Annotated in this window: 71 protein-coding genes, 1 rRNA gene and 2 other annotated features (1 of these 74 cut by a window edge); of the genes, 70 read left to right on the top strand and 2 right to left on the bottom strand. The window is 39.3% G+C overall.

Annotation, left to right across the window (positions count from 1 at the left end; translation table 11 throughout):
* The 67 genes from clpC to AC1DIT_RS07175 all read left to right on the top strand — a co-directional run.
* On the top strand, positions 1-1990 hold the 3' portion of the coding sequence (gene clpC, locus AC1DIT_RS07505) for an ATP-dependent protease ATP-binding subunit ClpC (RefSeq protein ID WP_016116933.1). It extends 446 nt beyond the left edge of the window; the window shows 1990 of its 2436 coding nt (coding positions 447-2436); its start codon lies off the left edge, out of view; it ends in the stop codon at positions 1988-1990.
* A 94-nt stretch (positions 1991-2084) separates the two neighbouring features.
* Complete coding sequence (gene radA / locus AC1DIT_RS07500) at positions 2085-3461, top strand: DNA repair protein RadA (protein WP_476998120.1); 1377 nt, start codon at positions 2085-2087, stop codon at positions 3459-3461.
* A 3-nt stretch (positions 3462-3464) separates the two neighbouring features.
* Positions 3465-4538 (top strand): DNA integrity scanning diadenylate cyclase DisA, encoded by a 1074-nt coding sequence (gene disA, locus AC1DIT_RS07495; protein ID WP_476998119.1) that lies wholly within the window; start codon positions 3465-3467, stop codon positions 4536-4538.
* 160 nt (positions 4539-4698) lie between these two features.
* Positions 4699-5817, top strand: coding sequence for a PIN/TRAM domain-containing protein (locus tag AC1DIT_RS07490; RefSeq protein ID WP_016116936.1), 1119 nt, complete (start codon positions 4699-4701; stop codon positions 5815-5817).
* 16 nt (positions 5818-5833) lie between these two features.
* Positions 5834-6514 carry a 2-C-methyl-D-erythritol 4-phosphate cytidylyltransferase gene (ispD, locus tag AC1DIT_RS07485; RefSeq protein ID WP_016116937.1) on the top strand — a complete coding sequence of 227 codons (681 nt, stop codon included), beginning with the start codon at positions 5834-5836 and terminating at the stop codon, positions 6512-6514.
* 109 nt (positions 6515-6623) lie between these two features.
* Positions 6624-7100 carry a 2-C-methyl-D-erythritol 2,4-cyclodiphosphate synthase gene (ispF, locus tag AC1DIT_RS07480; protein ID WP_003205484.1) on the top strand — a complete coding sequence of 159 codons (477 nt, stop codon included), beginning with the start codon at positions 6624-6626 and terminating at the stop codon, positions 7098-7100.
* An 89-nt stretch (positions 7101-7189) separates the two neighbouring features.
* The gene (gene gltX / locus AC1DIT_RS07475) at positions 7190-8647 is read left to right on the top strand and encodes a glutamate--tRNA ligase (RefSeq protein WP_016116938.1); all 1458 of its coding nucleotides are present in this window, start codon (positions 7190-7192) and stop codon (positions 8645-8647) included.
* Positions 8648-8695: 48 nt separating this feature from the next.
* Positions 8696-8942, top strand: a binding site (T-box leader).
* Between the two features lie 298 nt (positions 8943-9240).
* The gene (gene cysE / locus AC1DIT_RS07470) at positions 9241-9906 is read left to right on the top strand and encodes a serine O-acetyltransferase (protein ID WP_003194315.1); all 666 of its coding nucleotides are present in this window, start codon (positions 9241-9243) and stop codon (positions 9904-9906) included.
* On the top strand, positions 9887-11284 hold the full coding sequence (gene cysS, locus AC1DIT_RS07465; protein WP_016116940.1) for a cysteine--tRNA ligase: 1398 nt from the start codon (positions 9887-9889) through the stop codon (positions 11282-11284). The genes cysE and cysS overlap by 20 nt, the downstream gene beginning before the upstream one ends.
* 2 nt (positions 11285-11286) lie before the next feature.
* Positions 11287-11694, top strand: a complete 408-nt coding sequence (locus tag AC1DIT_RS07460) for a Mini-ribonuclease 3 (RefSeq protein ID WP_016116941.1) — start codon at positions 11287-11289, stop codon at positions 11692-11694.
* Positions 11691-12434, top strand: a complete 744-nt coding sequence (gene rlmB, locus AC1DIT_RS07455; RefSeq protein ID WP_003194319.1) for a 23S rRNA (guanosine(2251)-2'-O)-methyltransferase RlmB — start codon at positions 11691-11693, stop codon at positions 12432-12434. Before AC1DIT_RS07460 ends, rlmB begins: the two co-directional genes overlap by 4 nt.
* Positions 12435-12436: 2 nt before the next feature.
* Positions 12437-12949 carry an NYN domain-containing protein gene (locus AC1DIT_RS07450; protein ID WP_016116942.1) on the top strand — a complete coding sequence of 171 codons (513 nt, stop codon included), beginning with the start codon at positions 12437-12439 and terminating at the stop codon, positions 12947-12949.
* A 67-nt stretch (positions 12950-13016) separates the two neighbouring features.
* Positions 13017-13676 carry an RNA polymerase factor sigma-70 gene (locus AC1DIT_RS07445; protein WP_016116943.1) on the top strand — a complete coding sequence of 220 codons (660 nt, stop codon included), beginning with the start codon at positions 13017-13019 and terminating at the stop codon, positions 13674-13676.
* Positions 13677-13806: 130 nt separating this feature from the next.
* Entirely contained in the window at positions 13807-13953 is a 147-nt protein-coding gene (rpmG, locus tag AC1DIT_RS07440; RefSeq protein ID WP_002055487.1) for a 50S ribosomal protein L33, read from the top strand.
* Between the two features lie 32 nt (positions 13954-13985).
* Positions 13986-14165 carry a preprotein translocase subunit SecE gene (gene secE / locus AC1DIT_RS07435; RefSeq protein ID WP_003194325.1) on the top strand — a complete coding sequence of 60 codons (180 nt, stop codon included), beginning with the start codon at positions 13986-13988 and terminating at the stop codon, positions 14163-14165.
* A gap of 131 nt (positions 14166-14296) precedes the next feature.
* Positions 14297-14830 (top strand): transcription termination/antitermination protein NusG, encoded by a 534-nt coding sequence (gene nusG / locus AC1DIT_RS07430; RefSeq protein ID WP_000415795.1) that lies wholly within the window; start codon positions 14297-14299, stop codon positions 14828-14830.
* Positions 14831-14996: 166 nt separating this feature from the next.
* Positions 14997-15422 (top strand): 50S ribosomal protein L11, encoded by a 426-nt coding sequence (gene rplK / locus AC1DIT_RS07425; RefSeq protein ID WP_001085872.1) that lies wholly within the window; start codon positions 14997-14999, stop codon positions 15420-15422.
* A gap of 181 nt (positions 15423-15603) precedes the next feature.
* Positions 15604-16296: a 50S ribosomal protein L1 gene (gene rplA / locus AC1DIT_RS07420; RefSeq protein ID WP_016116944.1), complete on the top strand. Its 693-nt coding sequence runs from the start codon at positions 15604-15606 to the stop codon at positions 16294-16296.
* Between the two features lie 49 nt (positions 16297-16345).
* Positions 16346-16489 (top strand) — a sequence feature (ribosomal protein L10 leader region).
* Between the two features lie 40 nt (positions 16490-16529).
* A complete protein-coding gene (gene rplJ, locus AC1DIT_RS07415; RefSeq protein ID WP_016116945.1) occupies positions 16530-17030 on the top strand; it encodes a 50S ribosomal protein L10 in 501 nt (166 codons plus the stop codon).
* A gap of 66 nt (positions 17031-17096) precedes the next feature.
* Positions 17097-17456 carry a 50S ribosomal protein L7/L12 gene (rplL, locus tag AC1DIT_RS07410; protein ID WP_003194333.1) on the top strand — a complete coding sequence of 120 codons (360 nt, stop codon included), beginning with the start codon at positions 17097-17099 and terminating at the stop codon, positions 17454-17456.
* A 75-nt stretch (positions 17457-17531) separates the two neighbouring features.
* The gene (locus tag AC1DIT_RS07405) at positions 17532-18131 is read left to right on the top strand and encodes a class I SAM-dependent methyltransferase (protein WP_016116946.1); all 600 of its coding nucleotides are present in this window, start codon (positions 17532-17534) and stop codon (positions 18129-18131) included.
* Between the two features lie 290 nt (positions 18132-18421).
* Complete coding sequence (rpoB, locus tag AC1DIT_RS07400) at positions 18422-21952, top strand: DNA-directed RNA polymerase subunit beta (RefSeq protein WP_016116947.1); 3531 nt, start codon at positions 18422-18424, stop codon at positions 21950-21952.
* Between the two features lie 37 nt (positions 21953-21989).
* Positions 21990-25601, top strand: a complete 3612-nt coding sequence (gene rpoC / locus AC1DIT_RS07395) for a DNA-directed RNA polymerase subunit beta' (protein ID WP_016116948.1) — start codon at positions 21990-21992, stop codon at positions 25599-25601.
* Positions 25602-25714: 113 nt separating this feature from the next.
* Positions 25715-25963, top strand: a complete 249-nt coding sequence (locus tag AC1DIT_RS07390; protein WP_016116949.1) for a 50S ribosomal protein L7ae-like protein — start codon at positions 25715-25717, stop codon at positions 25961-25963.
* Positions 25964-26078: 115 nt separating this feature from the next.
* A complete protein-coding gene (gene rpsL / locus AC1DIT_RS07385; RefSeq protein WP_001142341.1) occupies positions 26079-26501 on the top strand; it encodes a 30S ribosomal protein S12 in 423 nt (140 codons plus the stop codon).
* 29 nt (positions 26502-26530) lie between these two features.
* On the top strand, positions 26531-27001 hold the full coding sequence (gene rpsG / locus AC1DIT_RS07380) for a 30S ribosomal protein S7 (RefSeq protein ID WP_003194344.1): 471 nt from the start codon (positions 26531-26533) through the stop codon (positions 26999-27001).
* A gap of 208 nt (positions 27002-27209) precedes the next feature.
* Entirely contained in the window at positions 27210-29288 is a 2079-nt protein-coding gene (gene fusA / locus AC1DIT_RS07375; protein ID WP_016116950.1) for an elongation factor G, read from the top strand.
* Positions 29289-29405: 117 nt separating this feature from the next.
* Positions 29406-30596: an elongation factor Tu gene (gene tuf, locus AC1DIT_RS07370; protein WP_003205504.1), complete on the top strand. Its 1191-nt coding sequence runs from the start codon at positions 29406-29408 to the stop codon at positions 30594-30596.
* Positions 30597-30996: 400 nt separating this feature from the next.
* Complete coding sequence (gene rpsJ, locus AC1DIT_RS07365) at positions 30997-31305, top strand: 30S ribosomal protein S10 (protein WP_001040596.1); 309 nt, start codon at positions 30997-30999, stop codon at positions 31303-31305.
* 34 nt (positions 31306-31339) lie between these two features.
* The gene (gene rplC / locus AC1DIT_RS07360) at positions 31340-31972 is read left to right on the top strand and encodes a 50S ribosomal protein L3 (protein ID WP_016116951.1); all 633 of its coding nucleotides are present in this window, start codon (positions 31340-31342) and stop codon (positions 31970-31972) included.
* A gap of 25 nt (positions 31973-31997) precedes the next feature.
* Positions 31998-32621, top strand: coding sequence for a 50S ribosomal protein L4 (rplD, locus tag AC1DIT_RS07355; protein ID WP_001127261.1), 624 nt, complete (start codon positions 31998-32000; stop codon positions 32619-32621).
* A complete protein-coding gene (gene rplW / locus AC1DIT_RS07350) occupies positions 32621-32911 on the top strand; it encodes a 50S ribosomal protein L23 (protein ID WP_016116952.1) in 291 nt (96 codons plus the stop codon). The genes rplD and rplW overlap by 1 nt, the downstream gene beginning before the upstream one ends.
* A gap of 28 nt (positions 32912-32939) precedes the next feature.
* Complete coding sequence (rplB, locus tag AC1DIT_RS07345) at positions 32940-33770, top strand: 50S ribosomal protein L2 (protein ID WP_003194355.1); 831 nt, start codon at positions 32940-32942, stop codon at positions 33768-33770.
* Between the two features lie 60 nt (positions 33771-33830).
* Positions 33831-34109: a 30S ribosomal protein S19 gene (gene rpsS, locus AC1DIT_RS07340; protein WP_000124454.1), complete on the top strand. Its 279-nt coding sequence runs from the start codon at positions 33831-33833 to the stop codon at positions 34107-34109.
* A 17-nt stretch (positions 34110-34126) separates the two neighbouring features.
* Positions 34127-34468, top strand: coding sequence for a 50S ribosomal protein L22 (rplV, locus tag AC1DIT_RS07335; protein ID WP_003194358.1), 342 nt, complete (start codon positions 34127-34129; stop codon positions 34466-34468).
* 3 nt (positions 34469-34471) lie between these two features.
* Complete coding sequence (gene rpsC / locus AC1DIT_RS07330; protein ID WP_000529958.1) at positions 34472-35131, top strand: 30S ribosomal protein S3; 660 nt, start codon at positions 34472-34474, stop codon at positions 35129-35131.
* A gap of 1 nt (position 35132) precedes the next feature.
* Entirely contained in the window at positions 35133-35567 is a 435-nt protein-coding gene (gene rplP, locus AC1DIT_RS07325; protein ID WP_016116953.1) for a 50S ribosomal protein L16, read from the top strand.
* On the top strand, positions 35557-35757 hold the full coding sequence (gene rpmC / locus AC1DIT_RS07320; protein WP_000855718.1) for a 50S ribosomal protein L29: 201 nt from the start codon (positions 35557-35559) through the stop codon (positions 35755-35757). Before rplP ends, rpmC begins: the two co-directional genes overlap by 11 nt.
* A 20-nt stretch (positions 35758-35777) precedes the next feature.
* Positions 35778-36041, top strand: a complete 264-nt coding sequence (rpsQ, locus tag AC1DIT_RS07315) for a 30S ribosomal protein S17 (protein ID WP_016116954.1) — start codon at positions 35778-35780, stop codon at positions 36039-36041.
* 43 nt (positions 36042-36084) lie between these two features.
* Entirely contained in the window at positions 36085-36453 is a 369-nt protein-coding gene (gene rplN / locus AC1DIT_RS07310; protein WP_000615914.1) for a 50S ribosomal protein L14, read from the top strand.
* A gap of 38 nt (positions 36454-36491) precedes the next feature.
* Positions 36492-36803, top strand: coding sequence for a 50S ribosomal protein L24 (gene rplX, locus AC1DIT_RS07305; protein ID WP_000558201.1), 312 nt, complete (start codon positions 36492-36494; stop codon positions 36801-36803).
* Positions 36804-36829: 26 nt separating this feature from the next.
* Positions 36830-37369, top strand: coding sequence for a 50S ribosomal protein L5 (rplE, locus tag AC1DIT_RS07300; protein WP_016116955.1), 540 nt, complete (start codon positions 36830-36832; stop codon positions 37367-37369).
* Positions 37370-37402: 33 nt separating this feature from the next.
* Positions 37403-37588 (top strand): 30S ribosomal protein S14, encoded by a 186-nt coding sequence (gene rpsN / locus AC1DIT_RS07295; protein ID WP_001085700.1) that lies wholly within the window; start codon positions 37403-37405, stop codon positions 37586-37588.
* A 29-nt stretch (positions 37589-37617) separates the two neighbouring features.
* Entirely contained in the window at positions 37618-38016 is a 399-nt protein-coding gene (gene rpsH, locus AC1DIT_RS07290; RefSeq protein WP_000245511.1) for a 30S ribosomal protein S8, read from the top strand.
* 32 nt (positions 38017-38048) lie between these two features.
* Positions 38049-38588, top strand: a complete 540-nt coding sequence (rplF, locus tag AC1DIT_RS07285; protein WP_003194369.1) for a 50S ribosomal protein L6 — start codon at positions 38049-38051, stop codon at positions 38586-38588.
* Between the two features lie 31 nt (positions 38589-38619).
* On the top strand, positions 38620-38982 hold the full coding sequence (rplR, locus tag AC1DIT_RS07280) for a 50S ribosomal protein L18 (RefSeq protein ID WP_000628818.1): 363 nt from the start codon (positions 38620-38622) through the stop codon (positions 38980-38982).
* A gap of 21 nt (positions 38983-39003) precedes the next feature.
* The gene (gene rpsE, locus AC1DIT_RS07275) at positions 39004-39504 is read left to right on the top strand and encodes a 30S ribosomal protein S5 (RefSeq protein WP_000554646.1); all 501 of its coding nucleotides are present in this window, start codon (positions 39004-39006) and stop codon (positions 39502-39504) included.
* 16 nt (positions 39505-39520) lie between these two features.
* Positions 39521-39703 (top strand): 50S ribosomal protein L30, encoded by a 183-nt coding sequence (rpmD, locus tag AC1DIT_RS07270; RefSeq protein ID WP_001085234.1) that lies wholly within the window; start codon positions 39521-39523, stop codon positions 39701-39703.
* A 33-nt stretch (positions 39704-39736) separates the two neighbouring features.
* A complete protein-coding gene (rplO, locus tag AC1DIT_RS07265) occupies positions 39737-40177 on the top strand; it encodes a 50S ribosomal protein L15 (RefSeq protein ID WP_006093108.1) in 441 nt (146 codons plus the stop codon).
* On the top strand, positions 40177-41478 hold the full coding sequence (secY, locus tag AC1DIT_RS07260; RefSeq protein ID WP_476998118.1) for a preprotein translocase subunit SecY: 1302 nt from the start codon (positions 40177-40179) through the stop codon (positions 41476-41478). The genes rplO and secY overlap by 1 nt, the downstream gene beginning before the upstream one ends.
* Before the next feature lie 54 nt (positions 41479-41532).
* Positions 41533-42183 (top strand): adenylate kinase, encoded by a 651-nt coding sequence (locus tag AC1DIT_RS07255; protein ID WP_003194378.1) that lies wholly within the window; start codon positions 41533-41535, stop codon positions 42181-42183.
* Positions 42183-42929, top strand: a complete 747-nt coding sequence (gene map / locus AC1DIT_RS07250) for a type I methionyl aminopeptidase (protein WP_016116957.1) — start codon at positions 42183-42185, stop codon at positions 42927-42929. The genes AC1DIT_RS07255 and map overlap by 1 nt, the downstream gene beginning before the upstream one ends.
* Positions 42930-42997: 68 nt before the next feature.
* On the top strand, positions 42998-43216 hold the full coding sequence (gene infA, locus AC1DIT_RS07245; protein ID WP_001029884.1) for a translation initiation factor IF-1: 219 nt from the start codon (positions 42998-43000) through the stop codon (positions 43214-43216).
* Between the two features lie 35 nt (positions 43217-43251).
* A complete protein-coding gene (gene rpmJ, locus AC1DIT_RS07240; protein ID WP_000868344.1) occupies positions 43252-43365 on the top strand; it encodes a 50S ribosomal protein L36 in 114 nt (37 codons plus the stop codon).
* 21 nt (positions 43366-43386) lie between these two features.
* Positions 43387-43752 (top strand): 30S ribosomal protein S13, encoded by a 366-nt coding sequence (gene rpsM, locus AC1DIT_RS07235; RefSeq protein ID WP_003194382.1) that lies wholly within the window; start codon positions 43387-43389, stop codon positions 43750-43752.
* A 24-nt stretch (positions 43753-43776) separates the two neighbouring features.
* Positions 43777-44166, top strand: a complete 390-nt coding sequence (rpsK, locus tag AC1DIT_RS07230; protein ID WP_000101797.1) for a 30S ribosomal protein S11 — start codon at positions 43777-43779, stop codon at positions 44164-44166.
* 181 nt (positions 44167-44347) lie between these two features.
* Positions 44348-45292, top strand: a complete 945-nt coding sequence (locus tag AC1DIT_RS07225; protein WP_000569645.1) for a DNA-directed RNA polymerase subunit alpha — start codon at positions 44348-44350, stop codon at positions 45290-45292.
* A gap of 35 nt (positions 45293-45327) precedes the next feature.
* Positions 45328-45690, top strand: coding sequence for a 50S ribosomal protein L17 (gene rplQ / locus AC1DIT_RS07220; protein ID WP_000331491.1), 363 nt, complete (start codon positions 45328-45330; stop codon positions 45688-45690).
* A gap of 111 nt (positions 45691-45801) precedes the next feature.
* Entirely contained in the window at positions 45802-46644 is an 843-nt protein-coding gene (locus AC1DIT_RS07215; RefSeq protein WP_016116958.1) for an energy-coupling factor ABC transporter ATP-binding protein, read from the top strand.
* On the top strand, positions 46620-47501 hold the full coding sequence (locus AC1DIT_RS07210) for an energy-coupling factor ABC transporter ATP-binding protein (RefSeq protein WP_016133318.1): 882 nt from the start codon (positions 46620-46622) through the stop codon (positions 47499-47501). Before AC1DIT_RS07215 ends, AC1DIT_RS07210 begins: the two co-directional genes overlap by 25 nt.
* The gene (locus AC1DIT_RS07205; protein ID WP_016116960.1) at positions 47489-48283 is read left to right on the top strand and encodes an energy-coupling factor transporter transmembrane component T family protein; all 795 of its coding nucleotides are present in this window, start codon (positions 47489-47491) and stop codon (positions 48281-48283) included. The genes AC1DIT_RS07210 and AC1DIT_RS07205 overlap by 13 nt, the downstream gene beginning before the upstream one ends.
* A gap of 14 nt (positions 48284-48297) precedes the next feature.
* Positions 48298-49041, top strand: coding sequence for a tRNA pseudouridine(38-40) synthase TruA (gene truA, locus AC1DIT_RS07200; RefSeq protein ID WP_016116961.1), 744 nt, complete (start codon positions 48298-48300; stop codon positions 49039-49041).
* Positions 49042-49193: 152 nt separating this feature from the next.
* On the top strand, positions 49194-49631 hold the full coding sequence (rplM, locus tag AC1DIT_RS07195; protein ID WP_001260793.1) for a 50S ribosomal protein L13: 438 nt from the start codon (positions 49194-49196) through the stop codon (positions 49629-49631).
* 21 nt (positions 49632-49652) lie between these two features.
* Positions 49653-50045: a 30S ribosomal protein S9 gene (gene rpsI, locus AC1DIT_RS07190; RefSeq protein WP_000079986.1), complete on the top strand. Its 393-nt coding sequence runs from the start codon at positions 49653-49655 to the stop codon at positions 50043-50045.
* Positions 50046-50458: 413 nt separating this feature from the next.
* Positions 50459-50887 carry a DUF2521 family protein gene (locus AC1DIT_RS07185; RefSeq protein ID WP_016116962.1) on the top strand — a complete coding sequence of 143 codons (429 nt, stop codon included), beginning with the start codon at positions 50459-50461 and terminating at the stop codon, positions 50885-50887.
* A gap of 66 nt (positions 50888-50953) precedes the next feature.
* On the top strand, positions 50954-51667 hold the full coding sequence (gene cwlD, locus AC1DIT_RS07180; RefSeq protein WP_016116963.1) for an N-acetylmuramoyl-L-alanine amidase CwlD: 714 nt from the start codon (positions 50954-50956) through the stop codon (positions 51665-51667).
* 148 nt (positions 51668-51815) lie between these two features.
* Positions 51816-52883: an Mrp/NBP35 family ATP-binding protein gene (locus AC1DIT_RS07175; RefSeq protein ID WP_016116964.1), complete on the top strand. Its 1068-nt coding sequence runs from the start codon at positions 51816-51818 to the stop codon at positions 52881-52883.
* A gap of 71 nt (positions 52884-52954) precedes the next feature.
* On the opposite strand, the gene gerD is transcribed toward AC1DIT_RS07175, so the two are convergent.
* A complete protein-coding gene (gene gerD, locus AC1DIT_RS07170; protein ID WP_003205520.1) occupies positions 52955-53575 on the bottom strand; it encodes a spore germination lipoprotein GerD in 621 nt (206 codons plus the stop codon).
* Between the two features lie 138 nt (positions 53576-53713).
* On the opposite strand from gerD, the gene AC1DIT_RS07165 reads away from it, so the two are divergent.
* Positions 53714-54328, top strand: coding sequence for a KinB-signaling pathway activation protein (locus AC1DIT_RS07165; protein ID WP_016116965.1), 615 nt, complete (start codon positions 53714-53716; stop codon positions 54326-54328).
* A gap of 216 nt (positions 54329-54544) precedes the next feature.
* Here the strand turns inward: AC1DIT_RS07165 and pdaB are convergent, their stop codons facing one another.
* Positions 54545-55309, bottom strand: coding sequence for a polysaccharide deacetylase family sporulation protein PdaB (gene pdaB / locus AC1DIT_RS07160; RefSeq protein WP_016116966.1), 765 nt, complete (start codon positions 55307-55309; stop codon positions 54545-54547).
* A gap of 401 nt (positions 55310-55710) precedes the next feature.
* Here pdaB and AC1DIT_RS07155 point away from each other — a divergent pair, with 401 nt between their 5' ends.
* Together AC1DIT_RS07155 and AC1DIT_RS07150 are read left to right on the top strand one after the other, a co-directional pair.
* Positions 55711-55929 carry a hypothetical protein gene (locus AC1DIT_RS07155; protein WP_006093093.1) on the top strand — a complete coding sequence of 73 codons (219 nt, stop codon included), beginning with the start codon at positions 55711-55713 and terminating at the stop codon, positions 55927-55929.
* Positions 55930-56151: 222 nt separating this feature from the next.
* Positions 56152-56227 (top strand): 16S ribosomal RNA (locus tag AC1DIT_RS07150); the annotation flags it as partial.

The following is a 56227-nucleotide window of genomic DNA, read 5'->3' as shown; positions in this document are numbered from 1 at the left end:
AGGCCATCAAGGTGGTGCATCAGCAAATGCAAATACACCAACGCTTGATAGTTTAGCGCGAGATTTGACAGTTGTTGCACGTGAAGGACGCTTAGATCCTGTTATTGGCCGTAGTAAAGAGATTCAACGTGTTATTGAAGTATTGAGCCGTAGAACTAAGAATAACCCGGTATTAATTGGAGAACCTGGGGTAGGTAAAACAGCAATTGCTGAAGGTCTAGCACAGCAAATTGTAAATAATGAAGTTCCAGAAACATTACGCGATAAGCGTGTTATGACGTTAGATATGGGTACAGTTGTTGCTGGCACGAAATACCGTGGTGAGTTTGAGGATCGTTTAAAGAAAGTGATGGATGAAATTCGCCAAGCTGGTAATATCATTCTATTTATTGATGAACTTCATACATTAATTGGTGCAGGTGGTGCAGAAGGTGCAATTGACGCATCCAATATTTTGAAACCATCATTAGCACGTGGTGAATTGCAATGTATTGGGGCGACAACATTAGATGAGTATCGTAAATACATTGAAAAAGATGCAGCACTAGAAAGACGTTTCCAACCAATTCATGTTGACGAGCCAAGCTTAGAAGAATCGGTTCAAATTTTAAGAGGGTTACGCGATCGTTACGAGGCACATCACCGCGTTTCCATTACAGATGATGCAATTGAAGCAGCTGTAAAACTTTCGGATCGTTATATTACAGATCGTTTCTTACCTGATAAAGCAATTGACTTAATCGATGAAGCAGCTTCAAAAGTACGCTTACGTTCTTATACAACACCACCAAATTTAAAAGAACTTGAAGTGAAACTTGAAGAAATTCGAAAAGAAAAGGATGCAGCCGTACAGAGCCAAGAATTTGAAAAGGCAGCTTCTTTACGAGATATGGAACAACGTTTACGTGAAAAATTAGAGGATACAAAACGTCAGTGGAAAGAGCAGCAAGGAAAAGAAAATTCAGAAGTAACAGTAGAAGACATTGCAAATGTTGTTTCTACGTGGACGCGTATTCCGGTTTCTAAACTTGCACAAACAGAAACAAATAAATTATTGAATCTAGAATCCATTTTACATGACCGTTTAATTGGCCAAGATGAAGCTGTTGTCGCAGTAGCGAAAGCAGTGCGCCGCGCAAGAGCGGGTTTAAAAGATCCGAAACGCCCAATTGGTTCATTTATTTTCTTAGGACCGACTGGTGTAGGTAAAACGGAGCTTGCGCGTGCATTAGCAGAATCTATGTTTGGTGATGAAGATGCAATGATTCGTATTGATATGTCTGAGTATATGGAGAAACATTCTACTTCTCGCTTAGTGGGGTCTCCGCCAGGATATGTGGGATATGAAGAAGGCGGCCAATTAACAGAAAAAGTTCGTCGCAAACCATATTCTGTCGTGCTGCTAGATGAAGTAGAGAAGGCACATCCAGATGTATTTAACATTTTACTGCAAGTGCTAGAAGATGGGCGTTTAACAGACTCTAAAGGGCGTACAGTTGATTTCCGAAATACAATTGTTATTATGACATCTAACGTTGGTGCCGAAGCATTAAAACGTAATAAACATCTCGGTTTTAACGTACAAGATGAGAGCCGTGATTATTCAGATATGAAGGGTAAAGTAATGGATGAATTGAAAAAAGCATTTCGTCCAGAGTTCTTAAACCGTATTGATGAAATCATTGTTTTCCATATGCTTGAGAAAAAACATATTCAAGAAATTGTAACGCTTATGGTTAATCAATTAGTAAATCGGTTAAAAGAACAAGAGATTGAATTAGAGTTAACAAGTGCAGCAATTGAAGCGATTGCTGATAAAGGATTCGATCGTGAGTATGGTGCTCGTCCACTTCGTCGAGCAATCCAAAAACATGTGGAAGATCGATTATCAGAAGAACTTCTAAAAGGAGAAATTGAGAAAGGTCAAAAAGTTGTCTTTGACGCCGAAGGGGAATCATTTGTCATTCGCAGTGTAGAAAAGGTAAAATAAGTATAGACAAACAAGGAGGGCTAAATAATAGCCCTCTTTCTTGTACGAGAAGGATGTATGTTTATAGATGAAAGTGAAGTGAAGTAAAAACAAGATGGCTAAAAAGAAAACGAGATTTATATGTCAAGAATGTGGTTATCAGTCACCAAAATATATGGGTAAGTGCCCCGGATGTGGGCAATGGAATACGCTTGTCGAAGAGATGGAACAAGTTGTATCATCGCGTCGCATCAACTATGCAAATGCGATTCAAACGGAAGTAACAAAGCCAAGGCGTCTTACAGAAGTAGAAACAAAGTCAGAGGCACGGATTGAAACAAAATTTCAAGAATTTAATCGTGTACTCGGTGGAGGAATTGTTGACGRTTCCCTCGTACTTATTGGAGGAGATCCTGGAATTGGAAAATCAACCTTACTACTACAAATATCATCGCAATTAGCAGATTCTTCGTATGATGTATTGTATATATCTGGTGAAGAATCAGCAAAACAAATTAAACTTCGTGCAAATCGTCTACATGTAAATGGAAGCAACTTATTTGTTGTTTCGGAAACAGATTTACAGCGAATTGCGGCACATATTGATGAAATGAACCCTTCCTTTGTTGTCATTGATTCCATTCAAACTATTTATTTGCCAGAAGTAACTTCAGCACCAGGTAGTGTTTCACAAGTACGTGAATGTACAGCGGAACTGATGAAACTTGCAAAAACGAAAGGAATTCCAATTTTTATCGTAGGACATGTAACGAAAGAAGGGGCAATTGCAGGACCGCGTATGTTAGAACATATGGTGGATGCGGTTCTTTATTTTGAAGGAGACCGTCATCATACATATCGTATTTTGCGAGCGGTTAAAAATCGCTTTGGTTCTACAAATGAGATGGGTATTTTTGAAATGAAGGAACTCGGTCTTGCGGAAGTATTAAATCCTTCTGAAATTTTTCTAGAAGAAAGGCCTGTTGGAGTTGCTGGCTCTACAGTTGTTGCTTCTATGGAAGGGACAAGGCCTGTTTTAGTAGAAATACAAGCATTAATTTCTCCTACTAGTTTTGGAAATCCACGAAGAATGGCTACAGGGATTGATCATAATCGTGTATCGCTTATTATGGCAGTGCTAGAAAAAAGAGCAGGTTTATTATTGCAAAACCAAGATGCGTATTTAAAGGTTGCTGGAGGATTGAGATTGGATGAACCAGCAATTGATTTGGCGGTGGCTTTAAGTATTGCATCGAGTTTTCGAGATAAGTCAACTGCCCCAACCGATGCGGTAATAGGAGAAGTTGGGTTAACTGGAGAAGTAAGAAGGGTATCGAGAATTGAACAACGGGTACAAGAAGCGGCTAAATTAGGATTTCAGCGTGCCATCATCCCGCAAAAAAATTTAGGGGGTTGGACAATTCCTGATGGGATTGAAGTAGTTGGTGTTTCTAATTTAGGAGAAGCGCTTCGTTTGACATTAGGAGGCTAGGCTATGGAAGAAAACAAGCAACGTGTCAAAAGTATGATTAATATTTTGCAGCTTGTTGCACCAGGGACACCTTTGCGAGAAGGCATAGATAATGTACTTCGTGCGCAAACAGGTGGCTTAATTGTCCTTGGGTATAATGATCAAATTAAAAGCATTGTTGATGGAGGATTTCACATTAATTGTGCATTCTCTCCCGCTAGTTTATACGAATTAGCAAAAATGGATGGGGCTCTTATTTTAAATGAGACGGGAAGTAAAATTTTAATTGCAAATGCACAGTTAGTTCCCGAGGCATCTATTGATTCCATTGAAACAGGAATGCGTCATCGCACAGCAGAACGTGTAGCGAAGCAAACAGGAAGTCTTGTTGTTGCTATTTCACAAAGACGTAACGTAATTACGCTATATCAGGGAAGTTTACGTTATACACTAAAAGACATAGGCGTTATTTTAACAAAGGCAAATCAGGCTATTCAAACTTTAGAAAAATATAAAGCAGTATGGAATGATGGTATTACGAACTTGGGTATTCTAGAATTTGAGGAAGTTGTTACGATGTCTGAAGTGGTCCACGTCCTACATAGTGTCGAGATGGTACTCCGTATTAAGAATGAAATCCTAAGTTATATTCATGAATTAGGAACAGAAGGTAGACTTATTCGTTTACAGCTTACTGAGCTGTTGGCTGATTTGGAAGCAGAGGCAGCATTATTAATTAAAGACTACTATCAAGAAAAGACGCAGGATCACTATCAAATTTTAAAAAAATTACAGGAACTTGCAAATGCACAGCTTTTAGAAGATAGTGATTTAGTGAAATTGCTTGGTTACCCAGGGCAAATGAGTTTAGAGGAAAGTGTTACACCGAGAGGATATAGGATTACAAGTAAAATTTCTCGGGTACCACCTCTTATTATTGAAAATTTAATCAATCGATTTAAAACATTGCAAGGTGTCTGTCGTGCAAGTATTAATGARTTRGATGATGTRGAAGGAATTGGAGAAGTTCGGGCGAAAAAAATACGAGAAGGTTTAAAACGAATYCAAGAGCATYTMTATATGAGTAGACACAATTAAGAATATTACATTGATTTCATAATATAACGACACTATCACATTTTTGGTATATGATATGATATATTGGTAAATAAACCAATTTATAAAAAGACACGTCCGCTTTTGCATTCGGCGTTTTGATTAGCAAAACAATGGTTAATAATGAGTAGGAGGTGGTTGGATGTTAAAACGGATCGTACAGCTCTTTGTTTTAGTAATCGGAGGAGCGTTAGGGATTTATTTAATCCCGAAATTTATTAATGTATTGGACATGGGTGCAATCCCGTTACTGGAGGGCTCATATGTTCGTGCAATTATTGGTGCAATTATTTTATTTTTAACAACATTTTGGCTTGTAGATTATATTGTTCAGCTTATTAAACATATTGAGGAAGCTCTTGTAAAGGCGCCTGTAACAGATGTTTTATTTGGCACGCTAGGATTAATCTCAGGTCTTATTGTTGCGTATTTAATTTTGATACCAATTCGTGAATTTACAATTCCAGTCATTAGTACTGTATTGCAAATCTTCTTTACACTTCTACTTGGTTACTTAGGATTCCAGGTAGGATTTAAAAAGAGAAATGAATTGTTAGGATTATTTACACTACCACAACGCGGTGGCAAGAAGAAAAATAACAATAGTGATAATGAAGAGGCTGAAACGGAAACAGGAGTAGAGGAATCTTCTTCGCATTGGAAAATTCTTGATACTAGTGTAATTATTGATGGACGTATTGCTGATATTTGTCAAACGAAATTCCTAGAAGGAACGATTGTCATTCCTCAGTTTGTATTAGAGGAGTTGCAACATATTGCGGATTCTTCGGATGCATTAAAGCGTAATCGAGGACGTAGAGGATTAGATATTTTAAACCGTATTCAAAAAGAGATGCCAATTCCAGTAGAGATTTATGAAGGCGATTTCGAAGATATTCAAGAAGTAGACAGCAAGCTTGTGAAATTAGCGAAAGTAACTGGTGGTACTGTTGTCACAAATGATTTCAACTTAAATAAAGTTTCTGAACTACAAGGAGTAACAGTTCTAAACATTAATGATTTAGCAAATGCAATTAAGCCAGTTGTACTTCCCGGTGAAGAACTAAGCGTTTATGTTGTCAAAGATGGAAAAGAGCAAAATCAAGGTGTTGCTTATTTAGATGATGGTACGATGATTGTAGTAGAAGATGGTCGACAATATGTTGGTTCACAACTTGATGTACTCGTTACGAGTGTACTACAAACATCTGCTGGTCGCATGATTTTTGCAAAGCGAAAATTACTAGAAAAAGCATTATAAGTAGAGGGTTATTAGCATGTATACATTAATTATTCCGGCCGCGGGCCAAGGAAAGCGAATGGGTGCTGGTAAAAATAAATTATTTTTGCTTATTAATGAAGTGCCTATTATTGTGCATACATTACGTGTTTTTGAAAAAGATGAAGCATGTAAAAATATTATTATGGCAATTAATGAAGAAGAACGTTCCTATTTTGAAGGGTTAATACAGAGATATCCGATTCAAAAGAGTGTGCAGTTTATCCAAGGTGGGGCTGAAAGACAAGATAGTGTATATAATGCACTTCAATATGTGAAGCAAACTGAGTATGTTCTCGTACATGATGGAGCACGTCCGTTTGTAACGAATAAAATGACCCGTGATGTATTGATTGCAGCGAAGCAGAAAGGTGCTTCGATTTGTGCGGTACCTGTAAAGGATACGGTAAAACGGGTAGAACAAAATACAGTTGTTGAAACAGTTGAACGTTCTCAGTTGAGAGCCGTACAAACACCTCAAGGGTTTTCTGTTCCACTTTTACTAGAAGCGCATCAAAGTGCAAAGCAGGGATGTTTCCTTGGTACAGATGATGCAAGTCTTGTAGAACGTATTGGTAAGGAAGTGGGCGTAGTAGAGGGTAGTTATTACAATATTAAAGTGACAACGCCAGAAGATTTATTAATTGCTGAAAGTTTCTTGCGTGTTCAGAAGGGGTAGTAGAAAGAATATAAAGAAAAGCCCGGTTACTGCCGGGCTTTTCTTTATAGGTGCATAGATATAATATAGAATCATAACGTTCAGTAGTTTAGCTTGAGGAGGATGTAAAATGTTTCGAATTGGACAAGGTTTTGATGTACACGAATTTGCAGAAGGTAGACCGTTAATTATCGGTGGAATTACGATTCCGCATGAAAAAGGTTTGTTAGGTCACTCAGATGCAGATGTACTTTTACATACAATTGCTGATGCATGTTTAGGAGCAATTGCTGCAGGTGACATCGGAAAACATTTTCCAGATACAGATCCTGCCTTTAAGGATGCAGATTCAGCGGTGTTATTGCAAAAAGTTTGGGAGTTTGTGCGTGAACAAGGGTATGAGTTAGGTAATTTAGATTGTACAATTATTGCGCAGAAGCCGAAAATGGCACCACATATTGAAAATATGCGTAAGCGTATTAGTGAGTTATTAGAAACTTCTATAGGCAATATTAATGTGAAGGCAACAACAACTGAAAAATTAGGATTTACAGGAAGAGAAGAAGGGATTGCTTCTCAAGCAGTTGTATTATTACAGAAAAAATAGTTGTTTTTGATTCGTAAGATGGATAATCAGATTTTTTTGGTGTACAATTATAGAATGTGTTGACATTAAGAATGGAAGGTGTACCAATTATGGAAAAGCAAGTGAGAGTACGCTATGCGCCGAGTCCAACAGGACACTTACATATCGGAAATGCGCGTACGGCATTATTTAATTATTTATTTGCTCGTCATCAAGATGGCAAGTTTATTATTCGTATTGAAGATACTGATGTRAAACGCAATGTTGCTGGTGGGGAAGAAAGCCAATTAAAATACTTGAAATGGCTCGGTATGGACTGGGATGAAGGTGTTGATGTTGGTGGTGAATATGGACCATATCGTCAAACAGAACGTTTAGATATTTATAAAAAGTTATATGAAGATTTACTAGAACGTGGTTTAGCTTATAAATGTTACATGACAGAAGAGGAATTAGAAGCAGAGCGTGAAGGACAAATTGCTCGTGGTGAAACACCTCGTTATGCAGGTAATCACCGTGATTTAACAGAAGAACAAATCAAGCAATTTGAAGCAGAAGGCCGCATTCCAAGTATTCGTTTCCGTGTACTAGCTGACCGCGACTACACGTTTAAGGATATCGTAAAAGATGAAGTTGCTTTCCACTCAAATGACTTTGGTGATTTCGTTATTGTGAAAAAAGATGGTATTCCAACTTATAATTTTGCAGTAGCGGTAGATGATCATTTAATGGAAATCACACATGTTCTTCGTGGCGATGACCATATCTCTAACACACCGAAACAAATGATGATTTATGAAGCATTTGGATGGGATATCCCACAATTCGGTCATATGACATTAATCGTAAATGAGAGCCGTAAAAAATTAAGTAAACGTGATGAATCTATTATTCAATTTATTGAACAATATCAAGCGCTTGGATATCTTCCAGAAGCGATTTTTAACTTTATCGCATTACTTGGTTGGTCACCAGTAGGGGAGGAAGAAATCTTCTCTAAAGATGAGTTTATTGAAATGTTTGATGCGGCACGTTTATCAAAATCACCTGCATTATTCGATTCTCAAAAACTAAAATGGATGAACAATCAATATATGAAAAAGCAAGACCTAGATGCTGTTGTTGCATTAAGTTTACCGCATTTAGTGAAAGCTGGTCGTGTAAGTGAAAACTTAAGCGAACAAGAACAGGTTTGGGTTCGTGATGTAATTGCTTTATACCATGAACAAATGAGCTTTGGAGCTGAAATTGTAGAGCTTTCTGAAATGTTCTTCAAAGATCATGTAGACTATGAAGAAGAAGGACAAGAAGTATTAAAAGGTGAACAAGTACCTGAAGTACTTCGTGCATTTGCAGCGGGATTAGAAGCTTTAGATGAACTAGAACCAGCAGCAATTAAGAAGGCAATTAAAGCTGTTCAAAAAGAAACAGGTCATAAAGGTAAAAATTTATTTATGCCAATTCGTGTTGCAACTACGGGTCAAACACATGGCCCAGAACTTCCAAACGCAATTGCACTTCTTGGAAAAGAAAAAGTTTTAAATCGTATTCGTAAAGTAATTGGTTAACATTTGACGAATTTAGAAATATAATAAGAATACTTAAAAACCTAATAAGGGAAAGCGACGAGAAGGAGAAGTAGAAAATCAGGCTTTTTACAGAGAGAACCACCTTTTGGCTGGAAGTGGTTTATAAGTGGATTTTTGAAATGCCCCTTCGAGTCTTCTGCTGAACAACGAAGAGTTTCGGGACGTCATAAGGACGCAAAGTAAGCAGAAGCGGTATAAACCGTTATCATGGATGAGTTTGAGGCTTTATTTAAGCCTAAACAGAGTGGAACCGCGCTTATAAGGCGCCTCTGTCAATATGACAGAGGCGTCTTTTTTTATACCATGTAAATAGGTATGGGTATAAGTTTTTGTACAGATGGATAAAAACTAGGTAACAAACAAGGAAGTTAGCGATAAAGTGAACCTCTAATCAGTGGGGGCTTCATTCCTCACTAATTATTAGCCTTCACCAATTGGGCCTTTACGGGTAATTCATCTCCAATCTAACTTCTTTTCTTTCACTGAATGATGAGGTGGAGGTAGTACTGTCCACCAATAGCGGGGGAATCAGTTCACTCGGAATAGTAGTCCATAAAGGGGAGGGGACATCGATGTTTAAGAGGCTTCGAGAAGATATTGAAGTCGTTTTTGAACAAGATCCAGCGGCGCGAAGTTATTTCGAAGTCATTTTAACTTACTCTGGATTACATGCAGTTTGGGCACACCGAATTGCACACGCCTTTTATAAACGAAATTTTTTCTTTATTGCGCGTTGGATTTCACAAGTTAGTCGTTTTTTTACTGGTATCGAGATTCATCCAGGAGCCACAATTGGTCGCCGCTTTTTTATTGACCATGGTATGGGAGTTGTTATTGGGGAGACATGTGAAATTGGAGACAATGTAACCATTTATCAAGGAGTTACATTAGGCGGTACAGGGAAAGAAAAAGGAAAAAGGCATCCAACAATTCAAGATAATGTACTTATTGCAACTGGTGCGAAAGTACTCGGATCCATTACGGTTGGAGAGAATTCTAAAATTGGTGCAGGGTCCGTTGTGTTGAAAGAAGTTCCTGCGCATTCGACAGTTGTAGGTATACCTGGTCGTGTCGTAATTCAGAATGGAGTCAAGGTAGGTCAGGAATTAAACCATTCGGATCTTCCGGATCCAATTTTCGATAAATTGAAAGTGATGGAAGCTGAACTTGAGAAATTAAAAAAGCAACTTGAAGTAAAAGTGGAAAGGAAGGATGAAAATGACTATTCACATTTATAATACGTTAACGCGTCAGAAAGAGGAGTTTGTTCCTTTAGAAGAAAATAAAGTGAAGATGTATGTATGCGGGCCGACAGTATACAACTATATTCATATTGGAAATGCAAGACCACCTATGGTATTTGATACAGTGCGTCGCTACTTAGAATATAAAGGGTATGATGTACAATATGTTTCTAATTTTACGGATGTAGATGATAAATTAATTAAAGCAGCAAATGAGCTAGGAGAGGACGTTCCAACAATTGCAGATCGCTTTGTTGAAGCGTATTTTGAAGATGTAACTGCATTAGGTTGCAAGCACGCTACAGTTCACCCTCGTGTAACAGAAAATATGGATATCATTATTGAGTTTATTGAGGAACTTGTGAAAAAAGGATATGCATATGAATCAGAAGGAGATGTTTATTACAAAACGAAAGAATTTGAAGGCTACGGCAAATTGTCTCATCAACCAATTGCAGATTTGCGTCATGGTGCACGTATTGAAGTTGGAGAAAAGAAACAAGATCCACTTGACTTTGTATTATGGAAAGCTGCGAAAGAAGGAGAGATCTTCTGGGAGAGCCCTTGGGGGAAAGGTCGTCCGGGATGGCATATTGAATGCTCTGCAATGGCACGGAAATATTTGGGGGATACAATCGATATTCACGCTGGTGGTCAAGATTTAGCGTTCCCGCATCATGAAAATGAGATTGCACAATCAGAAGCTTTGACTGGAAAAACATTTGCACGTTACTGGATGCATAATGGATATATTAATATTAACAATGAAAAAATGTCTAAATCATTAGGGAACTTCATTTTAGTTCACGATATTATTAAGCAATATAATCCGCAATTAATTCGTTTCTTTATGCTATCGGTTCACTATCGTCATCCAATTAACTTTAGTGAAGAATTATTACAGAATACGAATAATGGGTTAGAGCGTATTAAAACGGCATACGGTAATTTAAAACATCGCATGGAAAGTAGTACGGATTTAACGGATCATAACGAGAAGTGGTTAGCTGAAATGGAAAAATTCCAAGTTGCATTTGAAGCAGCGATGGATGATGATTTTAATACAGCAAACGCAGTAACAGAATTATATAACTTAGCAAACCATGTAAATCAATATTTACTAGAAGAACATACATCAAAAGCTGTGCTTGAGGCGTATGTAAAACAGTTTGAAACATTATTTGGCATCTTAGGATTAGAATTAACAAAAGAAGAATTACTTGATGAAGAGATTGAAGTGTTAATTCAAAAACGTATTGAAGCTCGTAAAAATCGTGATTTCGCATTATCAGATCAAATTCGCGATGATTTAAAAGAGCGCAATATTATTTTAGAAGATACAGCACAAGGTACAAGATGGAAAAGAGGATAAACATGATTGATGCAAAGCAATTGAACAGCTTAGCGTTAGCCTATATGGGTGATGCGGTATATGAACAATATATCCGCTATCACCTCCTTCAAAAAGGAACAGTTCGTCCCAATCAACTACATCGTTTAGGGACAAGCTTTGTTTCAGCAAAGGCGCAGGCGAAAGTTGTTTATCATTTTTTAGAGACAGCATTTCTAACAGAGGAAGAAGAAGCGGTACTAAGAAGAGGGCGTAATGCGAATTCTGGTACTGTTCCAAAAAATACGGATGTACAAACGTATCGCTATAGTACGGCCTTCGAGGCATTGCTCGGCTATCATTATTTATTGAACAATCGTGAACGATTAGAAGAGCTTGTATATAAAGCAATTGATGTATTAGAAGTAAAAGAAGGAGGCGCATCAACATGAGTAGTGAATACATTATCGGCCGTAACCCTGTAATTGAAGCGTTACGATCAGGGCGAGATATTAATAAGATTTGGATTGCAGAAGGTGCTGCCAAGGGACAAGTGCAAATTGTATTAGCGTTAGCGAAAGAGAATAAAATTATTTTACAGCATGCACCAAAGAAAAAATTAGATCAGCTTGTTGAAGGAAATCATCAAGGGGTGATTGCGCAAGTTGCGGCATATCAGTATGCGGAATTAGAAGATTTATTTGAGGTAGCTGCTAAGCGTAACGAAGATCCGTTCTTCTTAATTCTTGATGAAATTGAAGACCCACATAACCTAGGATCTATTATGCGTACAGCGGATGCAACCGGAGCGCATGGGATTATTATTCCAAAGCGCCGAGCAGTTGGGTTAACGGCATCGGTTGCAAAGGCTTCAACAGGGGCAATTGAATACATTCCCGTTGCTCGTGTGACAAATTTATCACGAACAATTGATGAGTTAAAAGAACGTGGTCTTTGGATTGCGGGCACAGATGCAAAAGGGAAAACAGATTATCGCAACTTAGATGGCAATATGCCGATTGGGTTAGTAATTGGTAGTGAAGGGAAAGGTATGAGCCGTATTATTGGTGAAAAGTGTGATTTCCTTATTCATTTACCGATGGTTGGTAAAGTTACATCCTTAAATGCTTCAGTAGCTGCTAGTCTGCTAATGTACGAGGTATATCGCAAACGTCACCAGATTGGTGAGTAAAAATGGACGATATTTTAATCGTTGACGGTTATAACATTATTGGGGCTTGGAGAGACTTGAAAAAATTGAGGGATGTAGACTTACAGTCATCAAGGGACGCGCTAATTGATAAGATGGCGGATTATCAGGGCTACACAGGAACAAGAGTCATGATTGTATTTGATGCTTATACAGTTCAAGGTATTGAGAAGAAGATGCAGCAATCGCGTGTTGAAGTTATTTTCACAAGGAGAAATCAAACTGCTGATGAAAAAATTGAACAGCTCGCGATTGAGCTTCGTAACATTAATACACAAATTTATGTTGCGACTTCCGATTATACAGAACAGTGGGTTATTTTTGCGCAAGGAGCACTTAGGAAATCAGCCCGTGAACTAGAGATAGAAGTACAGGCGATGGAACAACAAGTGCGCCATCAAACGCGAGAGGTAAAAGATAAACAACCAGCTATGCGAACGATATTTAGCAAGGATATTACAGAAAAGTTAGAAAAATTAAGGCGAGGAGAGCGTTGAACCATTGACGCTCTTCAAGCGCTTACTGTATAATATTTCTAAATAAATAGCGGTCGGAGGGATCAGAGTGGAAACAGGCTTCGTAAGTACCAACAACGTTACGTTTCGTGATTTAGAGGATGAGGCAATAGTTGAGTTAGTTCGAAAAGGTAATATTGATGCTCTTGAATATTTAATTCACAAGTACAAGAACTTTGTTCGCGCAAAATCAAGATCGTATTTTTTAGTAGGTGCCGATCGGGAAGATATTGTTCAAGAAGGTATGATTGGATTGTTTAAAGCTATTCGTGATTATAAAGGGGACAAGCTCTCTTCTTTTAAAGCATTTGCTGAATTATGTATTACTCGTCAAATTATTACTGCTATTAAGACAGCAACGAGACAAAAACATATTCCTTTAAATTCGTATGTTTCTTTAGACAAACCGATTTACGATGAGGAATCTGATCGTACGCTATTAGATGTTATTTCAGAAGCAAAGGTAACTGATCCTGAAGAGATGATTATTAGCCAGGAAGAATATACCGACATAGAACTAAAGATATCTGAATTATTAAGCGATTTAGAAAGGAAAGTCCTTTCTTTATATTTAGATGGTCGCTCTTATCAAGAAATCTCAGAACAGCTAAATAGACATGTAAAGTCTATTGATAATGCCCTGCAGCGTGTGAAAAGAAAACTTGAACGATATATGGAAATGAGAGAAAATACAACTTTAAACTCATAGTATATGTCGCAGGAGGTAAAGTGATTCTCCTGTTTTCTTTTTGTAAGGTAGTAAGCGGCATGTCATTGACATTGTCTTTTATTGTATGATACATTTTTAGGGACATAACGTTACAAGGTTGGTGTAACAAATGAGGAAAAAAGTTGTACTCTCATGTGAAGAGTGTAAGAATCGAAACTACTCCACAATGAAAGATACGAGCTCAGTAGAGCGACTTGAGATAAAGAAGTTTTGTAAAACATGCAATATGCATACAGTTCATAAGGAAACAAAATAAATAATCGAAACAATACACTGGAGGTCCCGTAAATGCGTTTGACGAACTTTTTCGGCGATGTAGGTCGCGAAATGAAAAAAGTAAGTTGGCCTAAGAAAGATGAATTACTCCGTTCAACAGCTACTGTTATTGCGACAGTTGTGTTTTTTGCAGTTTTCTTTGCAGTAGTTGACATGGGTATTTCTTCTTTAATTCGGTTAATTCTTGGTTAGTTCTTGAATAAGAAGCACTTATCCATGATATAATGTTATTTATACGAACTGTGTAAAAGCCCGATGAACGGGTTTTTTCATTTGCACAAAAAAATGTACGTCAGGGAGGGAAGGACGCTCGTCCTAAATGAATGGAAAAAAGTTGGTATGTTGTCCATACTTATTCTGGATATGAAAATAAAGTAAAAGCAAACCTAGAGAAACGTGTAGAATCAATGGGAATGCAAGATAAAATTTTCCGTGTTGTTGTTCCGGAAGAAGTAGAAGTAGAAATGAAAAACGGAAAAGAAAAATTAACAAAAAGAAAAGTATTCCCAGGTTATGTATTAGTTGAACTAATTATGACTGATGATTCTTGGTATGTTGTTCGTAATACACCAGGCGTAACAGGTTTTGTTGGATCTTCTGGGTCAGGTTCAAAACCATCTCCTTTATTAGAAGAGGAAGTTGTTACCATTATGAAGCATATGGGAATGGACAATGAAGTGGTTGATTTTGACTTTGAACTTCATGAAACAGTGCGTGTAAATGAAGGGCCATTCGCGAACTATACAGGCGCAATCGAAGAGATTGATATGGAAAAACAAAAAGTAAGAGTGCTTGTAGACATGTTTGGTCGTGAAACACCGGTCGAGCTGGATTTCCATCAAATTGAAAAATTATAAAATGAAACTTGAAATGAATTGTAAAAAGTGATAATATCTTTTAAGTCAGTACGTCTTCGGTAACGGAGACGTTTTTTGAAAAGATTTTATCGTACAGATAAAATAAAAGTGGGAGGGCAAATCACTGCCCAATTGACCACATCACGGACTTAAGGAGGTGTGTCTCGTGGCTAAAAAGGTAATTAAAATGGTAAAACTTCAAATTCCTGCAGGTAAAGCTAACCCAGCTCCACCAGTTGGTCCAGCATTAGGACAAGCGGGTGTTAACATCATGGGCTTCTGTAAAGAGTTCAACGCTCGTACAGCAGATCAAGCTGGTCTTATCATTCCTGTTGAAATTACGGTATTCGAAGACCGTTCATTCACTTTCATTACTAAAACTCCTCCTGCTGCTGTTCTTCTTAAGAAAGTAGCTGGTATCGAGTCTGGTTCTGGTGAACCAAACCGTAATAAAGTGGCAACTGTTAAGCGTGATAAAGTACGCGAAATCGCTGAAACAAAAATGCCTGACCTAAACGCTGCTAGTGTAGAAGCTGCAATGCGTATGGTTGAAGGTACTGCGCGCAGTATGGGTATCGTTATCGAAGACTAATTCGATTTGTTTTTTTGTAAAAAAGGTTGCGGGTCTGGAATTCCAATTCGCAACCTTTATTATCGTAAATGAGTATCGTTTTTAAATAAATGGATGGGCGCACATCCTCGGGGGTTCCCGGAATGAAGGCGTAAACGTGGGAGGTTATTCCGCTAAAACCACATTCAAGGAGGAAATAAACATGGCTAAAAGAGGTAAAAAGTACGTAGAAGCTGCGAAGCTTGTTGATCGTGCAACTGCTTACTCTGCAACAGAAGCAGTAGAATTAGTAAAGAAAACAAACACAGCTAAATTTGATGCAACTGTAGAAGCTGCATTCCGTTTAGGTGTTGATCCTAAGAAAGCTGACCAACAAATTCGTGGTGCAGTTGTTCTTCCACACGGTACTGGTAAAGTACAACGTGTATTAGTATTCGCTAAAGGCGAAAAAGCAAAAGAAGCTGAAGCTGCTGGCGCTGACTTCGTAGGCGATACTGATTACATCGGCAAAATCCAACAAGGTTGGTTCGGTTTCGATGTAGTAGTAGCAACTCCTGACATGATGGGTGAAGTTGGTAAACTTGGTCGCGTATTAGGACCTAAAGGTTTAATGCCAAACCCTAAAACTGGAACAGTTACTTTCGATGTAACAAAAGCTGTTAACGAAATCAAAGCTGGTAAAGTTGAATACCGCGTTGATAAAGCTGGTAACATCCATGTTCCAATCGGTAAAGTATCTTTCGAAGATGCTAAACTAGTAGAAAACTTCAAAACAATTGCTGATACGCTATTAAAAGCTAAACCAGCTGCTGCAAAAGGTACTTACATGAAGAATGCAACTGTTGCTTCTACAATGGGACCTGGCGTACGTGTAGACGTTTCTACAATCGCGTAAAAATTGGAAGTTGACTTCATAAAGAAGTTTTAATATAATCATTTATGTTGTGAATTTAAATAGTGTACCGTAGACAGTAGGTGCCAACTTGGCTTAATTTCCTACCTAGGTGTTAATATACGAAGCGGAATTTTTTTCTGTGACTATATGCCTCCATGTCTACAACTGGGCATGGAGGTTTTTTAGTGCACTTTCGGTACATCTTCTATATAATCTACAGGAGGTGTAATAACATGAGCAAAGCAATCGAAACTAAACAACAAGTTGTAACTGAAATCGCTGATAAACTTCGCGAAAGTAAATCTACAATCGTTGTTGACTACCGTGGTTTAACAGTATCTGAAGCAACTGAATTACGTAAAAACTTACGTGAGGCTGGCGTTGAGTTCAAAGTTTACAAAAACTCTTTAACTCGCCGTGCTGCAGAATCTGTTGAAATGGCTGAGTTAAACGAATTCTTAACAGGACCAAACGCAATCGCGTTCAGTAACGAGGATGTAATTGCTCCTGCGAAAGTTTTAAACGACTTCGCTAAAGATCATGAAGCTTTAGAAATTAAAGCGGGCGTAATCGAAGGTAAACTTGTATCACTTGATGAGGTTAAAGCTATCGCTACTCTTCCATCACGTGAAGGCTTACTTTCTATGCTTCTTAGCGTTCTTCAAGCTCCAATGCGTGGTCTTGCAATCGCTACTAAAGCAGTTGCAGATCAAAAAGAAGAGCAAGGCGCTTAATTTTCAAAAGATAATTACGTGTTATCGATAAAACAATAAGAACCTAATTAAGGGAGGATATTTACAATGACTAAAGAACAAATCATTGAAGCAGTTAAATCTATGACTGTATTAGAACTTAACGACTTAGTAAAAGCTATCGAGGAAGAATTCGGCGTAACTGCTGCTGCTCCTGTAGCTGTAGCTGGTGGCGCTGGTGAAGCTGCTGCTGAGCAAACTGAATTTGATGTTGTACTTGCTAGCGCAGGCGCACAAAAAATCAAAGTTATCAAAGTTGTTCGTGAAATCACTGGTCTTGGCTTAAAAGAAGCTAAAGAAGTAGTTGACAACACTCCAAAAGCAGTTAAAGAAGGCGCTTCTAAAGAAGAAGCTGAAGAAATCAAAGCTAAACTTGAAGAAGTTGGCGCTTCTGTAGAAGTTAAGTAATTAACTTTTGAAGCTATAAAAAAGCTCGCTCTTATGCGGGCTTTTTTTTTAACTGTAAAGAAAAGAGGTGGCCATATGGCAGACCATTATTTTTCTAATGATCCTTCGAGCAAAAGTGATCGTAAACGATGGGAATATGCATTGCGAGGATCCCACTTTGCTTTTTTATCTGATCATGGGGTGTTTTCGAAAAACGAGGTGGACTTTGGTTCTCGCCTTTTAATTGAAGCGTTTCAAATGCCGGATATTAAAGGTGACGTATTAGACGTGGGATGTGGATACGGTCCAATCGGTTTGTCGTTAGCAAAAGAGTTTCAAGAGCGTAGTGTTCACATGGTGGATGTGAACGAAAGGGCACTTGGACTTGCAAAAGAAAATGCTGCTAATAACAAAATTGAAAACGTTCGTATTTTTCAAAGTAGTGTCTATGAAAATGTAGATGGCAAGTATGCTGCTATTCTATCTAATCCTCCAATTCGTGCTGGTAAGCATATCGTGCATGAGATTTTAGAAAAAGCTGCCCTTCATCTAGTGTCGGGTGGAGAGCTTTGGATTGTTATTCAAAAGAAACAAGGTGCACCATCTGCGCTTAAAAAACTAGAGGAAACATTTTCTGAAGTTGAAGTTGTAGAAAAGAAAAAAGGATATTATATCATAAAATCAAAAAAACGTTGACGGTTATTTTTGGCTATGTTAACATTATACAATGCCAATATATGATTTTCTGCGTTGAGAACGATGTATATTTTTGCTTCTCTTGGAAAAGATAGTAAAATCAGCAGATGATGAAACAGAATGATGGTTTTCTTATAGAAGCCATTTTTCTTTTTTGAGCAGGTAGAAAGACTCAGCGTATCTATCTTTGAGAGAAAAAGCTGCGCTACTGGCGTTAGCTGTATTTATTTGTGATTTTGCACAAATTTTTTTGTGCATTTATAATACTCATGATTTGAGGGGTGAAGCAGTTGACAGGTCAACTAGTTCAATACGGACGCCACCGCCAACGAAGAAGTTATGCCCGTATTAGTGAAGTATTAGAGTTACCAAATCTTATCGAAATTCAAACCTCTTCTTATCAGTGGTTTCTTGATGAGGGTTTGCGAGAAATGTTCCAAGACATTTCTCCGATTGAAGACTTTACGGGAAATCTATCGCTTGAATTTATCGACTACAGCTTAGGTGAACCTAAATACTCTGTAGAAGAATGTAAAGAGCGTGATGTGACGTATGCAGCACCACTTCGTGTGAAAGTTCGTCTAATCAATAAGGAAACTGGTGAAGTAAAAGAACAGGATGTGTTCATGGGAGATTTCCCACTCATGACAGAGACAGGAACATTCGTAATTAACGGTGCAGAACGTGTTATCGTTTCCCAGTTAGTTCGCTCTCCAAGCGTATACTATAGTGGCAAAGTGGATAAAAACGGAAAACGTGGTTTTACTGCTACTGTAATTCCAAACCGCGGAGCTTGGTTAGAGTATGAAACAGATGCTAAGGATGTTGTATATGTGCGTATCGACCGTACGCGTAAACTTCCTGTAACTGTTTTGTTACGCGCATTAGGGTTTGGCTCTGATCAAGAAATCACCGAGCTTTTAGGTGATAACGAATACTTAAGCAATACGCTAGAAAAAGACAACACAGATAGCACAGAAAAAGCATTGCTTGAAATTTATGAGCGTCTACGCCCAGGTGAACCACCAACAGTAGAAAATGCGAAAAGCTTGCTTGTTTCTCGCTTCTTTGATCCGAAGCGCTACGATTTAGCAAATGTAGGTCGTTACAAGATCAACAAAAAGCTACACATTAAAAACAGATTGTTTAACCAACGCTTAGCTGAAACATTAGTAGATCCAGAAACTGGAGAAATTTTAGCGGCAGAAGGAACAGTCTTAGACCGTCGTACACTAGATCGCATTTTACCTTACTTAGAGAAAAACATTGGATTCAAGACAGCGAAACCAATGGGTGGAGTGGTAGAAGGCGATGTTGAGCTGCAATCGATTAAGATTTATGCTCCAGAGTCAGACGGTGAACGTTCTATCAATGTAATTGGGAATGCAAATATCACTCGTGACGTAAAACACATCACACCAGGTGATATCCTTGCTTCTATTAGCTACTTCTTTAACTTACTATACAAAGTAGGGGATACAGATGATATTGACCATTTAGGAAACCGTCGTCTTCGTTCTGTAGGGGAGTTATTACAAAACCAATTCCGTATCGGTCTTTCTCGTATGGAACGTGTTGTTCGTGAGAGAATGTCGATCCAAGATACAAATGCAATTACACCGCAAGCGTTAATTAACATTCGTCCGGTTATTGCATCTATTAAAGAGTTCTTCGGAAGTTCTCAGTTATCTCAGTTCATGGACCAAACAAACCCATTAGCAGAGTTAACACACAAACGAAGACTATCTGCATTAGGACCTGGTGGTTTAACGCGTGAGCGTGCAGGCTTTGAAGTACGTGACGTTCACTACTCTCACTATGGTCGTATGTGTCCAATCGAAACGCCAGAGGGACCAAACATCGGTTTGATCAACTCATTATCTTCATTCGCGAAAGTAAATGAGTTTGGTTTCATTGAAACACCATACCGTCGTGTTGATCCAGAAACTGGACGTGTAACGGGCCATGTTGATTACTTAACAGCAGATGAAGAAGATAACTATGTTGTAGCCCAAGCGAACATGAAATTATCTGAAGAAGGAGAATTCCTTGATGAAGATATCGTAGCTCGTTTCCGTGGTGAAAACATTGTCACAAATAAAGAACGTATCGATTACATGGATGTATCTCCAAAACAAGTAGTGTCCGCAGCGACAGCTTGTATTCCGTTCTTAGAAAACGATGACTCCAACCGTGCACTTATGGGTGCGAACATGCAACGTCAGGCGGTTCCGTTAATGAATCCGGAATCTCCGATTGTAGGTACAGGTATGGAGTACGTATCAGCAAAAGACTCAGGGGCTGCAGTAATCTGTAAACATCCTGGTACTGTTGAGCGCGTAGAAGCACGTGAAGTTTGGGTACGTCGCTATGTAGAAGTTGACGGTCAAAAAGTAAAAGGCGATTTAGATCGCTACAAAATGTTGAAATTCATTCGTTCTAACCAAGGAACTTGTTACAATCAACGTCCAATTGTAAGTGTTGGAGATCAAGTTGTAAAAGGTGAAATCCTTGCGGATGGTCCTTCTATGGAACTAGGTGAACTAGCACTTGGACGTAACGTGCTTGTTGGCTTTATGACATGGGATGGTTATAACTACGAGGATGCAATCATCATGAGTGAGCGCCTTGTAAAAGATGATGTGTACACTTCTATCCATATTGAAGAATATGAATCAGAAGCCCGTGATACGAAGCTTGGACCAGAAGAAATTACACGTGATATCCCGAATGTTGGGGAAGATGCACTTCGTAATCTTGACGAGCGCGGTATTATTCGCGTCGGTGCTGAAGTAAAAGACGGAGATCTACTTGTTGGTAAAGTAACGCCAAAAGGTGTAACAGAATTAACAGCAGAAGAACGTCTATTACATGCAATCTTCGGTGAAAAAGCGCGTGAAGTACGTGATACATCACTACGTGTACCACATGGTGGTGGCGGTATTATCTTAGACGTAAAAGTATTCAACCGTGAAGATGGCGATGAATTGCCACCAGGTGTGAACCAACTTGTACGTGCATATATCGTTCAAAAACGTAAAATTTCTGAAGGTGACAAGATGGCCGGTCGTCATGGTAACAAAGGTGTTATCTCTCGTATTTTACCGGAAGAAGATATGCCTTACTTACCAGATGGCACGCCAATCGATATCATGTTGAACCCATTAGGGGTACCATCTCGTATGAATATCGGTCAGGTATTAGAGCTTCATCTTGGTATGGCAGCAAGATACCTTGGCATCCATATTGCAACGCCWGTATTCGATGGTGCTCGTGAGGAAGACGTATGGGGTACAATCGAAGAAGCTGGTATGGCAAATGATGCGAAAACAATCCTTTATGATGGACGTACTGGTGAACCATTCGACAATCGCGTATCTGTTGGTGTCATGTACATGATCAAACTTGCGCACATGGTTGACGATAAACTTCATGCTCGTTCTACTGGACCATACTCACTTGTAACGCAGCAACCTCTTGGAGGTAAAGCTCAGTTCGGTGGACAGCGTTTCGGTGAGATGGAGGTTTGGGCACTTGAAGCTTACGGTGCTGCTTATACTCTTCAAGAAATCTTAACAGTGAAGTCTGATGATGTTGTTGGACGTGTTAAGACGTACGAAGCAATTGTTAAAGGTGAAAATGTTCCAGAACCAGGCGTTCCAGAATCATTCAAAGTATTGATTAAAGAACTGCAAAGTTTAGGTATGGACGTTAAAATGATGTCTAGCGACGATACAGAAATTGAGATGCGTGATACGGAAGATGATGATCATCAATCAGCAGACAAATTGAATATCGAAGTTGAGACAACTAAGGAATAATCGGGATAACCTGTAGACTAAAAGGGAGGTAGGCCCCTTGATAGATGTAAATAACTTTGAATATATGAAGATTGGACTTGCTTCACCTGACAAGATTCGTTCTTGGTCATACGGTGAAGTTAAGAAACCAGAAACGATTAACTATCGTACGTTAAAGCCTGAAAAAGATGGCTTGTTCTGTGAGCGTATTTTCGGACCACAAAAGGACTGGGAATGTCATTGCGGAAAATATAAACGTGTACGTTATAAAGGTGTAGTTTGTGATCGATGTGGCGTTGAAGTAACGCGTGCAAAAGTTCGTCGTGAACGTATGGGCCATATCGAATTAGCTGCTCCTGTATCTCATATTTGGTATTTCAAAGGTATCCCGAGCCGCATGGGACTTGTCTTAGACATGTCCCCTCGCGCGCTTGAAGAAGTAATTTATTTCGCTTCTTATGTTGTAACAGAAAGTGGAGATACACCACTTGATAAGAAGCAATTACTTTCTGAAAAAGAATACCGTGCATATCGTGATCGATATGGCAGCACATTCCAAGCTGCTATGGGTGCAGAAGCAATTAAGAAGCTATTACAAGACATCGATTTAGATAAAGAAGTAGACTTCTTAAAAGAAGAATTAAAAACAGCACAAGGACAACGCCGTACTCGTGCTATTAAACGTCTAGAAGTATTAGAAGCATTCCGTAACTCTGGAAATCACCCATCTTGGATGATCTTAGATGTTCTTCCAGTTATCCCGCCAGAACTACGCCCAATGGTACAGTTAGATGGTGGACGTTTTGCTACTTCTGACTTAAACGACTTATACCGTCGTGTAATTAACCGTAATAATCGTTTAAAACGTCTATTGGACTTAGGTGCACCAAGCATCATCGTTCAAAACGAAAAACGTATGTTACAAGAAGCTGTAGACGCACTAATCGATAATGGTCGTCGTGGCCGTCCAGTTACTGGACCAGGTAACCGTCCATTRAAATCACTATCTCACATGCTTAAAGGTAAACAAGGACGTTTCCGTCAAAACTTATTAGGTAAACGTGTTGACTACTCTGGTCGTTCTGTAATCGTTGTAGGACCGAACTTAAAGATGTATCAATGTGGATTACCGAAAGAGATGGCGCTTGAATTGTTCAAACCTTTCGTTATGAAAGAGTTAGTTGGAAAAGGATTAGCGCACAACATTAAGAGTGCGAAACGTAAAATCGAGCGTGTACAACCTGAAGTTTGGGATGTTTTAGAATCTGTGATTAAAGAGCATCCAGTACTTCTAAATCGTGCGCCAACGCTTCACCGTCTTGGTATCCAGGCGTTTGAACCTACATTAGTAGAAGGTCGCGCAATCCGTCTTCATCCACTTGTATGTACTGCATACAACGCTGACTTTGACGGTGACCAAATGGCGGTTCACGTTCCGTTATCATCAGAAGCTCAAGCGGAAGCTCGTCTTCTTATGTTAGCAGCACAAAACATCTTGAATCCAAAAGACGGAAAACCAGTTGTTACTCCATCTCAGGATATGGTATTAGGTAACTACTACTTAACACTTGAGCGCGAAGGTGCAATTGGTGAAGGTATGGTGTTCAAAGATGCAAACGAAGCATTGCTTGCATATCAAAATGGATATGTACATCTGCACACACGTGTTGCAGTTGCTGCAAGTTCAGTAAACAACGAAACATTTACTGAAGAGCAAAAGAGCAAACTTCTACTAACAACAGTTGGTAAATTAATGTTTAACGAAATCTTACCGAAGTCGTTCCCTTATATTAACGAACCGACAAATTCAAACCTTGAAAAAGAAACACCAGCGAAGTATTTCGTTGAAAAAGGTGCGAACATTAAAGAGATTATTGCTAGTCGTGAAGAAGTGGCGCCATTTAGCAAGAAAATCCTTGGAAATATCATTGCGGAAGTATTTAAACGTTTCCAAATTACGGAAACATCTCGTATGCTTGATCGCATGAAAAACTTAGGATTTAAATATTCTACAAAAGCTGGTATTACAGTTGGGGTAGCAGATATTCTTGTATTAGGTGAAAAAGATGAAATTCTCCACGAAGCACAAGCAAAAGTAGATAATGTAATTAAACAATTCCGTCGCGGTTTAATCACGGAAGAAGAACGTTACGATCGTGTTATCTCTATTTGGAGTAATGCGAAAGATGTTATCCAAGGAAAACTGATGAAATCCTTGAATAAGCGCAATCCAATCTTCATGATGAGTGATTCTGGTGCCCGTGGTAACGCATCGAACTTTACTCAGCTTGCTGGTATGCGTGGTTTGATGGCAAACCCATCTGGTCGTATCATTGAACTTCCAATCAAATCAAGTTTCCGTGAAGGTTTAACAGTACTTGAGTACTTCATCTCTACGCATGGTGCGCGTAAAGGTCTTGCCGATACAGCACTTAAAACTGCCGATTCTGGTTACTTAACACGTCGTCTTGTAGACGTTGCACAAGATGTAATTGTCCGTGAAGATGATTGTGGAACAGATCGTGGTTTACTAATTGGTGCGATTAAAGAGGGTAATGAAGTTATTGAGTCATTATATGATCGTCTTGTTGGACGTTTTGCAAGAAAAACTGTAAAACATCCTGAAACAGGTGAAGTATTAGTTGGTGAAAACCAATTAATTACTGAAGATATCGCTCATATCGTTGAAAGTTCGGGTGTTGAAACTGTAAACATTCGTTCAGCGTTTACATGTAATACTCGCCATGGTGTATGTAAGAAGTGTTACGGTCGTAACTTAGCAACTGGTACAGATGTAGAAGTAGGAGAGGCGGTAGGTATTATCGCAGCTCAATCTATCGGTGAGCCAGGTACACAGTTAACGATGCGTACGTTCCATACAGGTGGGGTTGCCGGAGATGATATCACACAAGGTTTACCTCGTATCCAAGAGATCTTCGAAGCTCGTAATCCGAAAGGTCAGGCAGTTATTAGTGAAATTGACGGTGTTATCGCAGCGATCAACGATGTTAAAGATCGTCAAGAAGTAGTTGTACAGGGTGAAGTTGAAGCTCGTACGTATGCTATTCCTTACGGTGCTCGTCTGAAAGTAACTCCAGGACAGCCTATCAGTCACGGAAAAGAGTTAACAGAAGGTTCTATTGATCCGAAAGAATTATTAAAAGTAACTGATATTACAGCAGTTCAAGAATACTTACTACGTGAAGTTCAAAAAGTATACCGTATGCAAGGGGTAGAAATTGGTGATAAGCACGTAGAAGTAATGGTTCGCCAAATGCTTCGTAAAGTTCGCGTAAGCGATGCTGGTGAAACAGATGTATTACCAGGAACGTTACTAGACATCCATCAGTTCACTGATGCGAATGCGAAGGTGTTACTATTAGGTAAACAACCAGCAACAGCTAGACCAGTTCTTCTTGGTATTACAAAAGCTTCACTAGAAACAGATTCATTCTTATCTGCAGCATCGTTCCAAGAAACAACTCGTGTTCTGACAGATGCAGCAATTAAAGGAAAACGTGATGAACTTCTAGGATTGAAAGAGAATGTTATTATCGGTAAACTTGTTCCTGCTGGAACAGGTATGAATCGTTATCGCAAAGTGGATCTTGTGAAAACAACACAAGATGACATGAATGTAGAAAACGATGAAGTTTATGTGGAACAGTAAAATTTTCCGTCGTAAATTTTGTACAAAAACAGATAATCCTAGTTGACATTATATGAGTCAAAATGTTACTATAAGCAAGGTTGCTCCTGAACGATGCTTTGGAGGATATGTATATGTCTTATCAAAAAGTGTCAACTGCTGAAAATGTAGTCGTTGGTCATAAACGAACATTGGAAGCAATCAAAAATGGTACAGTTAAAGAAGTTGTCATTGCAGAAGATGCTGACATGCGGTTAACCCATGTTATTACTCGTACTGCATTGCAATATAACGTACCCATAACCAAAGTTGAATCAATTCGTAAACTTGGAAAAGTTTCGGGGATTCAAGTGGGAGCTTCAGCAATAGGAATAATAAGTTAAAACTGTTTTTGTGAGGAGAGAGCATTTGCTCTTCCTTGCAAAAACTTTGTTTTCAACTAATAATGAACCACCTGGATATGTGGTCATACAAACATGCGAAGGGAGGATAAATCAAATGCCTACTATTAACCAATTAGTGAGAAATGGTCGTACTGATAAAGTATGGAAATCTAAATCACCTGCGTTAAACAAAGGTTTCAACTCTTTAAAGAAAAAATCAACTGATATCTCTGCACCTCAAAAACGTGGTGTGTGTACTCGTGTTGGTACAATGACTCCGAAGAAACCAAACTCAGCGTTACGTAAATACGCTCGTGTACGTTTAACAAATGGTATCGAGGTTACAGCTTACATCCCAGGTATCGGTCATAACCTACAAGAGCATAGCGTAGTATTAATTCGCGGTGGTCGTGTAAAAGATTTACCAGGGGTACGTTACCACATCGTTCGTGGTGCGCTTGATACAGCTGGTGTTGACAAACGTATGCAAGGACGTTCTAAATATGGTACTAAGCGACCAAAACCTGCTAAGAAATAATAAACTTACAATGAAAGGAGGAACTCAATATGCCTCGTAAAGGACCTGTTGCGAAACGTGACGTGTTACCAGATCCAATGTACAATTCTAAACTTGTAACACGCCTAATCAACAAAATGATGGTTGACGGTAAAAAAGGTAAATCTCAAACAATTCTTTATAACGCGTTCGATATCGTTCGTGAACGTGCTGGTAAAGAGCCAATGGAAGTATTCGAGCAAGCTCTTAAGAACATCATGCCTGTTCTTGAAGTACGCGCTCGTCGTGTTGGTGGTGCTAACTACCAAGTTCCAGTTGAGGTTCGTCCAGAACGCCGTACAACTTTAGGTCTTCGCTGGTTAGTAAACTATGCTCGTCTTCGTGGTGAAAAAACTATGGAAGAGCGTCTAGCTTACGAAATCTTAGATGCAGCTAACAACGCTGGTGCATCTGTTAAGAAACGTGAAGACACTCATAAAATGGCAGAAGCTAACAAAGCATTTGCTCATTACCGTTGGTAGGATTCAACGTAAAATAAATGTAAGCATAAACCGCTTTATTTGTCGCTTATGGAAGTGTGGAGAGGGAGGATGCCTCTCCCTTTCAATGAGCGCTCATTTTACATAATGAGGGTACTGGACATACTGACATAAGTAACAAAATAAAGTGGCTTTTTTGCTACTTAAAATAAAATAATCCAATCCATATATGGAAGGAGCAAGACACCAAATGGGAAGAGAGTTCTCTTTAGAAAACACTCGTAATATTGGTATCATGGCTCACATCGATGCTGGTAAAACAACAGCAACTGAGCGTATCCTGTACTACACAGGACGTATTCATAAAATCGGTGAAACTCACGAAGGTGCATCTCAGATGGACTGGATGGAGCAAGAGCAAGAGCGTGGTATCACAATCACTTCTGCTGCAACTACAGCTCAATGGAAAGGTCATCGTGTAAACATCATTGACACTCCAGGACACGTAGACTTCACAGTAGAAGTAGAACGTTCTTTACGCGTACTTGATGGCGCAGTAGCAGTTCTTGATGCACAATCTGGTGTAGAACCACAAACAGAAACTGTTTGGCGTCAGGCTACTACTTATGGTGTACCTCGTATCGTATTCGTTAACAAAATGGATAAGATCGGTGCAGATTTCTTATACTCTGTAGGTACAATCCATGACCGTTTACAAGCAAACGCACATCCAATTCAGTTACCAATCGGTGCTGAAGACGAGTTCAATGGTATCATTGACCTTGTTGAAGAGTGTGCTTATATGTACGGTAACGATTTAGGAACAGATATTCAACGTATCGAAATTCCTGAAGAGCATAAAGAGCTAGCTGAAGAATACCGTGGAAAATTAATCGAAGCGGTAGCTGAGCTTGATGAAGAAATGATGATGAAGTACCTAGAAGGTGAAGAAATTACTGTAGAAGAGCTTAAAGCTGGTATCCGTAAGGCTACAATTTCTGTTGAATTCTTCCCAGTAATCTGTGGTTCTGCATTCAAAAACAAAGGTGTTCAAATTCTGTTAGACGCAGTTATTGACTACTTACCATCTCCACTAGATGTACCTGCTATTAAAGGTATTCTTCCGGATACAGATGAAGAAGTAGAACGTAAGTCTAGCGATGAAGAACCATTCGCAGCTCTAGCGTTCAAAATCATGACTGACCCTTATGTTGGTAAATTAACGTTCTTCCGTGTGTATTCTGGTGTGTTAAACTCTGGATCTTACGTGAAAAACTCAACTAAAGGTAAGCGTGAGCGTGTAGGACGTATCCTACAAATGCATGCTAACAGCCGTGAAGAGATTTCAACAGTTTATGCTGGTGATATCGCTGCTGCTGTCGGTTTAAAAGATACTACTACTGGTGATACTCTTTGTGAGGAGAAGAACCTTGTTATCCTTGAGTCTATGGAATTCCCAGAGCCAGTTATCTCTGTAGCTATCGAACCAAAATCTAAAGCTGACCAAGATAAAATGGGTACAGCATTATCTAAGCTTTCTGAAGAAGATCCAACATTCCGTGCTCACACTGACCAAGAAACTGGCCAAACAATCATCGCTGGTATGGGTGAACTTCACCTTGATATCATCGTTGACCGTATGCGCCGTGAATTCAAAGTGGAAGCAAACGTTGGTGCTCCTCAGGTAGCATACCGTGAGACTTTCCGCGCTGCTGCGAAAGTTGAAGGTAAGTTCGCTCGTCAGTCTGGTGGTCGTGGACAATTCGGTCACGTTTGGATTGAGTTTGAACCTAATGAAGAAGGTAAAGGATTCGAATTCCAAAACAAGATCGTCGGTGGTGTAGTTCCACGTGAATACATCCCAGCTGTTGGAGCGGGTCTTGAAGATTCACTTAAAAATGGTGTACTAGCTGGATATCCACTAGTTGACATTAAAGCTGCATTAGTTGACGGATCTTACCATGATGTTGACTCCTCTGAGATGGCGTTCAAAATCGCTGCATCTATGGCGCTTAAAGCTGCGGTTTCTAAATGTAGCCCAGTAATTCTTGAGCCAATGATGAAAGTTGAAGTTGTAATTCCTGAAGAGTACATGGGTGACATTATGGGTGACGTAACATCTCGTCGTGGACGCGTAGAAGGTATGGAAGCTCGCGGTAACGCACAAGTTGTTCGTGCTATGGTTCCACTTTCTGAAATGTTCGGTTATGCAACGGCATTACGTTCTAACACGCAAGGACGCGGAACATTCTCAATGACATTTGATCATTATGAAGAAGTACCAAAGTCTGTTTCAGAAGAAATTATCAAAAAAAATAAAGGTGAATAATTGATTTTTATCGATTGTTCAAGTATAACTACTTATGTAAGCTTAGAAAGTGAGGCTTATGTCGCGCTTTCTAGTCTAAATATAAAATAACCTATATAAACTAAGGAGGAATTTAGAATGGCTAAAGCTAAATTCGAACGTTCTAAACCCCATGTTAACATCGGTACAATCGGCCACGTTGACCATGGTAAAACTACATTAACTGCTGCGATCACTACAGTTCTTGCAAAAGCTGGTGGTGCTGAAGCACGCGGATACGATCAAATCGATGCTGCTCCAGAAGAAAGAGAGCGCGGTATCACAATCTCAACTGCACACGTTGAGTACGAAACTGAAACTCGTCACTATGCACACGTTGACTGCCCAGGACATGCTGACTATGTTAAAAACATGATCACTGGTGCTGCTCAAATGGACGGCGGTATTTTAGTGGTATCTGCTGCTGATGGCCCAATGCCTCAAACACGTGAGCACATCCTTCTTTCTCGTCAAGTAGGTGTTCCTTACATCGTTGTATTCTTAAACAAATGCGACATGGTAGACGACGAAGAATTATTAGAATTAGTAGAAATGGAAGTTCGCGACCTATTATCTGAATACGGATTCCCAGGCGACGATATTCCTGTAGTTAAAGGTTCTGCTCTTAAAGCTCTTCAAGGCGAAGCTGAGTGGGAAGAAAAAATCATTGAGTTAATGGCTGAAGTTGATGCTTACATCCCAACTCCAGAACGTGAAACTGACAAACCATTCTTAATGCCTATCGAGGATGTATTCTCTATCACAGGTCGTGGTACAGTTGCAACTGGTCGTGTAGAGCGCGGAGTAGTTAAAGTTGGTGACGTAGTAGAAATCATCGGTCTTGCTGAAGAGAACGCTTCTACAACTGTAACTGGTGTAGAAATGTTCCGTAAACTTCTTGACCAAGCTCAAGCTGGAGACAACATTGGTGCTCTACTTCGTGGGGTTGCTCGTGAAGACATCCAACGTGGACAAGTTCTTGCTAAAAGCGGTTCTGTAAAAGCTCACGCTAAATTCAAAGCTGAAGTTTTCGTATTATCTAAAGAAGAAGGTGGACGTCACACTCCATTCTTCGCTAACTACCGTCCGCAATTCTATTTCCGTACAACTGACGTAACTGGTATCATCCAATTACCAGAAGGTACTGAAATGGTAATGCCTGGTGACAACATCGAAATGACTATCGAACTTATCGCTCCAATCGCAATCGAAGAGGGAACTAAATTCTCTATTCGTGAAGGTGGACGTACAGTAGGTTACGGTGTAGTTGCTACAATCGTTGCTGAATAATCTTTAAATAGATTATTAAAAACTCAAGGGATTTTCCCTTGAGTTTTTTTATTGCTTATTTATATAGAAGAAAGAGGTGCGTTTTCTATTTTTGAATGAGTTTCTTCTACAGTATATAAAACGAAAACAACACCCAAAAACTGTAAGTTGAATAAGAGTAGATGAAAACTTGAAATTCTTTAAAGTGCCATGTATAATAGCAAAAGTAGAGAAAAGCAGATGCAAACAAAAAGATGCTTGCATCTAGACGAATAACATTGTATAATAGAAAATGTTGGTCTTTGACTGCGATGAAGTGGAAGGTTGCTGACACACCCGGCCGCTTTGCCATGGCATGGTGTGGGGAAATTTCCATGGAGAAGGTCTATTTTAGAAATAGGCGAACGAAGGAGGGAAAATAATGGCAAAAGAAAAAATTCGTATCCGTTTAAAAGCTTACGATCACCGTATTCTTGATCAGTCAGCTGAGAAAATTGTAGAAACAGCTAAGCGTTCTGGGGCAACAGTTTCTGGTCCGATCCCATTACCAACTGAAAAAACTGTTTACACAATTCTTCGTGCTGTCCATAAGTACAAAGATTCTCGTGAGCAATTCGAAATGCGCACGCACAAACGTCTAATCGACATCGTGAGTCCTACTCCTCAAACAGTAGATTCATTAATGCGTTTAGATTTACCATCTGGTGTAGATATCGAAATCAAACTATAATTCATATAACTTAAAAATGTAGGAGGTGTAACTCATGACCAAAGGAATCTTAGGAAGAAAGATCGGTATGACTCAAGTATTTGCTGAAAACGGTGAGTTAATCCCAGTAACAGTAATCGCTGCGAACCCAAACGTTGTTCTTCAAAAGAAAACAACAGAAACTGACGGCTATAATGCAATTCAGTTAGGATTCGAAGATAAACGTGAAAAGTTAACTAACAAACCTGAACAAGGCCACACTGCTAAAGCATCTACTACTCCTAAGCGCTTCATTCGCGAAATCCGCGATGCAGACGTGGACGGATTAGAGGTTGGTCAAGAGGTAAAAGTTGAAGTTTTCACTGCAGGTGAAATCGTTGACGTAACAGGAATTTCTAAAGGTAAAGGTTTCCAAGGTGTTATTAAACGCCACGGACAATCTCGCGGACCTATGTCTCATGGTTCTCGCTATCACCGTCGTCCTGGTTCAATGGGCCCAGTTGCTCCGAACCGTGTATTCAAAGGCAAAAAACTTGCTGGACGTATGGGTGGAGACCAAGTTACAATCCAAAACTTAGAAATCGTTCAAGTTGACGCTGAGCGCAACTTATTATTAGTAAAAGGTAACGTTCCAGGTGCTAAGAAATCTCTTGTAGTTGTTCAAGGCGCTGTGAAGGTTAGTAAATAATTCACAATAGGAAGGAGGAATTCCAATGCCAAAAGTTACTGTATATAACCAAACTGGTTCACAGGTTGGTGAAATCGAATTAGCTGAAGCTATTTTCGGTATCGAACCAAATGAAGCTGTACTTTTCGAAGCTGTAATGATGCAACGTGCGTCTTTACGTCAAGGTACACACAAAGTAAAAACTCGCTCTGAAGTGCGCGGTGGTGGTCGTAAACCATGGCGTCAAAAAGGAACTGGACGTGCTCGTCAAGGTTCTATCCGCTCTCCTCAATGGCGTGGTGGTGGTACGGTATTCGGACCTACACCAAGAAGCTATGCGTACAAACTTCCTAAGAAAGTTCGTCGTTTAGCGATCAAATCTGCACTAGCTACTAAAGTAGTTGAGAACAACATTGTAGTTCTTGAAGACCTAGTGTTAAATGCACCAAAAACAAAAGACATGGTAGCAGTACTTAAAGGATTAACTGTTGAAAAGAAAGCTCTTATCGTAACTGCTGATGCAAACGAATCTGTAGAGTTATCTGCTCGCAATATCCCTGGAGTAACAGTAATCACTGCTGATGGCGTAAACGTTTTAGACGTGCTTCATCATGATAAGCTAATCATGACAAAAGCGGCAGTGGAAAAAGTAGAGGAGGTGCTTGCATAATGAGAGATCCTCGTGATATCATTAAGCGCCCAGTTATCACTGAACGTTCTATGGAAATGATGGCTGAAAAAAAATACACGTTCGACGTGGACGTTAAATCTAATAAAACAGAAGTTAAAGACGCTATAGAAGCGATCTTTGGTGTTAATGTAGACAAAGTAAATATCATGAACTACAAGCCGAAAGCAAAACGCGTTGGTCGTCACGCTGGTTTTACTAACCGTCGTCGTAAAGCAATCGTTAAGCTAACTGCTGACAGCAAAGAAATCGAAATCTTCCAAGGTGTTTAATTCTTACTAAAGAAGGAGGGAAATTGAGATGGCAATTAAGAAGTATAAACCAACTACTAACGGTCGTCGTAATATGACAACGAATGATTTCGCTGAAATTACTACTGACAGACCTGAAAAATCTTTACTTGCGCCTTTAAGCAAAAAGGCTGGTCGTAATAACCAAGGTAAAATTACTGTACGTCACCAAGGTGGCGGACATAAGCGTCAATACCGTATCATCGACTTCAAACGTAATAAAGATGGAATTCCAGGACGCGTTGCTACGATCGAATACGATCCAAACCGCTCTGCGAATATCGCATTAATTAACTACGTTGACGGTGAAAAACGTTACATCCTTGCTCCTAAAAACTTAGAAGTAGGTATGGAAGTTATGTCTGGCGCTGAAGCTGACATTAAAATCGGTAACGCATTACCATTAATCAACATTCCAGTAGGTACTGTTGTTCATAACATCGAGCTTAAGCCTGGTCGTGGCGGACAATTAGTTCGTTCTGCTGGTACATCTGCTCAAGTACTTGGTAAAGAAGGAAAATACGTACTTGTACGTTTAACTTCTGGTGAAGTGCGTTTAGTATTATCTGCTTGTCGCGCTACAGTTGGTCAAGTAGGTAACGAACAACATGAACTTATCAAAATCGGTAAAGCAGGTCGCTCTCGCTGGTTAGGTAAGCGCCCAACAGTTCGTGGTTCTGTAATGAACCCAGTTGATCACCCACACGGTGGTGGTGAAGGACGCTCTCCAATCGGACGTAAGTCTCCAATGTCTCCATGGGGTAAACCAACTCTTGGATTCAAGACTCGTAAGAAAAATAAAGCGTCTGATAAATTTATCGTTCGTCGTCGTAAAAAATAATGGGATTGTAGTACGGTTCATTTCTAGAACCGTACGCCAATCACGAAGGGAGGCACCACAATGGCTCGTAGCTTAAAAAAAGGACCATTTGTCGATGATCACTTAATGAGCAAAATGGAAAAATTAGTTGCATCTGAGCAAAAACAAGTTGTTAAAACTTGGTCTCGCCGTTCAACAATCTTCCCTCAGTTCATCGGTCATACAATTGCTGTATATGATGGTCGTAAACACGTACCTGTGTACATCACTGAGGATATGGTTGGCCATAAGTTAGGTGAATTCGCACCAACTCGTACGTACAAAGGTCACCTTGCTGACGATAAGAAAACTAGAAGATAATGAGAGGAGGCACTTCAATGCAAGCTAAAGCAGTAGCGAGAACAGTTCGTATTGCTCCTCGTAAAGTTCGTTTAGTTGTAGACTTAATCCGAGGTAAGCAAGTGGGTGAAGCGATTGCTATCCTTAACCACACACCAAAAACTGCTTCTCCAGTTGTAGAGAAAGTTTTAAAATCTGCAATCGCAAATGCAGAGCACAATTACGAAATGGACATTAACAACCTAGTTGTTGAAACAGTTTTCGTTGACGAAGGTCCAACGTTGAAACGTTTCCGTCCACGTGCAATGGGTCGTGCAAGCCAAATTAACAAACGCACAAGCCACATCACAGTTGTGGTATCAGAAAAAAAGGAGGGATAATCGATGGGTCAGAAGGTTAATCCAATTGGTCTTCGTGTCGGTGTTATCCGTGACTGGGAATCTCGTTGGTTCGCTGAAAAAGATTACGCTACATTATTACATGAAGACATCAAAATCCGTGAGTACATTACTGTACGCTTAAAAGATTCTGCTGTTGCTAAAGTAGAAATCGAACGTGCAGCAAATCGTGTAAATGTTACAATTCACACTGCAAAACCTGGTATGGTAATTGGTAAAGGTGGTACAGAAGTTGAAGCACTTCGTAAAGCTCTTAACCAATTAACAGGCAAGCGTGTACACATCAACATCTTAGAAGTTAAGAGAGCTGATCTTAACGCTAAATTAGTAGGCGAAAACATCGCTCGTCAATTAGAAAACCGTGTATCTTTCCGTCGTGCACAGAAGCAAGTAATTCAACGTGCTATGCGTGCAGGAGCTAAAGGTATTAAAACACAGGTTTCTGGTCGTCTTGGCGGAGCTGATATCGCTCGTGCAGAATCTTACAGTGAAGGAACTGTTCCACTTCATACACTTCGCGCTGATATTGACTATGCAGCAGTTGAAGCTGATACAACATACGGTAAATTAGGCGTAAAAGTATGGATCTACCGTGGAGAAGTCCTTCCTACAAAAAAGAAAGCTTCTGAGGAAGGAGGAAAATAATATGTTAATGCCTAAACGCGTAAAATATCGTAGAGAGCATCGTGGTAAAATGCGTGGTCGTGCAAAAGGTGGAGCTGAAATTGCTTTCGGTGAATTCGGTTTACAAGCACAAGCCGCTTCATGGATTACAAACCGTCAAATCGAAGCTGCTCGTCGTGCAATGACTCGTTACATGAAACGTGGCGGTAAAGTATGGATTAAAATTTTCCCTTCTAAGCCTTACACTGCAAAACCTCTAGAAGTACGTATGGGTTCCGGTAAAGGGGCACCAGAAGGCTGGGTAGCAGTAGTAAAACCTGGGAAAATTATGTTCGAAATCGCGGGTGTATCTGAAGAGGTAGCACGCGAAGCCTTACGTCTTGCAGCTCACAAATTACCAGTGAAATGTAAATTCGTAAAACGTGAAGAAAATGGTGGTGAATCTAATGAAAACTAATGATATTCGTGAATTAACCACTGCCGAAATCGAAACAAAAGTTAAAGCTTTAAAGGAAGAGTTGTTTAATCTTCGCTTCCAACTTGCTACAGGACAATTAGAGAATCCAACTCGCATCCGTGAAGTGCGTAAAGCGATTGCTCGTATGAAAACTGTAGTTCGTGAAAGAGAGATCGGAATTAATCGATAAATTGAGGGGAGGTTTGCATAGTGAGCGAACGTAACCAACGCAAAGTTTATACTGGTCGTGTAGTGTCTGACAAAATGGACAAAACGATTACAGTTTTAGTTGAAACTTACAAAACTCATTCCTTGTACGGAAAACGTGTTAAGTATTCTAAAAAGTACAAAGCCCATGATGAGCAAAACCAAGCAAAAATTGGCGATATCGTAAAAATCATGGAAACTCGCCCGCTTTCTGCTACTAAGCGTTTCCGTTTAGTTGAAATCGTTGAAGAAGCGGTTATTATCTAAATAGACGAATCGGAATTTTTAGTCCGAAGGGAGGTTTCATAACATGATCCAACAAGAATCTCGTTTGAAAGTTGCTGACAATTCTGGTGCACGTGAACTTTTAACAATTAAAGTATTAGGCGGCTCTGGTCGTAAATATGCTAACATTGGTGATATTATCGTTGCTACGGTAAAACAAGCAACACCAGGTGGCGTTGTTAAAAAAGGTGACGTTGTTAAAGCAGTTGTGGTACGTACGAAGAGCGGAGCTCGTCGTCCGGACGGTTCTTACATTAGCTTTGATGAAAACGCAGCGGTTATCATTAAAGACGATAAGAGCCCACGTGGTACTCGTATCTTTGGACCAGTAGCTCGTGAATTACGTGATAGCAACTTCATGAAGATCGTTTCTTTAGCTCCAGAAGTTCTATAATTTAAGGTATTGCCTTGCTAAGGAGGTGCAGAATTAAGATGCATGTAAAAAAAGGTGATAAAGTACAGGTAATCACTGGTAAAGACAAAGGAAAACAAGGTGTTATCCTTGTGGCTTTCCCAAAGCAAAACCGTGTTATCGTTGAGGGTGTTAACATCGTTAAGAAACACTCTAAGCCATCTCAATTAAATCCACAAGGTGGAATTATTACGAAAGAAGCACCTATTCACGTTTCTAATGTTATGGTATTAGATCCGAAAACAGGCGAACCTACTCGTGTAGGCTTCAAAGTAGAAGATGGTAAAAAAGTTCGTATTGCAAAAAAATCTGGTGAATTATTAGATAAATAATTTTCTTAAGAAAGGAGGTCACTTCATTGAATCGCCTTAAAGAGAAGTTCCAAAAGGAAATTACTCCTGCTCTAGTGAGCAAGTTTAACTATAAATCTGTGATGGAAGTACCGAAAATCGAAAAGATCGTAATCAACACTGGTGTTGGTGACGCGGTATCTAACTCAAAAGCTTTAGACAATGCAGTAGAAGAATTAACGCAAATCGCAGGTCAAAAACCTGTTGTAACTCGCGCTAAAAAATCAATCGCTGGTTTCCGTCTTCGTGAAGGTATGCCAATCGGTGCAAAAGTAACTTTACGCGGCGAGCAAATGTATGAGTTCTTCGACAAATTAGTATCAGTTTCTTTACCACGTGTACGTGATTTCCGTGGTGTTTCTAAGAAATCATTCGACGGTCGTGGTAACTACACATTAGGTGTTAAAGAGCAACTAATTTTCCCTGAGATTGATTATGATAAAGTAAACAAAGTCCGCGGTATGGACATCGTAATCGTTACTACAGCGAAAACTGATGAAGAAGCTCGTGAACTTTTAACACAATTCGGTATGCCATTCCAAAAATAATGGAAGCCAACGCTAAGTAGAGGAGGCGAAAACGTGGCTAAAAAATCTATGATCGCGAAACAAAAGCGTACTCCTAAGTTTAAAGTACAAGAGTATACACGTTGCGAACGCTGCGGTCGTCCGCATTCTGTATACCGCAAATTTAAACTTTGCCGTATTTGTTTCCGTGAACTTGCATATAAAGGTCAAATTCCTGGTGTTAAAAAAGCTAGTTGGTAAAACCCACAAATGGGAAGGAGGTAAAACACATGGTGATGACAGATCCAATTGCAGACATGCTTACTCGCATCCGTAATGCGAACATGGTACGTCATGAGAAATTAGAGGTTCCTGCTTCTAAAATCAAAAAAGAGATCGCTGAACTTTTAAAACGTGAAGGTTTCATTCGTGATGTAGAATACATCGAGGATAACAAACAAGGTATCCTTCGTATTTTCCTGAAATATGGTGCAAACAATGAACGTGTAATCACTGGATTAAAACGTATCAGTAAACCTGGCTTACGCGTTTACGCTAAAGCTGACGAAGTACCACGTGTACTTAACGGATTAGGTATCGCTCTTGTTTCTACATCTAAGGGAGTAATGACAGACAAAGATGCTCGTCAATTACAAACTGGTGGAGAAGTAGTAGCATACGTTTGGTAATATATATTTAAAACGAACGGAGGTGTGACCACATGTCTCGTATTGGTAAAAAGATTCTTGAAATCCCTGCAGGTGTTACTATCACAGTTGCAGAAGACAATACTGTAACAGTAAAAGGCCCTAAAGGTGAATTAACTCGTACTTTCAATGCTGATATGTCTATCAAAATTGAAGAAAATACACTAACAGTTGAGCGTCCATCTGAACAGAAGGAACACCGTGCATTACACGGTACAACTCGTGCTTTAATCGGAAACATGGTTGAAGGTGTAACTACAGGTTTCGCACGCGGACTTGAATTAGTCGGTGTTGGTTACCGTGCTCAAAAACAAGGTGATAAACTTGTATTAAGCGTAGGTTATTCTCATCCAGTAGAAATGACTCCGGAAGCAGGACTTGAAGTTGAAGTACCTGCACCAACTAAAATCGTAATTAAAGGTATCGACAAGCAACGTGTTGGCGAATTTGCTGCTAACATCCGTGCTGTACGTGCTCCAGAGCCATATAAAGGCAAAGGTATTCGTTACGAAGGCGAAGTTGTTCGTCGTAAAGAAGGTAAAACTGCTAAGTAAACCCGTTAGGTGAGAGAAAGGAGTGACAAGAATGATCACTAAAGCTGATAAAAATGCGACTCGTAAGAAAAGACATGCACGTGTACGTGCAAAACTTACTGGTACTGCAGAACGTCCACGTTTAAATGTGTTCCGTTCTAACCAACATATTTACGCTCAAGTTATTGATGATGTAAATGGTGTAACATTAGTAAGTGCATCTACTCTTGATAAAGACCTTGCTCTTAACGGTACTAGCAATACTGAAGCTGCTACGAAAGTTGGAGAATCAGTTGCTAAGCGTGCTGTAGAGAAAGGCGTTAAAGAAGTAGTATTTGATCGCGGTGGTTACTTATACCATGGCCGTGTTAAAGCTCTAGCTGAAGCTGCTCGTGAGGCTGGATTACAATTTTAATGGTCAAAGGAGGGAAAATTGATGCATCGCATTGACCCAAGTAAATTAGAACTTGAAGAACGTGTAGTTACGATAAATCGTGTCGCGAAAGTTGTTAAGGGTGGTCGTCGTTTCCGCTTTGCTGCACTAGTTGTAGTTGGCGATAAAAACGGTCATGTTGGATTCGGTACCGGTAAAGCACAAGAGGTACCAGATGCAATTCGCAAAGCTATCGAAGACGCTAAGAAAAACTTAATCGCAGTACCATTAGTTGGTACAACAATTCCACACACAATCAACGGTCATTTTGGAGCTGGTGAAGTATTCTTAAAACCTGCTGCTGAGGGTACTGGAGTTATTGCTGGTGGACCAGTTCGTGCGGTACTTGAATTAGCTGGTGTACAAGATATTCTTTCGAAATCTCTTGGTTCTAACACACCAATTAACATGATTCGCGCTACTGTGAACGGATTAAGCGAGCTTAAGCGCGCTGAAGATGTTGCAAAATTACGCGGTAAATCTGTAGAAGAGCTACTAGGTTAAGAAGGAGGGAAAACAAATGGCGAAAAAGTTAGAAATTACCCTCACTCGTAGTGTAATTGGTCGTCCACAAGATCAACGTGCGACGGTAGAAGCTTTAGGTCTTAAAAAGTTGAATTCAACTGTAGTTAAGGAAGAAACTCCTGCTATTCTTGGTATGATCAACAAAGTTTCTCACCTTGTAACTGTAAAAGAAGCTTAAGGATAACTCATTAATATAAGGAGGTGCCTGGGAATGAAACTTCATGAATTAAAACCTGCAGAAGGTTCTCGTAAAGTACGTAACCGTGTCGGTCGTGGTATCGGTTCTGGTAACGGTAAAACTGCTGGTAAAGGTCATAAAGGACAAAACGCACGTTCTGGTGGCGGTGTTCGTCTTGGCTTCGAAGGTGGTCAAACTCCATTATTCCGTCGTTTACCAAAACGCGGCTTCACAAACATTAACCGTAAAGAGTTTACTATCGTAAACTTAGCAACGTTAAATCGTTTTGAAGATGGTACAGAAGTAACACCTGAATTATTGCTGGAAACTGGCGTTATCAGCAAATTAAACGACGGTGTTAAAGTTCTTGCAAGCGGAGCTGTAGAGAAAAAATTAACTGTTAAAGCGCACAAGTTCTCTTCAAGTGCTAAAGAAGCAATTGAAGCAGCTGGCGGATCAGTTGAGGTGATCTAATGTTTCGTACAATCTCCAACTTTATGCGCGTTGCTGAGATAAGACGTAAAATATTATTCACTTTAGCGATGTTAATCGTATTCAGGATTGGCACGTTTATCCCAGTGCCATTTACAAATGGAGACGTACTGAAAGCACAAGATCAGTTAAATGCATTAGGCATCCTAAATACATTTGGCGGTGGCGCGTTGAAAAACTTCTCCATCTTTGCGATGGGAATCATGCCGTATATTAYAGCATCCATCATCGTGCAATTATTGCAGATGGATGTTGTTCCTAAATTTTCGGAATGGTCGAAGCAAGGCGAAATGGGCCGTCGTAAACTAACGCAATTCACGCGTTATTTTACAATTGTTCTTGCGTTTATTCAGGGGTTTGGTATGTCAATCGGTTTTAACGGTATGGTAGGTGGACAGTTAATTTTGAATCCAGGTTGGAGCACTTATTTATACATTGCTACGGTACTGACTGCTGGTACTGCATTTTTAATGTGGTTAGGTGAACAGATTACAGCTAAAGGTGTAGGTAATGGTATTTCCATCCTAATCTTTGGTGGTATTGCCGCAGCGATCCCAAGTGTAATATCTCAAGTGTATCAACAACAGTTTCAAAATGCCGGAGATCAATTGTTCATGAGTATCGTTAAAGTTGTATTGATTTTACTAGCTGTGTTAGCAGTTGTTGTTGGTGTTATTTTCATTCAACAAGCTGTTAGAAAGATCCCAATTCAATATGCGAAGCGTGTAACAGGAGGAAATGGTAATCATGCTGGAGCACAAAACACACATTTACCGCTTAAGGTAAATAGTGCGGGTGTTATTCCAGTAATTTTTGCTGTTTCATTCTTGATTACACCTCCAACTATTGCACAGTTCTTCCCGAAACATGACGTATCGCAGTGGATTATTGCAAACTTTAACTATTCCCACCCAGTGGGAATGATAATATATGTAGCGCTCATTGTAGCCTTCACATACTTCTATGCATTTGTTCAGGTTAATCCAGAGCAAATGTCAGAAAACCTAAACAAGCAAGGTGGATATGTTCCAGGTATTCGTCCGGGTAAGAATACAGAACAATATCTAACAAAAATCTTGTATCGTTTGACCTTTGTAGGATCTATTTTCCTAGCAGCGATTGCAATTCTTCCAGTTATCTTTACGAAATTGGGAAATCTTCCTCCATCTGCACAGATCGGTGGAACGAGTATGTTAATCGTTATCGGCGTTGCTTTAGAAACAATGAAGCAGCTAGAAAGCCAACTGGTAAAACGCCATTACAAAGGGTTTATCAAGCAGTGAGTAAGTGGGAAGAATTGTCTTCCCTACATGCTCATGTATTGAGGGGGAACAAGGATGAACTTAATTTTAATGGGGCTTCCTGGTGCTGGTAAAGGTACACAAGCCGAACAGATTGTTGCCAAGTATAACATCCCTCACATCTCAACAGGAGATATGTTCCGTGCAGCTATGAAGGCTGAAACTGAACTTGGTTTACAAGCAAAGTCCTTTATTGATAAAGGTGCGCTTGTTCCAGATGAAGTTACAATCGGAATTGTTCGTGAGCGTTTAAGTCAAGAAGACTGTGTAAAAGGCTTCTTACTAGATGGTTTCCCACGAACAGTTGCACAGGCATCTGCACTTGAAGAGATTATGAAAGATCTTGGCAAAAAAATCGACTATGTTTTAAACATTAATGTGGATTCAGGATTGCTATTAAAACGTCTTACAGGCCGTCGTATTTGTAAAGAGTGCGGTGCGACTTACCACTTAGAATTCAATCCGCCAGCAAAAGCTGACGTGTGCGATAAATGTGGTGGCGAATTATATCAACGCTCTGATGACAATGAAGAAACTGTAGCGAATCGTTTAGAGGTAAATATTAAGCAAACAAAACCTTTGCTTGATTTCTATGAAGAGCTTGGTTACTTACAAAGCATTAATGGTGAGCAAGATATCAATAAGGTATTTGCTGATATTGATGTTCTCATTGGAGACTTAGCGTAATGATCATTTGCAAAACTCCTCGCGAGATAGAAATCATGCGAGAAGCTGGCAGGATCGTTGCTTTAACTCATCAAGAGTTGAAAAAGCATATTACTCCAGGAATTACAACGAAAGAGCTCGATCAAATAGCGGAAAAGACGATTCGAAAATATGGTGCTACGCCATCTTTTAAAGGATACAACGGATTTCCGGGAAGCATCTGTGCTTCTGTAAATGAAGAGCTTGTACATGGGATTCCAGGTAAGCGCAAGCTCCAAGAAGGTGATATCATCAGTATCGATATTGGTGCGAAATACAATGGGTACCATGGAGATTCTGCGTGGACGTATCCAGTAGGAAACATTTCTGAATCTGTTCAAAAGCTACTTGATGTCACAGAAAAATCGTTGTATCTTGGTCTAGAACAAATAAAACCAGGCGTGAGATTATCAAATGTTTCACATGCGGTTCAAACGTATGCTGAAGACAATGGATTCTCGATCGTTAGGGAGTATGTTGGTCACGGAATCGGGCAAGACTTACATGAAGACCCTCAAATCCCGCACTATGGTCCACCAAATAAAGGTCCTAGATTAAAGCCGGGAATGGTTATCTGTGTCGAACCGATGGTGAACCAAGGAAGACGATATGTAAAAACACTATCTGATGACTGGACAGTGGTAACGGTAGATGGTAAATGGTGTGCACATTTTGAGCACACGATTGCTCTTACAGAAGCAGGATACGAAATCCTTACCACTTTATAAGTAGCTGGCTCTCCGGGATTTCAGAGCAGTGTAAAATGTTACTGATTTGAAGAAGGGAGAACTATTGAATGGCTAAAGATGATGTAATTGAAGTCGAAGGTACCGTTCTTGAAACGTTGCCAAATGCTATGTTCAAAGTAGAATTAGAGAATGGGCATGTCGTATTGGCTCACGTTTCTGGTAAAATCCGTATGAACTTCATTCGGATTTTACCAGGAGACAAAGTTACGGTAGAATTATCTCCGTACGATTTAAATCGTGGTCGTATTACGTACCGTTTTAAATAATATAGCACTCCGTAATCTTTAAGGAGGTTCGAGACATGAAAGTAAGACCGTCAGTTAAACCAATCTGCGAAAAATGTAAAGTTATTCGTAGACGTGGAAAAGTAATGGTTATTTGTGAAAACCCTAAACATAAACAAAAACAAGGTTAATCAGAAGGAGGTGCATTCGGAATGGCACGTATCGCAGGTGTAGATATTCCTCGTGACAAACGCGTTGTTATTTCTTTAACTTACGTATTCGGCATTGGTCGCACGACTGCTGAAAAAATTCTTGCTGAAGCTGGTGTTTCTGAAGAAACACGAGTTCGTGATTTAACGGAAGACGAATTAGGTCGTATCCGTGACATCGTAGATCGCGTTAAAGTTGAGGGAGACCTTCGTCGTGAAGTTTCTCTTAACATTAAACGTCTAATGGAGATCGGTTCTTACCGTGGTCTTCGTCACCGTCGTGGTTTACCAGTTCGTGGTCAAAATTCTAAAAATAATGCTCGTACGCGTAAAGGTCCACGTCGTACAGTAGCAAATAAAAAGAAATAATAAGTAAAGGAGGTTGAACTAACAATGGCACGTAAAACAAACACTCGTAAAAAACGTGTGAAAAAGAATATTGAAGCTGGTATTGCTCATATTCGTTCTACTTTCAACAACACAATCGTAACACTTACAGATACTCACGGTAACGCACTTTCTTGGTCTAGTGCTGGTGCACTTGGTTTCCGTGGATCTCGTAAATCTACTCCATTCGCTGCGCAAATGGCTGCTGAGGCTGCTGCTAAAGTTGCAATGGAGCATGGTTTAAAAACTTTAGAGGTTACTGTAAAAGGTCCTGGTGCTGGTCGTGAAGCTGCAATTCGTGCTCTTCAAGCTGCAGGTCTAGAAGTAACAGCAATCAGAGATGTTACTCCAGTTCCTCATAATGGATGTCGTCCGCCAAAACGTCGTCGTGTTTAATTTTTCTGTATAGAATTTTCCCTTTTGTCTATAATGGATATGATGCATTATCGAGAAATTTCGTACAGAAACATCGCTTGTTGTGCACAATCGGGAACTGCCTAAGGGGGACTTTCGGTTAGACAGAGGTTTTTTCCTTTGTTTAGCCGAGGTTTCGACGTTTTGAAGGAGGGTTTAGTTAATGATTGAAATYGAAAAACCGAAAATCGAAACGGTTGAACTTAACGAAGATGCTAAATATGGTAAATTCGTGATTGAACCGCTTGAGCGTGGATATGGTACTACTTTGGGTAACTCCTTACGTCGTATTCTTTTATCCTCACTCCCTGGTGCCGCTGTAACTGCTATCCAAATTGATGGCGTATTACACGAATTTTCAACAGTTGAGGGCGTAGTAGAGGACGTTACGACGATCATCTTAAACTTGAAAAAGTTAGCTCTTAAAATCTACTCTGAAGAAGAGAAGACGTTGGAAATCGATGTACAGGGCGAAGGTATTGTCACAGCTGCTGATATTACTCACGATAGTGATGTTGAAATCTTAAATCCAGATTTATACATTGCGACGTTAGCAAAAGATGCGCATTTCCGCGTGCGTTTAACTGCAAAGCGTGGCCGTGGGTATACGCCAGCTGATGCAAATAAAAGCGAAGATCAACCAATAGGAGTTATTCCTATTGATTCTATTTATACTCCAGTATCACGTGTGACTTACCAAGTGGAAAAGACACGTGTCGGACAAGTGGCAAATTATGATAAGCTTACGCTTGATGTATGGACGGATGGAAGCATCGGGCCAAAAGAAGCTATCTCTTTAGGTGCCAAAATCTTAACTGAGCATTTAAATATCTTCGTTGGTTTAACTGATGAAGCACAAAATGCTGAGATTATGGTCGAGAAGGAAGAAGATCAAAAAGAAAAAGTTCTAGAAATGACTATTGAAGAACTTGATCTTTCTGTTCGTTCTTATAATTGCTTAAAACGTGCAGGAATTAATACTGTACAAGAGCTTGCGAACAAAACAGAAGAAGATATGATGAAAGTTCGTAACTTAGGACGTAAATCCTTAGAAGAAGTTAAGCATAAGCTTGAGGAATTAGGTTTAGGCTTACGTAAAGACGACTGAGGATTTAATCTCATCAACAAAGGAGGGAACTACGAATGGCATACAGAAAATTAGGCCGTACAAGTGCGCAACGTAAAGCTATGTTACGTGACTTAGCTACAGATTTAATTATCAACGAGCGCATCCAAACGACAGAAACTCGTGCAAAAGAACTTCGTTCTGTAGTGGAAAAAATGATCACTTTAGGTAAACGCGGAGATCTTCATGCTCGCCGTCAAGCTGCATCTTTCATCCGCAATGAAGTTGCTAATGCTGAGACTGGTCAAGATGCACTTCAAAAATTATTCGCTGATGTAGCTCCACGCTATGCTGAGCGTCAAGGCGGATACACTCGTATTGCAAAAATTGGTCCACGTCGCGGAGACGCAGCACCAATGGTAATTATCGAGTTAGTATAATGATAATTAAAAGGGCAGGACAGTTCTTTTCAAGTAACTGGTCATGGCCCTTTTTTTTTAAATATAGAAAATAGGCTAACTTGATGAAGTAATGAGAGAGGGTGCCTTGCATTGAAAAAAGAGAAACTTCGCACGCAAAATATATCATTTCAATATCCCGGGGCAACTTCTTATGCGCTAAAAGACGTATCATTCTCTTTATATGAGGGAGAATGGGTTTCTGTAATTGGACAAAATGGTTCAGGAAAGTCTACACTTGCAAAGCTATTAAATGGTTTATTTTTACCGGAATCAGGCACGATTGTTGTAAATGATACAATGACTTTATCTGAAGAAACGGTATGGGATATTCGAAAGAAAATAGGTATGGTATTTCAAAATCCAGATAATCAATTTGTTGGGACAACAGTGCAAGATGATGTTGTATTTGGTCTTGAAAATATCGGGATGCCTCGGGAACAGATGGTAGAACGGATGAATCAAGCGCTGCAGATGGTCCGAATGGAAGAGTTTCTTAATGAAGAGCCTCATTCGTTATCTGGTGGACAAAAGCAACGTGTTGCGATTGCAGGTGTGCTAGCATTGCAACCATCTATTTTAATATTGGATGAAGCAACATCGATGTTAGATCCACAAGGACGACGTGAAGTAATTGAAACGGTTAGGAAGCTTGTGGATACAAAAGGTATTACCGTGTTATCGATTACGCATGATTTGGAAGAAGCTGCACAATCAGACCGTGTTATCATTTTGAATCAGGGAGAAATATTAGAGGTAGGTACGCCAGAGCAAATTTTCAAGTCCTCTCATATGCTTAGGGAAATCGGATTAGATGTACCATTCTCAGTGAAAATAGCAGAATTATTAAAAAGAAATGAAATTCCACTGCAAAATACGCATCTTACAATGGAAAGCTTGGTGAACGAACTTTGGAGATTACATTCCAAACAGTAGAGCATCGTTATCAATATAAAACTCCATTTGAAAGACGCGCGCTTTATGATGTAAACGTGTCGTTTCCAAGTGGGGGGTATTATGCCATTATCGGTCATACTGGTTCCGGCAAATCGACGATGATTCAACATTTAAATGGTTTATTGCAGCCGACAAATGGCACGGTCCAAATTGGGGAGCATTTGATTTCCTCGCAAAAGAAAGAAAAGAAATTAAAGCCGCTACGAAAAAAAGTAGGGGTTGTCTTTCAATTTCCAGAGCATCAGTTATTTGAAGAAACAGTTGAGAAAGATATTTGTTTTGGACCCTCAAATTTCGGAGTATCGGAAGAAGAGGCAAGACAAAAGGCAAGGGATGCAATTGAGCTTGTAGGATTGGATCCAGAGCTATTAGCGCGTTCGCCGTTTGAGTTAAGTGGTGGACAAATGAGACGTGTTGCAATAGCAGGCGTACTTGCGATGGAACCGGAAGTGCTTGTATTAGATGAACCCACAGCAGGGCTTGATCCTAAAGGACAGCATGAGCTTATGGAAATGTTTTATAAGCTTCATAAGGAACAGGGGCTTACAGTAATCCTTGTTACCCATAATATGGAGGATGCTGCTAAATATGCGGATCAAATTGTGGTTATGCATAAAGGAACGGTCTTTTTGCAAGGAACAGCAGAGGAAGTATTTTCGCATGCAGATGAGTTAGAACAAATCGGCGTGGATCTTCCAATGTCTTTAAAGTATAAACGTGCAATTGAAGAGAAGTTTGGTATCTCCATTCCAAAGGCTACCTTATCTTTAGAGGATCTTACTCATGAAGTTGTACAGGTGTTACGAAAAGGTGGTCATGAATCATGCAGCAGTTGATTATTGGGAGATATATTCCAGGTAGGTCGCTCATTCATCAACTTGATCCACGTACGAAGCTGTTGATTGTCTTTTTATATGTATTTGTTGTCTTTTTAGCAAATAATGCGATTTCATATGGATTTTTATTTTTATATGCACTCATTGCTTTATTTTTTGCAAAAGTGCCGATTCGTTATGTACTTTCGGGCTTAAAACCAATCTTATGGATTTTTCTGTTTACCTTTTTTCTGCATATTTTTACAAACAAAGAAGGGGATGTACTGCTTCAGCTTGGTTGGTTTTCGATACATGAAAAGGGATTAGAGCAAGGGATATATATTTCTATACGCTTCTTTGTCATTATTTTAATGACGACATTATTAACGTTAACAACAACACCAATTGAAATTACTGATGGTATGGAAACATTGTTAAAGCCATTAAAGCGTATAAAGGTTCCTGTTCATGAAATCGCATTGATGATGTCTATTTCTCTTCGTTTTATCCCAACATTAATGGATGAGACGAGTAAAATTATGAAAGCACAAGCGTCCCGTGGTATTGATTTTTCTGGTGGGCCGATAAAGGACCGATTAAAGGCGGTTATTTCTTTGCTTGTACCGCTTTTTATTAGTGCCTTTAAGCGTGCTGAGGACTTAGCAATTGCAATGGAAGCGCGTGGGTATCAAAGTGGTGAGGGACGTTCTAAATTTAGGCAGCTACGCTGGAAAACAAGCGATACGTTAACGATAGTAAGTTTACTTTGTTTAGCATGTATTCTAGCATGGGTGCGATCGTAATGGAGAATAGAGAAATGGAAAGAATAAAATGTACAGTTGCATATGATGGCATCAATTTTTGCGGTTATCAAATTCAACCGCAGCATCGTACTGTTCAACAAGAAATAGAGAAAGCTCTGCAAAAATTGCATAAAGGAGAGCTTGTTCGTGTTCAGGCATCAGGACGAACAGATTCTACTGTTCATGCAAGAGGACAGGTTATTCATTTTGACACACCGTTGTCTCTTGAAGAATGGCAATGGATGAATGCCCTAAATACGATGCTGCCGGACGATATAGTTGTCAGGCAAGTAGAGAAAAAAACAGAAGATTTTCATGCACGCTATGGTGTTGAGAGAAAAGAATATCGCTACCGTGTATTATTATCTAAAAATGCTGATGTATTCCGTAGAAATTACGTATACCAGTATCCATATCCGCTTGAGATAGAATCTATAAGAAAAGCAATTCCTTATTTTATTGGAACGCATGATTTCACTTCGTTTTGTTCGGCAAAAACTGACAAAAAGGATAAAGTGCGAACAATTTACGAAATAGATTTAATGGAACAAGATGATGAGTTGATTTTTCGTTTTGTAGGTAATGGATTTTTATATAATATGGTTCGAATTATTGTTGGTACACTACTTAGCGTAGGACAAGGAAAGATGGTTCCTGACAGCATTCCAGAGATTTTAAAAAAACAAGATCGTCGTTTTGCTGGGAAGATGGTGCCAGGGCACGGGCTTTATTTATGGCAGGTAAACTATAACAACTAATCCTGGTGTAACATTTGCTTGACATTAGAAACTCAAAAGGATATCATAACATATGGTATTGTTTCTAAAACCACGATTAGCCCCGGAAGGAAATCGTGTTTAAGATAAACAATAGATTTTTTCTATGGAAAAGATAACGAGGAGGGAAACACATGCGTACGACTTTTATGGCAAAAGCTAACGAAGTTGAGCGTAAATGGTATGTGGTTGACGCTGAAGGTCAAACTTTAGGTCGCCTTGCTAGTGAAGTAGCATCCATTTTACGTGGTAAAAACAAACCAACATTTACACCACACGTTGACACGGGTGATCATGTAATTATTATTAACGCTGAGAAAATTCATTTAACAGGTAATAAATTAAACGATAAAATTTACTACCGTCACACTAACCACCCAGGTGGACTTAAACAAAGAACAGCTCTAGAAATGCGTACAAACTACCCTGTACAAATGTTAGAGCTTGCAATTAAAGGCATGCTTCCAAAAGGACGTTTAGGACGTCAAGTGTCTAAAAAATTAAATGTGTATGCTGGAGCTGAGCATCCACACCAAGCACAAAAACCAGAAGTTTACGAACTTCGCGGATAATTAATTAAAGGAGGGCTTACATTGGCACAGGTACAATACTATGGTACTGGACGTCGTAAGAGTTCAGTAGCACGCGTACGCCTAGTTCCAGGCGAAGGACGCGTTATCATTAACGGTCGTGATTTTGAAAACTATATCCCATTTGCTGCATTACGTGAAGTAGTGAAACAACCTCTAGTTGCAACAGAAACTTTAGGTAACTACGATGTACTTGTAAACGTAAATGGTGGTGGATACACTGGTCAAGCTGGTGCTATTCGTCACGGTATCTCTCGCGCTTTATTAAAAGCTGACCCAGAATACCGTCTAACATTAAAACGTGCAGGTCTATTAACTCGTGACGCACGTATGAAAGAGCGTAAAAAATACGGTCTTAAAGGCGCACGTCGTGCACCTCAGTTCTCAAAACGTTAATTTTTGCGAACTTCAAACCCCAGTCTATTGGCTGGGGTTTTTTATTATTTCAACCGGTAAGACCCCCTTCTCTAAACGAAGTGAAGGTAAGGGGAGTTTAATATGCCTAATGGAACTATATAAAGTGAAACTTCCATCCATCGTGAGCTTACGGGATAAATTCATTTTGATTTTTCACCATATAAATCACTGCTATGAAGAACAAAAGGTAACCTGCACTCGTATGTTCTTTTTGTTTAAACTTGGTTGGCATGGGGCAGAGAAAGGTTTTATATTGTTTTTTATTTATATAATTATCCTCAATTATTTTTAGTCCCCTTATTATTGCTTGGAATATTTTAGTGCTGCCTTCTTACGTATGCTTCATCTTTAGAAGTTTAGACTAATACGTATTAGGGAGGTTTATAAGTACTATGAATGTCATTGTTAGCTTACAAGAAAAACAAAAAGAAAAGCAGTTGAAATATGAACGGAAGATGCTTCGCGAACTATCATTAAAAACATTAAGATCTAATATTCGTGCTGCCTTCGATATGAAAGAGCTGCACAGGCAGTACGAGGATTATTGTATTGAACTTGGAATTGAATCGTACTTATTAGGAGCAAGATATAGCAAATTTGGCTATTATGGTGAATCTTTTTTTGATGTGAAATATAGAGCTTTAGAAGAGGAGCAGCAATTAACAGAAATGTTGTTTCAATTTTTAACAAGCATGACCATGCGAGAGATAGAATCAAACGATAAGGAGTTGCTGTATGAGTCCTGTGAACAGTTTATTAGTTCATGGTGGCGCGAAGGGTATGAAAAGGGTGAAAGAAGATATCGTTTAAAGCTGCATTAAGAGAAGCATAAACTTTCCTCTTGTCCCATATAAGTAATTAGAGGGACTAGCTGGAGGAGGAAAGGTATGAAGAGAATTCGAATTATCTCTTTTATGCTTGCTGCGGTTGTACTGTTTTTCTTGGTAAAACAAGAATTTCAAATTACAAAATCGTGGAGAGCTTGGAATTTACCCTTATCTGGAAAAGTAATTGTACTAGATGCCGGACATGGTGGACCAGATGGAGGGGCGGTTGGTGGTAAAGATATTGTAGAAAAAGACATTACGCTTGAAATTACAAAAATGGTACAAGACTATTTGCAAGAACAAGGTGCTTTAGTTATTTTAACGCGAGAGGGAGATTATGATCTAGCTGATAAAGACACAAAGTCATATAGTAGGCGCAAAGCAGAAGATCTCAAAAAACGTGTAGAGATTATTAATAAGCCGGATGTAGACTTTTTTGTGAGTGTTCACTTAAATGCTTTGCCTAGCAGTAGTTCGAAGGGAGCACAAACGTTTTATTATCGCTCTTTAATTGAAAATGAGCGTGCAGCAAAGTTTATACAGGCTGAATTGCGAACTAGCCTAGAAAATACGAACCGCTCAGCTAAAACAATCTCCCGTGTTTATTTACTTAAGTATGCAAAAACACCAGGTGCTTTAGTTGAGGCTGGTTTTTTATCGAATGTAAATGAACGATATATGTTAAATTCAGAGAAGTATCAGCAAAAGGTTGCAGCTGCGATATACCGGGGAATACTACGTTATTTTACGGAAAAAGGAAATCCTCCTGAGTAAGGAGGGTTTTTTGAGTTCCTCTCGTTAACGAAGTTTTCGGAAAATATGTTATACTGGAAATGTAAACGCATTTATTTTGGAAATGAAAATAAATAAACCCAATTTATTTAACATGACTTTATTTTTCATACAGGGGGCTGGGCCGATTATGGTAACGAAAGAGCAAGTAGTGGAGGCGCTTGAAGGGATTAATGATCCATTTCTACATAAAACATTAAAAGAAACAAATGCAATTAAAGAGGTAAATATAAAGCCTGAGAAAGAGCATGTCAGTGTTAAAATTGCAATTGTAAAAACAGGGACTGCCGAACAAATGCAATTGCAGGCTACTATTGTGAAGCTTGTGAAAGAACTTGGAGCAGCAACGGTTGGTTTGCGTTTCGCTGAATTTACAGAGGAAGAGCTAGCGCAGTTTGCGCCGCCGCAAGAAGAGAAAGAAAGTCAATCTTTATTATCAGAGCATTCTAAAACAACATTTTTAGCAGTTGCAAGTGGAAAAGGCGGAGTTGGTAAATCAACTGTTTCTGTAAACCTTGCGATTTCATTAGCTCGTTTAGGAAAGAAAGTTGGTATTATTGACGCTGACATATATGGCTTTAGTGTGCCTGATATGATGGGAATCGAAAAACGTCCAATCGTAAGGAGCGATAAAATTATTCCAGTGGAGCGCTTAGGGGTAAAAGTAATTTCAATGGGCTTCTTTGTAGAAGACAATGCTCCTGTTATTTGGAGAGGGCCAATGCTTGGTAAAATGTTAAATCACTTTTTTACAGAGGTGGAATGGGGCGATTTAGACTATTTAGTATTAGACTTGCCACCAGGTACAGGGGATGTGGCTTTAGATGTTCACTCAATGCTACCATCTTGTAAAGAAATTATTGTAACAACGCCTCATCCAACAGCGGCATTTGTTGCAGCTCGTGCAGGCGCTATGGCACTTCGTACTGAACATAGTATTCTTGGGGTTGTTGAAAATATGGCTTACTTCGAGAGTAAAGTAACCGGTGAGAAAGAGTATGTGTTTGGAAAAGGCGGAGGAGATAAGTTAGCCGCAGAATTACAAACAGATGTATTAGGACGAATTCCACTTCAGCAACCAGATTGGAATAAAGAAGATTTTGCGCCATCGGTATACGAGGATACACATAAAACGGGTGTCATCTATCGGACGATAGCTGAGCAAGTTATTGATAGAACATCAGTTAAACAAAAATAAATTTATGCAAGTAGAAAAATTCCCCATCCTGTATGTGGTGATGGGGAGTTTCCTATGTGCAAGGAGTTGTTTTATTTTTGTTCTTTGCTTCCGCCTTTTGAACCGCCTTCTCCGCCAGATTCTTTTTTTTCAGAGCCGCCGCTCTTTTCGGCTTTTTCAATACCTTTGCTAATGATATCAATTATCTTAGTTTGGAAGAGTGGACTTTCAGCGGATTCTGTTAATACTTGTTGTAAATATTGACGATACTCTTTGCTTTTCATTGTTTGTAGCATCATCTTCTCTACTTCGGGATTTTTCATAATTTCTATAACGCCTGCTTGATATTCAGGGTCTTTTAATAGAGTTTTCATTAAGGCTGTTTGTTCTTTACTGATACTTTTTGCGAATTTCGCTGAAAACTCTGGGTCTTTAAATAGTTTTTCCCAAAGCTGCTGCCCTTTTTCGGATACCATCGCATCTTCAATCGTTTTTTTGACCACAGTTTCATCCAATATAAGTGCTTGTTTCATTTTCTCATCTGTTAATACATCTTGAATTGCTTTCTTTCCTTGATCGGTTTTTAAAATATCGACAATCATTTTTTTTGTTTGATCGTAATCTAATTCAGATTTCGCTTCTTTTCCTTGTGCACATGCGACAAGTACAGTAAAAAGAAGTGAAGAAACTAAGACGAGCAGCATCCGTTTCATTAGCTGGAGCTCCTTTCAACACAGTTCTCTTTTTTAATATAAATATCTTAGAGGAATTTATACATGTTCATGGCTAGCTTTTTGAAATTGTCATTGATACAATTTAAGTAGAAATATATCAATAATGGGGGATGTGTTGTGAATAGCCGAAAATGGGTACGACTATTTTTAACGACGTTGCTACTTGGGGGGATTAGTACAATCCTTATTGGTTTTATTTTAGGATGGGACAAGTACGCTAAATTTTTTCAAAATTTTGACGGTAAAGAGATTCTAATAATTTCTTTTTGGTTACTTGGCGTTGGTTTTATTTTTAGTGTAATTAGTCAAATGGGCTTTTTTGCGTATTTAACAGTTCATCGTTTTGGGCTAGGAATGTTCCGATCGTCTGCTCTTTGGAACGCAGTTCAGCTCTTTTTCATTGCATTTGTACTTTTTGATTTTGTTTATTTAAGATCGGTACTCGTTGCAAATGGAGATGTTTCGTTTGGGAATAATATTCTTGTAGCAGGAATGTTGTTTTTATTTGGAGCACTTGTAGCCTATATAAAGAGTAAAGAGACGAATAAAAAAGCGTTTATACCGGCTTTGTTCTTTATGGTTGTCGTAACAATCCTTGAATGGGTACCGGCGCTTCGGATTAATGATACTGATTGGTTATATTTGATGGTTATACCACTTTTATTGTGTAATGCATATCAGTTACTCATATTACATCGTTTAATAGGACAAAGAAGTAAGTCAGTTAGTTAATTAACAATATACGAGTGAAAAAGGATACAGCACCTTTCGTATGGGGTGCTGTATCCTTTTTAGTATGGGGATTTTTATCCTGCTATTTGCGGACAGTAACATTTCTACCTTAAAATTCAGCGGAATTAAAGAGGTTAGGTGCAAGATGAACGGTCCATAAAAGCCCGATTGGTGAGGGCTAATAATCAGTGGAGAGAATCCCCACTGATTAAAGTTTTACTTTATGTCATTACTTCTTGCACTTGTGTTAGAAATAAGCTGTGATACAGATACTTGCTCATAGCCATCGCTTTTTAATTTCTGCAGGAGCAGCGGTAGAGATTTATTTGTTTGAAGTGCCGAATCGGAAGCGTGTAATAAAACGATGTCTCCACCTCGTAAATTGTTAGCGACTGTTGATACAATTTTATTTACACCAGGGTTTTTCCAGTCGTTTGAATTATTACTCCAGTGTACAACAGTATATCCAAGAGACTCTGCTACTTTGAGAACTGTTTTATTAAATTCCCCACTAGGAGGCCGCAAGAGCTTGACTTGTTTTATGCCAAGCTTTGTAAATACATCTTGCGAACGTAAAAGGTCTCTTCGCATTTCGTTCGCTTCCAAAGAAGTATAAGATGTATAGTTATATCCCATACTGCCAATTTCGTGACCATCCTGTATAATCCGTTCGACAATATCGGGGTGCCTTTCTGCCCATGCTGCAGAAAGGAAGAAAGTCGCATTTTTAATTTCTCTTTCTTTTAAAGTATCAAGAATAGGAACTGCTTTTTTATCTCCCCAGCTAATATCGAATGTTAACGCAACTTGTTTTTTTGCGGTATCGCCTTTGTAAATGACTTTTGGACCAGTTGCAGTTGAAAAAGCCGATTGATGAGAATATGTCTTTAAAAAAAGAAGCCACGCTGTAAATAAGGACAGTATGATAATTAAACTAATGTGCTTAAATTTACGTTTACTTGTTATAAAAAAGAAAAACATAATACTCCGCCCCTTTGTCCAATCCTTTTCAGTTACTTATATGCTCAAAAAGTTGAAAAGAGAACTGAACGATTAATATCGTAGGAAATGGATATAATGGACAATATAGTATGAATTGTAATTTTGGTGGTGATGCATTCGTCATTAGAGTTGATGAATATATTACGCTATTTTGTGTATATATATGTTTTGATTTTCTAACATATAAGTCGCTGCTAGGAAGAACAAAGGGTGACCTGCACTCGTTTCACTCTTTGTTTTAACTTGGCATAGGGCGCGGGAAGAGGGTCTGATCGCTTCTATGCATGACCGGATGTTCTCTCCCACCTAAAGATTAGGGTTTATGTTGGTTTTTCAATTTGTATTTATATAGGCATATGAGTAATTGTTGAGGTGATAGTTTGCTTGGGATTATGATTACAAAAGAAGAACAGAAAGAAATAGAATATGTATTGAAGAGAGAGCTGGATGAGCTTTTATTTGATTTTGCAGACGAGCGAATACATGATGTCGTAAAAAAGACAATGGAAGAACGATATAAAATTCTTTTTTGTTTATTTAGAAGAGTAGCAAATGCAGAAGAATGCATCCGTTATGTAAGAAAAAGAATTTTTTATTAAAAAGTGTTGACTCAAGTAGTTGATATATGATAAATTAATAACCGTCGCTGATGCGGAACAGCAGAAAKCGAAAAAAGAAATTAAAAAACTTAGTTGACATCAAAAAACGAAGATGTTAACATAAGGAAGTCGCAAATGAGCGACAAACAAGTTCTTTGAAAACTGAACGAAACAAACAACGTGAAACGTCAATTTTTATTTTAGATGCTAGACAAACTAACTTTATTGGAGAGTTTGATCCTGGCTCAGGATGAACGCTGGCGGCGTGCCTAATACATGCAAGTCGAGCGGATTTCAT

The organism is Bacillus sp. 05T22 (assembly GCF_056396765.1).
This window is presented reverse-complemented; position numbering and strand designations above follow the sequence as displayed.

What these genes read in the sequence shown, in the direction of transcription:
- rplJ (WP_016116945.1), top strand. Translation starts at nt 16,530, where the DNA reads ATGAGCAAAGCAATCGAAACTAAACAACAAGTTGTAACTGAAATCGCT.
- infA (WP_001029884.1), top strand. Translation starts at nt 42,998, where the DNA reads ATGGCTAAAGATGATGTAATTGAAGTCGAAGGTACCGTTCTTGAAACG.
- rpmD (WP_001085234.1), top strand. Translation starts at nt 39,521, where the DNA reads ATGGCGAAAAAGTTAGAAATTACCCTCACTCGTAGTGTAATTGGTCGT.
- map (WP_016116957.1), top strand. Translation starts at nt 42,183, where the DNA reads ATGATCATTTGCAAAACTCCTCGCGAGATAGAAATCATGCGAGAAGCT.
- rplM (WP_001260793.1), top strand. Translation starts at nt 49,194, where the DNA reads ATGCGTACGACTTTTATGGCAAAAGCTAACGAAGTTGAGCGTAAATGG.
- cwlD (WP_016116963.1), top strand. Translation starts at nt 50,954, where the DNA reads ATGAAGAGAATTCGAATTATCTCTTTTATGCTTGCTGCGGTTGTACTG.
- rpmJ (WP_000868344.1), top strand. Translation starts at nt 43,252, where the DNA reads ATGAAAGTAAGACCGTCAGTTAAACCAATCTGCGAAAAATGTAAAGTT.
- rpsL (WP_001142341.1), top strand. Translation starts at nt 26,079, where the DNA reads ATGCCTACTATTAACCAATTAGTGAGAAATGGTCGTACTGATAAAGTA.
- tuf (WP_003205504.1), top strand. Translation starts at nt 29,406, where the DNA reads ATGGCTAAAGCTAAATTCGAACGTTCTAAACCCCATGTTAACATCGGT.
- rplR (WP_000628818.1), top strand. Translation starts at nt 38,620, where the DNA reads ATGATCACTAAAGCTGATAAAAATGCGACTCGTAAGAAAAGACATGCA.
- rpsK (WP_000101797.1), top strand. Translation starts at nt 43,777, where the DNA reads ATGGCACGTAAAACAAACACTCGTAAAAAACGTGTGAAAAAGAATATT.
- rpsG (WP_003194344.1), top strand. Translation starts at nt 26,531, where the DNA reads ATGCCTCGTAAAGGACCTGTTGCGAAACGTGACGTGTTACCAGATCCA.
- cysE (WP_003194315.1), top strand. Translation starts at nt 9,241, where the DNA reads ATGTTTAAGAGGCTTCGAGAAGATATTGAAGTCGTTTTTGAACAAGAT.
- rpsE (WP_000554646.1), top strand. Translation starts at nt 39,004, where the DNA reads ATGCATCGCATTGACCCAAGTAAATTAGAACTTGAAGAACGTGTAGTT.
- fusA (WP_016116950.1), top strand. Translation starts at nt 27,210, where the DNA reads ATGGGAAGAGAGTTCTCTTTAGAAAACACTCGTAATATTGGTATCATG.
- cysS (WP_016116940.1), top strand. Translation starts at nt 9,887, where the DNA reads ATGACTATTCACATTTATAATACGTTAACGCGTCAGAAAGAGGAGTTT.
- AC1DIT_RS07255 (WP_003194378.1), top strand. Translation starts at nt 41,533, where the DNA reads ATGAACTTAATTTTAATGGGGCTTCCTGGTGCTGGTAAAGGTACACAA.
- secE (WP_003194325.1), top strand. Translation starts at nt 13,986, where the DNA reads ATGCGTTTGACGAACTTTTTCGGCGATGTAGGTCGCGAAATGAAAAAA.
- ispD (WP_016116937.1), top strand. Translation starts at nt 5,834, where the DNA reads ATGTATACATTAATTATTCCGGCCGCGGGCCAAGGAAAGCGAATGGGT.
- AC1DIT_RS07185 (WP_016116962.1), top strand. Translation starts at nt 50,459, where the DNA reads ATGAATGTCATTGTTAGCTTACAAGAAAAACAAAAAGAAAAGCAGTTG.
- rlmB (WP_003194319.1), top strand. Translation starts at nt 11,691, where the DNA reads ATGAGTAGTGAATACATTATCGGCCGTAACCCTGTAATTGAAGCGTTA.
- rpsJ (WP_001040596.1), top strand. Translation starts at nt 30,997, where the DNA reads ATGGCAAAAGAAAAAATTCGTATCCGTTTAAAAGCTTACGATCACCGT.
- rpmG (WP_002055487.1), top strand. Translation starts at nt 13,807, where the DNA reads ATGAGGAAAAAAGTTGTACTCTCATGTGAAGAGTGTAAGAATCGAAAC.
- rplF (WP_003194369.1), top strand. Translation starts at nt 38,049, where the DNA reads ATGTCTCGTATTGGTAAAAAGATTCTTGAAATCCCTGCAGGTGTTACT.
- rplN (WP_000615914.1), top strand. Translation starts at nt 36,085, where the DNA reads ATGATCCAACAAGAATCTCGTTTGAAAGTTGCTGACAATTCTGGTGCA.
- AC1DIT_RS07175 (WP_016116964.1), top strand. Translation starts at nt 51,816, where the DNA reads ATGGTAACGAAAGAGCAAGTAGTGGAGGCGCTTGAAGGGATTAATGAT.
- rplO (WP_006093108.1), top strand. Translation starts at nt 39,737, where the DNA reads ATGAAACTTCATGAATTAAAACCTGCAGAAGGTTCTCGTAAAGTACGT.
- AC1DIT_RS07405 (WP_016116946.1), top strand. Translation starts at nt 17,532, where the DNA reads ATGGCAGACCATTATTTTTCTAATGATCCTTCGAGCAAAAGTGATCGT.
- nusG (WP_000415795.1), top strand. Translation starts at nt 14,297, where the DNA reads ATGGAAAAAAGTTGGTATGTTGTCCATACTTATTCTGGATATGAAAAT.
- AC1DIT_RS07490 (WP_016116936.1), top strand. Translation starts at nt 4,699, where the DNA reads ATGTTAAAACGGATCGTACAGCTCTTTGTTTTAGTAATCGGAGGAGCG.
- rplA (WP_016116944.1), top strand. Translation starts at nt 15,604, where the DNA reads ATGGCTAAAAGAGGTAAAAAGTACGTAGAAGCTGCGAAGCTTGTTGAT.
- rplB (WP_003194355.1), top strand. Translation starts at nt 32,940, where the DNA reads ATGGCAATTAAGAAGTATAAACCAACTACTAACGGTCGTCGTAATATG.
- rplX (WP_000558201.1), top strand. Translation starts at nt 36,492, where the DNA reads ATGCATGTAAAAAAAGGTGATAAAGTACAGGTAATCACTGGTAAAGAC.
- rplW (WP_016116952.1), top strand. Translation starts at nt 32,621, where the DNA reads ATGAGAGATCCTCGTGATATCATTAAGCGCCCAGTTATCACTGAACGT.
- AC1DIT_RS07460 (WP_016116941.1), top strand. Translation starts at nt 11,287, where the DNA reads ATGATTGATGCAAAGCAATTGAACAGCTTAGCGTTAGCCTATATGGGT.
- AC1DIT_RS07390 (WP_016116949.1), top strand. Translation starts at nt 25,715, where the DNA reads ATGTCTTATCAAAAAGTGTCAACTGCTGAAAATGTAGTCGTTGGTCAT.
- ispF (WP_003205484.1), top strand. Translation starts at nt 6,624, where the DNA reads ATGTTTCGAATTGGACAAGGTTTTGATGTACACGAATTTGCAGAAGGT.
- rplC (WP_016116951.1), top strand. Translation starts at nt 31,340, where the DNA reads ATGACCAAAGGAATCTTAGGAAGAAAGATCGGTATGACTCAAGTATTT.
- AC1DIT_RS07205 (WP_016116960.1), top strand. Translation starts at nt 47,489, where the DNA reads ATGCAGCAGTTGATTATTGGGAGATATATTCCAGGTAGGTCGCTCATT.
- rpsS (WP_000124454.1), top strand. Translation starts at nt 33,831, where the DNA reads ATGGCTCGTAGCTTAAAAAAAGGACCATTTGTCGATGATCACTTAATG.
- AC1DIT_RS07450 (WP_016116942.1), top strand. Translation starts at nt 12,437, where the DNA reads ATGGACGATATTTTAATCGTTGACGGTTATAACATTATTGGGGCTTGG.
- rplP (WP_016116953.1), top strand. Translation starts at nt 35,133, where the DNA reads ATGTTAATGCCTAAACGCGTAAAATATCGTAGAGAGCATCGTGGTAAA.
- rplV (WP_003194358.1), top strand. Translation starts at nt 34,127, where the DNA reads ATGCAAGCTAAAGCAGTAGCGAGAACAGTTCGTATTGCTCCTCGTAAA.
- rplL (WP_003194333.1), top strand. Translation starts at nt 17,097, where the DNA reads ATGACTAAAGAACAAATCATTGAAGCAGTTAAATCTATGACTGTATTA.
- rpsM (WP_003194382.1), top strand. Translation starts at nt 43,387, where the DNA reads ATGGCACGTATCGCAGGTGTAGATATTCCTCGTGACAAACGCGTTGTT.
- truA (WP_016116961.1), top strand. Translation starts at nt 48,298, where the DNA reads ATGGAAAGAATAAAATGTACAGTTGCATATGATGGCATCAATTTTTGC.
- gerD (WP_003205520.1), bottom strand. Translation starts at nt 53,575, where the DNA reads ATGAAACGGATGCTGCTCGTCTTAGTTTCTTCACTTCTTTTTACTGTA.
- rplD (WP_001127261.1), top strand. Translation starts at nt 31,998, where the DNA reads ATGCCAAAAGTTACTGTATATAACCAAACTGGTTCACAGGTTGGTGAA.
- rpmC (WP_000855718.1), top strand. Translation starts at nt 35,557, where the DNA reads ATGAAAACTAATGATATTCGTGAATTAACCACTGCCGAAATCGAAACA.
- rpsC (WP_000529958.1), top strand. Translation starts at nt 34,472, where the DNA reads ATGGGTCAGAAGGTTAATCCAATTGGTCTTCGTGTCGGTGTTATCCGT.
- pdaB (WP_016116966.1), bottom strand. Translation starts at nt 55,309, where the DNA reads ATGTTTTTCTTTTTTATAACAAGTAAACGTAAATTTAAGCACATTAGT.
- rpsH (WP_000245511.1), top strand. Translation starts at nt 37,618, where the DNA reads ATGGTGATGACAGATCCAATTGCAGACATGCTTACTCGCATCCGTAAT.
- rplQ (WP_000331491.1), top strand. Translation starts at nt 45,328, where the DNA reads ATGGCATACAGAAAATTAGGCCGTACAAGTGCGCAACGTAAAGCTATG.